The organism is Pseudomonas sp. 300, assembly GCF_055803035.1.
Genome location: NZ_JAVLRV010000002.1, coordinates 2,675,471 through 2,731,677, shown reverse-complemented (window position 1 = coordinate 2,731,677; position 56,207 = coordinate 2,675,471). Strand labels below are relative to the sequence as shown.

Genomic DNA, 56,207 nt, shown 5'->3' with positions numbered 1-56,207 from the left:
CCCTCACCGAAAAACCGGCGATGCCGGCCGAAATGTGGCTGCCGTTGCTGCTGACGGTGCTGGGTTTCTACTGTTTCTTCGGCGCGGTTTTGCTGCTGCGCATGCGCCTTGAAGTGCTCAAGCGCGAAGCGCGCGCCAGTTGGGTGAAAGCCGAAGTGCAGAACAGCCTGGAGGCCGCTCGATGAGTTTTGCGTCATTCGGCGACTTCCTCGCCATGGGCCATCATGCCCTGTATGTCTGGTCAGCCTACGGCATCTGCCTGGCGGTGCTGGCCCTCAACGTGGCGGCGCCGATCCTGGCCCGCAAGCGGTATCTGCAACAAGAGGCGCGTCGTCTGCGCCGGGAGAACGGCAAGTGAATCCGCTGCGCAAAAAGCGTCTTATCATCATTCTCGCGATCCTGGTCGGTGTCGGCGCTGCCGTCGGTCTGGCCCTGAGCGCCCTGCAGCAGAACATCAATCTGTTCTACACCCCGACCCAGATCGCTAATGGCGAAGCGCCGCAAGATACGCGTATCCGTGCGGGCGGGATGGTCGAGAAGGGTTCGCTGCAACGTTCCGGCGATTCGCTGGATGTGAAATTCATCGTCACCGACTTCAAAAAATCCGTGACCATCAGTTACCGCGGCATCCTCCCGGACCTGTTCCGCGAAGGGCAGGGCATCGTCGCGCTGGGCAAACTGAACGCCGACGGCGTGGTGGTGGCCGATGAAGTGCTGGCCAAGCACGACGAGAAGTACATGCCGCCGGAAGTGACCAAGGCCCTGAAAGACAGCGGCCAGTCGGCACCCACTCCAGCAAAAGAGGGCTAATTGATGACATCCGGAATCTTTATCCCTGAATTGGGCCACCTGGCCATGATTTTGGCGCTGTGTTTCGCGCTGGTTCAGGCCGTTGTGCCGTTGCTCGGCGCCTGGCGCGGTGATCGTTTGTGGATGAGCCTGGCCCAACCGGCCGCCTGGGGGCAGTTCGCGTTTCTGCTGTTCGCTTTCGGTTGCCTGACCTACGCGTTCATGGCCGACGACTTCTCCGTCGCCTACGTCGCCAGCAACTCCAACAGCGCGTTGCCGTGGTACTACAAGTTCAGTGCGGTGTGGGGCGCGCATGAAGGTTCGTTGCTGTTGTGGGCGTTGATCCTCGGTGGCTGGACCTTCGCCGTGTCAGTGTTCTCCCGGCAGCTGCCGCAAGTGATGCTGGCTCGGGTGCTGGCGGTGATGGGCATGATCAGTACCGGTTTCCTGCTGTTCCTGATCCTCACCTCCAACCCGTTCGCACGGATCCTGCCGCAGATTCCGGCGGACGGTCGTGACCTCAATCCTTTGTTGCAAGACATCGGCCTGATCGTTCACCCGCCGATGCTGTACATGGGCTACGTCGGTTTCTCCGTGGCGTTCGCGTTCGCCATCGCTGCATTGCTCGGCGGTCGCCTCGACGCGGCCTGGGCGCGCTGGTCGCGGCCATGGACCATCGTCGCCTGGGCCTTCCTCGGTATTGGCATCACCCTCGGTTCGTGGTGGGCTTACTACGAACTCGGCTGGGGCGGTTGGTGGTTCTGGGATCCGGTGGAAAACGCTTCCTTCATGCCTTGGCTGGTCGGTACGGCGCTGATTCACTCGCTGGCGGTCACCGAAAAACGTGGCGTGTTCAAGAGCTGGACCGTGTTGCTGGCCATCGCTGCGTTTTCGTTGAGCCTGCTCGGGACTTTCCTCGTGCGCTCCGGCGTGCTGACCTCGGTTCATGCGTTTGCCTCCGACCCAGAGCGTGGCGTGTTCATCCTGATCTTCCTGCTGTTCGTGGTCGGCGGTTCGCTGACGCTCTTCGCCCTGCGCGCACCGGTGGTGAAGAGCCATGTCGGCTTCAACCTCTGGTCCCGGGAAACCCTGCTGCTGGGCAACAACCTGGTGCTGGTGGTGGCGGCGTCGATGATCCTGCTTGGCACGTTGTACCCGCTGATTCTCGACGCGATGACCGGCGCCAAGTTGTCGGTCGGCCCGCCGTACTTCAATGCGTTGTTCATTCCTTTGATGGCGTTGCTGATGGTGGTGATGGCGGTCGGCATGCTGGTGCGCTGGAAAGACACCCCGGTCAAATGGCTGATGAGCATGCTCACCCCGGTGTTGCTCGGCAGCGCCGCGCTGGCCGTGGTGGCTGGTGTCGCTTACGGCGATTTCAACTGGGCAGTCATCGCGACGTTCATGCTGGCCGCTTGGGTGTTGTTGGCCGGTGTGCGCGACATTCTCGACAAGACCCGCCACAAAGGTCTGATCAAAGGCTTGCCGACCCTGACTCGCAGCTATTGGGGCATGCAGATTGCGCATTTGGGTATCGCCGTGTGCGCGCTCGGCGTCGTGCTGTCGAGCCAGAACAGTGCCGAGCGCGACCTGCGCCTGGCGCCGGGCGAGTCCATGGACCTCGGCGGTTATCAGTTTGTGTTCGAAGGCGCCAAGCACTTCGAAGGCCCGAACTTCACTTCCGACAAAGGCACCGTGCGGGTCATCCGCGACGGCAAGGGAGTCAGCGTGTTGCACCCGGAAAAACGCCTGTACACCGTGCAGAACTCGGTGATGACCGAAGCCGGGATCGACGCCGGTTTCACCCGTGACCTCTACGTCGCACTCGGCGAACCGCTGGGCGATGGCGCCTGGGCTGTGCGCGTGCACGTCAAACCGTTCGTGCGCTGGATCTGGTTCGGCGGTTTGCTCACCGGGCTCGGCGGGTTGTTGGCGGCGCTGGATCGTCGTTATCGGGTCAAGGTAAAAAGCCGAGTGCGTGAAGCATTGGGCATGACGGGAGCGACGGCATGAGACGTTGGTTGATGCTGTTGCCGCTGGCGATTTTTCTGGTGGTGGCTGTTTTCCTTTATCGCGGTCTCTATCTGGACCCGGCCGAGCTGCCTTCGGCCATGATCGGCAAGCCGTTCCCGGAGTTTTCCCTGCCTGCGGTGCAGGGCGACAAAACCCTGACCAAGGCCGACATTCTCGGTAAACCGGCGCTGGTCAACGTGTGGGGCACCTGGTGCATTTCCTGCCGGGTCGAGCACCCGGTGTTGAACAAACTGGCCGAGAAGGGGGTGGTGATCTACGGCATCAACTACAAGGACATCAATGCGGATGCCTTGAAGTGGCTGGTGGAGTTCCACAACCCGTACCAACTGGATATCCGTGACGACGAAGGCACATTGGGTCTGAACCTCGGCGTTTATGGCGCTCCGGAAACCTTCTTCATCGATGCCAAAGGCATCATCCGCGACAAGTTCGTCGGCGTGATCGACGAGCAGGTCTGGCGCGAAAAACTGGCGGCCAAGTATCAGGCGCTGGTCGATGAGGCGAAACCATGAAACGCTGGATAGCCGCTGTTGTATTGGGCCTGAGCATGGCCGGCGTTGCACACGCCGCCATCGACACCTATGAGTTCGCCAAAGAAGGTGATCGCGAGCGTTTTCGCGAACTGACCAAAGAACTGCGTTGCCCCAAGTGCCAGAATCAGGACATCGCCGATTCCAATGCACCGATCGCCGCCGACCTGCGCAAAGAGATTTTTCGCATGTTGGGCGAGGGGAAGGACAATCAGCAGATCATCGACTTCATGGTCGATCGCTACGGTGACTTTGTTCGCTACAAACCTGCACTCAACGCCAAGACCGCCTTGCTCTGGTTCGGCCCTGCCGGCCTGCTATTGGGCGGTTTTGTGATCATCGCCGTGATCGTCCGCCGTCGTCGCGTGCAACGCGCTGATACCAAGGATGAGCTTTCTGCCGAGGAGCGCGAGCGCCTCGATCAACTGTTGGATAAAAACCAAGAATGATTGATTTCTGGCTCGCTGCAGGTCTGCTGCTTCTGGTTGCCCTGAGTTTTCTGCTGATCCCCGTTCTGCGTGGCCGTCGCGCCCAGCTTGAGGAGGATCGTACTGCCCTGAACGTCGCGCTGTATCAAGAGCGCGTGGCTGAGTTGCAGACTCAGCAGGAAGAGGGCGTTCTCGACACCGTGCAAATGGACACCGGTCGCGCCGAAGCGGCCCGTGAGTTGCTTGCCGACACCGAAGGCGTCGAGGCTCCACGCGTTTCCCGTCTGGGCAAACCCTTACCGCTGCTGGCAGCGGTTCTGGTACCGGTCTTGGGGCTTGGGCTCTACCTGCATTTCGGCGCGAGCGACAAGGTTGAACTGACCCGCGAATTCGCTCAGGCGCCGCAGTCGATGGAAGAGATGACCCTGCGCCTGGAACGTGCCGTCGCCGCTCAGCCGGATTCGGCCGAAGGCCTGTACTTCCTGGGTCGCACTTACATGGCGCAGGATCGTCCCGCCGACGCGGCGAAGATCTTCGAGCGCACGGTGAACGTGGCCGGTCGTCAGCCGGAACTGCTCGGCCAATGGGCGCAAGCCCAGTACTTCGCCGATGGCAAGAAGTGGTCGGACAAGGTACAGGCCCTGACCGACGAAGCGCTGAAAGCCGATCCGAAGGAAGTCACCAGCCTCGGCCTGCTCGGGATCGCCGCGTTTGAAAGCGCGCGTTATCAGGACGCCATCGATTACTGGAATCGCCTGTTGGTGCAACTGCCACCGGAAGACAATTCCCGCACCGCGCTGCAAGGCGGGATTGCCCGGGCTACCGAGAAACTCGAAGCCAGTGGCGGCAAGGTTGCCCAGGCGCCTGCGGCCAAGGTTGCGGCGCTGCTCAAGGTCCGCGTCGATCTGGCGCCAGAGCTCAAGGCGAAGGTTCAACCGGGCGACAGCGTGTTCATCTTTGCCCGCGCCACCTCGGGCCCTCCTGCACCGCTGGCCGCCAAACGCCTGACCGTGGCCGACTTGCCGGCGACCGTCGAACTGGGCGATGCCGACGCAATGATGCCGCAGTTGAAACTGTCGAACTTCCCTGAAGTCCAACTGGTTGCGCGCATCTCACGGGCCGGCCAACCGACTGCCGGCGAATGGATCGGTCGCAGCCAGCCTCTGGCCAGCACCACCACCGTGCCGCAAAAACTGACCATCGACAGTCCGGACAAATAACAGGAACCACCGCCATGACCGCCATCGCTCGTATCACCCTGCTCAGTCTGGTTATGGGGTTAAGCGCGTGTGCGGTCCAGCGGCCCGAGCCGACGCCGTTACCACCGATACCGCCGTCGCAGCCCCGTCCGACGCCGTCAACGACACCGACACCCGGCAAGCCGGGCATTCCAGCCAAGCCCGCCAAACCGCTGCCTCGCACCTCCGCCAGCTTCGCGCCACCGCCGGGTGGCAACAGCCATTGGGATGCGAAACTTGGGGTGTACGTGCTCGACGACCAGACCAACACCTTCTACCGCCAGCGCACGTACTACCGCTGGAGCAACGGCTGGAGCCGCTCGATCAGCCCGAACGGGCCTTGGGAGGAAACGGATATTCACGGCGTGCCGGGTGGGTTGGGGCGGCAATTCGGGCAATAAACGGAAACGGCGATCTACGGATCGCCGTTTTGCTGTCTGGCGTCTGTGAGAGACGTTCAGGAATTGGTGCAGCAGCCTTGGGCTGCGATCACACGCTGTAAAACAACCGAACGTCGTGCTCGGGTTTTTTGTGCTTGAGTAAAGATAACTCTAGGGTTATTTTTGTTTGGCCGGAGCAAGGAGGCTGGTGGTGCAGAGCAGGTTATTGATCAAGGAGCTGGAGGAGTCGGGCTGGGCGCTGGATCGGATTACCGGGAGCCATCATCTCTTCACTCACCGTTACAACCCCTACACAATTCCCGTCCCCCATCCGAAAAAGGATTTACCTGTAGGGACGGTTAAAAGCATCAGGAGGCGTGCCGGGCTGCACTGCCCGCCAGCCAGTGACGCAGGAGATCCATAATGCAATATCCAATCTGTATCGAGTGGGGCGACGAGAACACCGCCATCGGTATTCAGATCCCCGATATTCCGGGCGCCGTCACGGCCGGGGATACGTTTGAGGACGCCTACAACGCGGCGATCGAGATTGCCCACATCCTGCTTCAGGAAATGGCCGCTGACGGGGAGTCGATCCCGATGCCGACTTCGGCCGCCGCCCATCGTGGCAACCCGGACTTCGCGGACATGGGATGGGGAATGCTGGAGCTGGACATCGCGCCGTATATGGGCAAGACCGAGAAGGTCAATGTCACATTGCCTGGCTATGTGATTCAGCGTATCGACCGTTATGTGCGCGAGCACAATGTCAAAAGCCGCTCCTCCTTTTTGGCGGATGCGGCGATGGAGAAGCTGGTTCGACACTGATTGAAGTCAGGTACATCGCCGTCGCGGGCAAGTCGGGTTGCCCGCGAAGCTTTTTGCAGCCTATGCCGCCGCCAGCGAGCGCTCCTGCGAAACGCTCAAAAACCGCAACAAAGCCAACAGTGGAAACGCGCTGCCCACCATCACGATCCACAACCAGCCGCCATGCTCATACACCGCGCTGGCCACCGAGGAACCAAACGCACCGCCGATAAAGATGCTGGTCATGTACAGCGCGTTCAAGCGGCTGCGGCTTTTGGCGTCAAGGGCGTAGACGGCCCGCTGGCCGAGGACCATGTTCATCTGCACGCAGAAGTCGAGCACCACGCCGGTGACGGCGAGGCCGATGACGCTGTAGACCGGATGGATGAACGCGGGCAGGAAGCTCAGGCTGGCGAACAGCAGCGCCAGCAGCGAAGCGATGCGGGTGTGACCAGCATCGGCCAGACGACCGGCGATAGGCGCGGCGATGGCACCGATGGCGCCAACCAGGGCGAAGATCGCGATCTGGGTTTGCGACAATCCATGATTACGCGCCAACTCCAGGGGCACGGCGGTCCAGAACAGGCTGAACGTGGCGAACATGCAACCCTGATAAAACGCGCGCTGACGCAACACCGGTTGTTGGCGCAGCAGCGTCCACAGAGAGCCGAGCAACTGCCCATAAGAAGCGCTGTGATCAGGCTGGCGCTTGGGAATCGTCACGGCCAGCACGATACTGATCGCAGCCATCAACACCGCCGCAATCACAAACATCGCCCGCCAGCCGAAATGGTCTGCCACGACGCTGGACACCGGTCGCGCCAGCAGGATTCCCAACAGCAAACCGCCCATGATCCCGCCCACCACTCGCCCGCGAGACTCCTCTGGCGCCAGATGCGCGGCCAGTGGAATCAGGATCTGTACCGACACAGAACTGAAACCCACCAGCAACGAGATCAGCAGAAACACATTCGGCTGATCGGTGAACGCGGCGCCCAACAGACTGGCAATCGCCACCACGGTGGTGATGATCATCAACCGACGATTTTCCACCAGGTCACCCAGCGGCACCAGGAAGAACAGGCCCAGCGCGTAGCCAATCTGGGTCAGCGAAACGATCAGGCTGGCCATGGTGCTGGTCAGGCCGATGTCGGGCGCGATCAGGCCGATGATCGGTTGCGCGTAGTAAATATTGGCAACGATGGCGCCGCAGCAGAAGGCAAATAGCAGCACCATGCCTTTGGTCATTGTCGCGGCACCGTGGGGCACCTGGGTCGCTGAGTTCATAACGTGTCTCGCTGAACAGAAAGGAATGCGTGAAGGCTAAGTGGCAGGCCGGATCGGCGGAAGAGGGATTGGAGTGATAGCAATCATCCCTTTGCGGAATGAGTGGCGCAGGAACCTGCGCCTGAATTTCAGAATCCGATGATACATTCACTTACATCTTGTTCGATAGCGTGCTTATGTTCTCTCTTACGACTCATCACCGGAGGGCACGTTCATGAACGCGATGTTCCGTCACCTGATTCGCCGTTAACTACAAGGGCGGGCAGCAGAAAATCCTGGTGCCGGAGGATGTGCCGATTGTGAACCTGGTGCCGGGGGATCGCAGTTTGCTGACGGTGGGTGTGTCTTCAGCGAACATCGTTTTCTGTCCGCCACAAAAAAGGCGACCGTCCAAGGTCGCCTTTTTCATTGGGGCATCAGCGTTTACTGAGTGTAAATCTGATCAAAAATCCCGCCGTCATTGAAGTGCGTCTTCTGCACGGTGCGCCAGTCACCAAAGGTTTTCTCCACCGACAGGAAATCCACTTTCGGGAAGCGGTCGGTGTACTTCGCCAGTATCGCCGGGTCACGCGGACGCAGGTAGTTTGCCGCGGCAATTTCCTGACCTTCCGGCGACCACAGGTACTTCAGGTATTCCTCGGCTGCCGCGCGGGTGCCTTTCTTCTCGACCACTTTGTCGACCACAGACACCGGCGGCTCGGCTTCGGCGGAGACGCTTGGGTAGATGACTTCGAACTGGTCACGACCAAACTCGCGGGCAATCATTTCCGCTTCGTTTTCGAAGGTCACCAGCACGTCGCCGATCTGGTTGGTCATGAATGTAGTGGTGGCGGCACGGCCACCGGTATCGAGCACTGGCGCTTGTTTGAACAGTTTGCCGACGAAGGCTTTGGCCTTGTTCTCGTCACCGCCGTTTTTGAGTACGTAGCCCCAGGCCGAAAGATAGGTGTAGCGGCCGTTGCCCGAGGTTTTCGGGTTCGGCACGATCACTTGCACGCCGTCCTTGAGCAGGTCAGGCCAGTCTTTCAGGGCTTTCGGGTTGCCTTTGCGAACAATGAACACGGTGGCCGAGGTGAACGGTGCGCTGTTGTCCGGCAGCAGGGTAACCCAGTTGTCCGGGACCAGTTTGCCGTTGTCCGCCAGGGCGTTGATGTCGGTGGCCATGTTCATGGTGATGACATCAGCCGGCAGGCCGTCGATCACGGAGCGCGCCTGTTTGCTCGAACCGCCGAAAGACATCTGCAGGGTGATGTTTTCGTTGTGCTCGGCTTGCCAGTGTTTCTGGAAGGCAGCGTTGTAGTCCTTGTAGAAATCGCGCATCACATCGTAGGAAACGTTGAGCAGGGTCGGTGCAGCCTGAGCCACGCTGGCCAATGCCAGGCCAGCGGCCAGAAGTGAGGCGCCAAAGAGTTTTTTCACTGCGCATTCCTTGTTCTAATTTAAAAGTGAGGCAATTTGCCAGCGACTATAACCGGGCTCGTATAGTCCTTTAAAGATTAAAAAGCACTTTGCTTATTCCAGTTTTTTAAACAACGCATTACCGCACCGCGAGCAAAATGCAGCGCCATGCTCATGACTGTTTTTCTTGCACACCGGGCAGTCGTGTTGCAACTGTTCGCCGCGCATGGCGTTGGCCAGTTCGGCGGTGAAAATCCCGGTGGGCACGGCGATGATCGAGTAACCGGTGATCATGACCAGCGAGGAAATCACCTGGCCCAGCGGCGTCTTCGGCACGATGTCGCCGAAGCCGACGGTGGTCAGCGTCACGATTGCCCAATAGATGCCTTTGGGAATGCTGGTGAAGCCGTGTTCCGGACCTTCGATCACGTACATCAATGTGCCGAACACCGTCACCAGCGTGCAGACACTGACCAGGAACACCACGATCTTCTGCTTGCTGCCGCGCAGCGCCGACATCAGGTAGTTGGCTTGTTTCAGGTAAGGGCTGAGCTTGAGCACGCGGAAAATCCGCAGCATGCGGATGATCCGGATAATCAGCAGGTACTGGGCATCGGCGTAATACAGCGCGAGGATGCCGGGTACGATCGCCAGCAAATCCACCAGCCCGTAAAAGCTGAACGCGTAGCGCAACGGCTTGGGCGAACAGTACAGGCGCAGGCCATATTCGATGGCGAAAATGACGGTGAAACCCCACTCGATGTACGCCAGCACGTTGGCGTAGTTCTGATGAATCGAGTCAATGCTGTCGAGCATCACGATGACAATGCTGGCGAGGATGATCAACAGCAGAATGCCGTCGAAGCGCCGCCCGGCCTTGGTGTCGCTCTGGAAAACCATGACGTAAAGGTCTTCACGCCAGTTTTTGCTGCTGTCCATGGAAAATGCCTGAATCGAGAATCAGCGCAGCCTAGGGTGATTCTCCTCCAGAGTGCAAGGCGTACCGGCGACAGTGGGCTTGCGGAGCCTTTGAACAACCGTGCGGATCAGCCAGCAGGCGAGGATGAACGGCGCGGTCAGCGTTGGCAGACCGATGGTGGCAAACACCGGCGTCAGCAACAGCGCTGATGCAATGCCGACCAGCGGCAACCACGGTTGCTGGCGCTGGGAGCTGAAGGCGAGGGCGGCGAGTACCGCGTTATAGCCACCGAGACCGATCAACGCGGTATAGAAGTCGTGATGCAACAGGCTCCAGCCCATGCCCGCGACAGACGCCAACAACGCCCAGCAGAAAGCGCGGCGATCAGCGATCAGCAAACCCACGGCAATCATCGCACCGGCCAGCGGATGGCCGAGGAACATCACCTGGCCTAAGCCTTTCAGCGGGGCGGTGAGCATGTTCAGCGTATTGATTTCGATCAAATGCGCGGTTGTCGAGGGTGTGGCGAAACACAGCAGCAACCAGCCCAGCCCCACGAAAGGCGCGGTGTAGGCAGGCAAGTATTGGCTGAGCCGGATGCGTCTGAGCCACTGTTGGGTGAGCATCGCACTCAGTCCACCCGCAGCGATGATCAGCGGCGGCAACAGCGCTGACCCGGGGAAATACAGGCTCAGCAGCAAACCGAGCAGGACACCGTTGTAACTGAACAGTCCGGCCTGACGATCGGCCTTGGCGTAGTTGCGACGTTGCGCGGTGAGCAGACCGGCGACGCCGCCCAGCAGCGCACCGCCGAGCAGGGTCGGCGCGGTAAAAAGAATCGCCGACAGGCACAGCAGACCAAACAGCGGATGGCGCTGGAGAAATATCTGGCTGAAGCCGTTGAGCAGGGCAGTCGCCCAATCGGGGCAGTGGGTGTTGAAGTGGTTGGCAGGCATGGCAGTTCTGAAAGTCAAAGGGAGCGAGTCGGTCGAGCGCGACCCTGCCTGATCGCCAGCAGGCTGGCTCCCACACTGAATCTGGGTTCAGTCTTGATTCCGTGATCGACACAAAACCAATGTGGGAGCCATCCTGCTGGCGATGAGGCCGGTATGGGCGCTCTAGATCAACGTCTCGATACGCAACGAGTTAGTCGACCCCGGTTGCCCAAACGGCACACCTGCCGTGATCAATAACGTGTCCCCGCGCTGCGCCATCCCTTGCGCCTGGGCAATTTCCAGCGCGGTCGAACACACCTCATCCACTTGCCGCAGTCGATCATTGACCACCGAGTGCACGCCCCACGCCACCGTTAAACGGCGCGCCGTCTGCAGGTTCGGCGTCAGGTTCAGAATGGGCACCGTCGGCCGTTCCCGGGCCGCACGCAGGCTCGACGTGCCGGATTCGCTGTAGTTCACCAGCACCGCCACTGGCAATACGTTACTGATGCGACGAATCGCACAGCTGATCGCATCGGAAACCGTCGCCTCAGCCTTCGGCCGGCTGACGTCCAGTTGTGTCTGATAATCCGGGCCGTTTTCCACCTGGCGGATGATTTTGCTCATCATCTGCACGGCTTCCATCGGGTACTCGCCGGACGCGGTTTCCGCCGACAGCATCACGGCGTCGGCGCCTTCGGCCACTGCGTTGGCGACGTCGGTGACTTCGGCGCGAGTCGGGGCCGGGGAGAAACGCATCGACTCCAGCATCTGCGTCGCCACGACCACCGGTTTACCCAGTTCGCGGCAGATGCTGATGATGTTCTTCTGAATCTGCGGCACGCTTTCGGCCGGTACTTCGACACCGAGGTCGCCACGGGCAACCATGATCGCGTCGCTCAGTTCGGCGATTTCCCGCAGTTGCGTGACGGCCGACGGCTTCTCGATCTTGGCCATCAAAAACGCTTTGTTGCCGATCAGTTCACGCGCTTCGCGAATGTCCTCCGGGCGTTGCACGAACGACAACGCGACCCAGTCCACACCCAGCTCCAGGCCGAAACTCAAATCGCGGCGATCCTTGGCCGTCAGCGGGCTCAACTCCAGCACCGCTTGTGGGACGTTCACGCCTTTGCGGTCCGAGAGTTCGCCGCCATTGAGCACGGTGGTGTCGATCGCGTCGGCGTATTTGGTCACCACGCGCAGCCGCAGCTTGCCGTCGTCCAGCAGCAGGTCCATGCCCGGCTCCAGCGCGGCGATGATTTCCGGATGCGGCAGGTTGACTCGACGTTGGTCACCCGGCGTCGGATCGAGGTCCAGGCGCAGGGCCTGACCACGATGCAACTGCACCTTGCCTTCGGCGAACTTGCCGACTCGCAGTTTCGGGCCTTGCAGGTCCATCAGGATCCCGAGCGGGTAATTCAGCTGGCGCTCGACTTCACGAATCCATTGATAGCGTTGAGCGTGGTCGGCGTGATCGCCGTGGCTGAAGTTCAGGCGGAAGATGTTGACCCCGGCCTGCACCAGCTCACGGATGTCTTCGATCCCGTCGGTGGCCGGGCCGAGGGTGGCGAGGATTTTGACCTTTTTATCAGGCGTCATTTTTTGTGCTCTCGAGAATCAGGATGGCGCGGAAGTCGTTGACGTTGGTGCGGGTCGGCTCGGTGACGATCAGCGCGTCGAGCGCCGCGAAATAGCCATAGCCATTGTTGTTGTCGAGTTCATCGCTGGCGCTCAAACCGAGGGCGGCGGCGCGGGCATAGCTGTCCGGGGTCATGATCGCCCCGGCGTTGTCTTCGGAGCCGTCGATGCCATCCGTGTCACCGGCAAGCGCGTAGACGCCGGGCAAGCCTTTGAGGCTGTCGGTCAGGCTGAGCAGGAATTCGGCGTTGCGTCCGCCACGGCCATTGCCGCGCACGGTGACCGTGGTTTCACCGCCCGAGAGAATCACACACGGCGCCGCCAATGGCTGGCCATGCAAGACCACTTGCCGCGCGATACCGGCGTGAACCTTGGCCACTTCGCGGGACTCGCCTTCGAGGTCGCCGAGGATCAACGGGCTGAAACCGGCCTGACGGGCTTTCACCGCAGCGGCTTCAAGCGACTGTTGTGGACGGGCGATCAATTGGAAATGACTGCGCGCCAGGCACGGGTCGCCGGGTTTGACCGTTTCCGATTCGGCGCTTTGCAGCCAGTTGCGCACCGAGGCCGGAACCTCGATGCCGTAGCGCTTGAGGATCGCCAGCGCTTCGGCGGAGGTGCTCGGGTCGGCCACGGTGGGGCCGGAGGCGATGACCGTGGCGAGGTCGCCCGGCACATCGGAAATCGCGTAGGTATAAACAGTAGCGGGCCAGCAGGCCTTGCCGAGACGGCCACCCTTGATCGCCGAGAGGTGCTTGCGTACGCAGTTCATCTCGCCGATGGTCGCGCCGGATTTGAGCAGAGCTTTATTGATCGATTGCTTGTCGGCGAGGGTGATGCCTTGGGCCGGAAGGGCCAGTAACGCAGAACCGCCACCGGAGAGCAGAAAGATCACGCGGTCGTCTTCGCCGAGGTTGCTGACCAGTTCCAGCACGCGTTTGGCGACGGCCAGGCCAGCAGCGTCCGGCACCGGGTGAGCGGCTTCGACGACTTCGATTTTTTCGCACGGGGCGCCGTGACCGTAACGCGTCACCACCAGACCGGACACTTCACCCTGCCAGCAGCGCTCGACCACCTGGGCCATGGCGGCGGCAGCTTTACCGGCGCCGATGACGATCACGCGACCGCTGCGGTCGGTGGGTAAATGGGCTTCGAGGACTTGCTGCGGATGGGCCGCGTCAATGGCTGTGGCAAACAGCTCGCGCAGGAATTGTTGCGGATCGACCGACATGGCGGGCTCCCGGAATTCTTGTTATTGGGATGTGGAGCAACCCGGATCCTTGTGGGAGCTAGCCTGCTAGCGATTCAGGCGCTGAGGTCTATCAGAGACACCGCGTCGATTTCATCGCTAGCAGGCTAGCTCCCACAGGTTTAGGCAGAGACTTGGTTCTTATCGCGAATCGAGAAATTCGCCATGTGTTCCAGGCCCTTGATCAGTGCCGAGTGGTCCCAGTTGCTGCCACCGATGGCCGCGCAGGTGCTGAATACTTGCTGGGTGTTGGCGGTGTTCGGCAGGTTGATGTTCAGTTCCTTGGCGCCTTGCAGGGCCAGGTTCAGGTCCTTCTGGTGCAGACTGATGCGGAAACCCGGGTCGAAGGTGCCTTTGATCATTCGCTCGCCGTGCACTTCGAGGATTTTCGACGAAGCGAAACCACCCATCAGCGCTTCACGCACCTTCGCTGGGTCAGCGCCGTTTTTCGAAGCGAACAGCAGGGCTTCGGCGACGGCCTGAATGTTCAGCGCGACGATGATCTGGTTCGCCACTTTCGCGGTTTGCCCGTCGCCGTTACCGCCGACCAGGGTGATGTTCTTGCCCATCGCCTGAAACAGCGGCAAGGCGCGTTCGAAGGCATCGGCATCACCGCCAACCATGATGCTCAGGGTCGCAGCCTTGGCGCCGACTTCGCCGCCAGACACCGGTGCATCGAGGTATTGCGCGCCTTTTTCGTTGATCTTGGCCGCGAAGGCTTTGGTGGCGGTGGGCGAGATCGAGCTCATGTCGATGACGATTTTGCCTTTGCCGACACCGGCAGCGACACCGTCAGCGCGGAACAGCACATCATCGACCTGCGGAGTATCCGGCACCATGACGATGATGAATTCGGCTTCTTGCGCGACTTCCTTCGGGTTCGCCAGGGCGACGGCGCCCGCAGCGATCAGGTCGGCAGGCGCGGCGTCGTGGTGCGCCGACAGGAACAGGCTGTGACCGGCTTTCTGCAGGTTCAACGCCATTGGGTGGCCCATGATGCCGGTGCCGATAAATCCGATTTTAGCCATGAGAAATTCCTCTTGTTTTTGTGTTGCTCAAGCAAATAGGGGAGCGTTGCTTTTTGTGGGAGCGAGCCTGCTCGCGATAGCGGTGTAGCAGGCAACATCCATGTTGAATGTCACACCGCTATCGCGAGCAGGCTCGCTCCCGCAGGGATCTACGTCAGATCGCGTTGTGGGTTTTGAGCCAGCCCAGACCCGCTTCGGTGGTGGTCAGCGGCTTGTATTCACAACCCACCCAACCTTGATAACCAATCCGGTCCAGGTGTTCGAACAGGAAGCGGTAGTTGATTTCACCGGTGCCCGGTTCGTTGCGCCCAGGGTTGTCGGCCAACTGGATGTGGTTGATCTCGCCCAGGTGCGCGGCCATGGTGCGGGCCAGGTCGCCTTCCATGATTTGCATGTGATAGATGTCGTATTGCAGGAACAGGTTGGCACTGCCGACCTGTTCGCGTATCGACAGGGCTTGCGCCGTGTTGTTCAGGTAGAAACCCGGGATGTCGCGGGTGTTGATCGCTTCCATTACCAGTTTGATGCCCGCCGCTTGCAGCTTGTCGGCCGCGTACTTGAGGTTGGCGACAAAGGTTTTTTCCACGGTGGCATCATCGACGCCTTGTGGACGAATACCGGCCAGGCAGTTGACCTGGGTGTTGCCCAGCACGTGGGCGTAGGCGATCGCCAGATCGACCCCGGCGCGGAACTCTTCGACCCGGTCCGGCAGGCACGCGATACCGCGTTCGCCCTTGGCCCAGTCACCGGCCGGCAGGTTGAACAGCACCTGGGTCAAACCGTTGGCGTCGAGCTTGGCCTTGATCTCGGCGGAGCTGAAGTCGTAAGGAAACAGGTACTCGACACCACTGAAGCCGGCCTTGGCGGCCGCTTCGAAACGGGCGAGGAAATCCTGTTCGGTGAACAGCATGGACAGGTTGGCTGCGAAACGCGGCATGGTGGTCTCCCGTAAATGTGTGAGGTCCCTTGCAGGAGCCAACTTGCTGGCTCCTGCAAGGAGAGCGATCAACTGTTAATCAAGCAACGAAATCGCCGTCGGCGCATCGTTGCCCACCAGCGCCAGGTCTTCGAATTCGTTGACGGCGTTGATCTCGGTGCCCATGGAAATATTGGTCACGCGCTCCAGAATAATCTCGACGATCACCGGCACCTTGAACTCTTCGATCAGCTCCTGAGCCTTGCGCAGGGCAGGCTGGATCTGAGCCGGTTCGAACACACGCAGCGCCTTGCAGCCGAGGCCTTCGGCGACTGCGACGTGATCGACGCCGTAACCGTTGAGTTCCGGAGCGTTCAGGTTATCGAAGGACAGCTGCACGCAGTAGTCCATGTCGAAACCGCGCTGAGCCTGACGGATCAGCCCCAGATACGAGTTGTTTACCACAACGTGGATGTACGGCAGCTTGAACTGCGCGCCCACCGCCAACTCTTCGATCATGAACTGGAAATCATAGTCGCCCGACAGCGCCACAACCTTGCGGGTCGGATCAGCCTTGACCACGCCCAGTGCTGCTGGAATGGTCCAGCCCAGCGGACCGGCCTGACCGCAGTTGATCCAGTGACGCGGCTTGTAGACGTGCAGGAACTGCGCGCCGGCAATCTGCGACAGACCAATGGTGCTGACGTAGCAGGTGTCTTTGCCGAACACCTGATTCATTTCTTCATAGACGCGCTGCGGCTTGACCGGCACGTTGTCGAAGTGGGTCTTGCGCTGCAGGCTGGCTTTGCGCTGCTGGCAGTCTTGCAGCCAGGCGCTGCGGTTTTTCAGCTTGCCGGCAGCTTGCCATTCGCGAGCGACTTCGATGAACACGGTCAGCGCGGCAGCGGCGTCGGAAACGATGCCCAGGTCCGGGTTGAACACGCGGCCGATTTGCGTCGGCTCGATGTCAACGTGAATGAACTTGCGGCCCTCGGTGTACACGTCGATCGAGCCGGTGTGACGGTTGGCCCAACGGTTACCGACGCCCAGCACCACGTCGGACTTCAACAGGGTGGCGTTGCCGTAACGGTGCGACGTCTGCAGACCAACCATGCCAACCATTAGCGGGTGATCGTCCGGGATCGTGCCCCAACCCATGAGGGTCGGGATCACCGGAATGCCGGTCAGTTCGGCGAATTCCACCAGCAACTCGCTGGCGTCGGCATTGATGATGCCGCCACCGGCGACCAGCAATGGACGCTCGGCTTGATCGAGCATGGCCAGGGCTTTCTCGATTTGCACGCGGTTAGCGGTGGGCTTGGCCAGGGGCAGCGGTTCGTAGGCATCGATGTCGAATTCGATCTCGGCCATCTGCACGTCGAACGGCAGGTCGATCAGCACCGGTCCCGGACGGCCGGAGCGCATTTCATAGAAGGCCTTCTGGAACGCATAGGGCACCTGGCCTGGTTCCATGACCGTGGTCGCCCACTTGGTCACCGGTTTGACGATGGTGGTGATGTCGACCGCCTGGAAGTCTTCTTTATGCATGCGGGCGCGGGGTGCTTGCCCGGTGATGCACAGAATCGGGATCGAGTCGGCCGAGGCGCTGTAGAGCCCGGTGACCATGTCGGTACCGGCTGGGCCGGAAGTGCCGATGCACACGCCGATGTTGCCGGCCTTGGTGCGGGTGTAGCCCTCGGCCATGTGCGAGGCGCCTTCAACGTGGCGAGCGAGGACATGATCGATGCCACCGACTTTCTGCAAGGCGGAGTACAGCGGGTTGATTGCGGCGCCCGGGATGCCAAAAGCGGTATCAACCCCTTCACGGCGCATCACCAGAACGGCGGCTTCGATTGCTCTCATTTTGCTCATGGTTTTGTGCCTCTTACGTTTTGTAATTGTATACAAGTGGCTTTGCGCAGAGTGTATTCACGGCGGACGGCGCAGGTCAATCCATTTTCTCAAGCGACTGTTTCATTCGTCGGTAGCCTGTTCTGCTGTGGCTTTTCGTCGCATGTGGCGCTTTTCGAGAATTATTGTATACAAAAAAATAACTCATTGTGTTCTATTTGTTGCATCGGACTGCGGCACAAACGCGCAGTCCATCCGCTTTCCCTATAACAAAATGAGGACGGCACCATGAGCGCTTTAACCTTGAAAGTGGCAGTCAGCCTGACCAGTCAGGCCATTTCCGCCGCACGTGCAATTTCCGCGGCCCCCTTGACCATCGCCGTACTGGATGCCGGCGGGCATCTGGTCACCCTGCAACGCGAAGACGGCGCCAGCCTGCTGCGCCCGCAGATCGCCATCGGCAAAGCCTGGGGCGCCATCGCGCTGGGCAAAGGCTCTCGCCTGCTGGCGCTGGACGCCCAGCAGCGTCCGGCATTTATCGCGGCGTTGAACAGCCTGGGGCAGGGCAGCGTGGTGCCGGCACCAGGCGGCGTGCTGATTCGGGATCAGGACGGGAACGTGCTGGGTGCGGTGGGGATCAGCGGGGATCTTTCGGATGTGGATGAGCAGTGTGCGATCAATGCGATCGAGGCGTTGGGGTTGCGGGCGGATGCGGGGGTGAGTGCTTGATCTTGTATTGATTGATCTATCGCCATCGCCAGCAGGCTGGCTCCCACAGGGGATTATCTGAGCATCAGAGATCACTGTGGGAGCTAGCCTGCTAGCGATAGCTATCGTCCAGACACATCGGGCTAAAAGTCTGTCCCGCCATTTAATAAACACAGGTCTAGCCTTCTTCATGACTTTAATCATGCAGGGGCAAAGGAATGCCTGATTTACCCGCTTCAAACCGCTTACGCATCGGCCGCTATGCTGAGCCAAACCGCATCTATCTCTTGACCACCAACACACTCGCTAGAAAACCTGTTTTCAAGGATTTTATCTTGGGTCGATTGGTCGTCGCACAGTTTCGCGCCGCACAAGACCAAGGCTGCGTTAATTCGTTGGCCTGGGTCATCATGCCCGATCATTTCCATTGGCTGGTCGAGTTACAGGAGGGGTCGTTGGGTGACCTGATGCAAAAGACCAAATCACTGAGCACCAAAGCAGTGAAACAGTTTACTGGTCGCAAGATCACCCTCTGGCAGAAAGGCTTTCACGACCGGGCTCTGCGGCGGGAGGAGGATTTGGTGAAGGTGGCGCGGTATGTCGTGGCCAACCCATTGCGGGCTGGACTGGTGGAAAAGCTTGGCGACTATCCACTCTGGGATGCCATTTGGGTTTGAGCTGAAACCGGGTCGTCTTCATCGCTAGCAGGCTAGCTCCCACAGGGGATTTGTGGGCGCCACAGATCCAGTGTGGGAGCTAGCCTGCTAGCGATAAAGTCAGCGCAAATTTAATGATCCGGCTCACACCCCTTCAGCACCAACCGAATAATCGTCTGCGCCGCCGCTTCATAATCCTCTTCATCCAGCTTGGCCTTGCCGGTGATGGCGGTGATCTGCCAGTCAAAGTCGGCATAGGTCTGGGTCGCGGCCCAGATACTGAACATCAGGTGGTTGGGGTCGATGGCGGCGATCTGGCCGCGGTCGATCCAGGTCTGGATGCAGTCGATGTTGTGCTTGGCCTGGCCGTTGAGCTGCTCCACCAGATCGGCGCTCAGATGCGGCGCACCGTGCATGATTTCGCTGGCGAACACTTTCGAGGCGAAAGGCAAATCGCGGGAGATGCGGATTTTCGAGCGGATGTAGCCGCTCAGCACTTCACTGGGCACGCCGTCGGCGTTGAACGGCGTCGAGGCCTGCAAGATCGGCTCGATGATGCTTTCCAGCACCTCGCGGTAGAGGTTTTCCTTGGATTTGAAGTAGTAATAGACGTTGGGCTTGGGCAATCCCGCCTTGGCTGCGATGTCACTGGTTTTGGTCGCAGCGAAGCCCTTGTCGGCAAACTCTTCACTGGCGGCACGCAGGATCAGTTCTTTGTTGCGCTCGCGGATGGTGCTCATAAACCAGGGGGTTCCTTGCCTGTTCTGGCGGTTGCGCATGGTAGCACCGGCCTCGCGCGACGCTCAAGAATGCCCCATGCGGCGCTCGGCCGCGCTATGCTGCGCAGCATTCAATCCAAAAGGACATCTGATTCATGGCAGGAAGCAGTTTACTGTTGCTGATCGACGACATTGCCGCGGTACTCGACGATGTGGCGTTGATGACCAAAATGGCCGCCAAGAAAACCGCCGGCGTGCTCGGTGACGATCTGGCGCTCAACGCCCAACAGGTTTCCGGCGTGCGTGCCGAACGGGAAATTCCGGTCGTTTGGGCAGTGGCGAAGGGCTCGTTTCTCAACAAACTGATTCTGGTGCCGTCTGCGCTGGCGATCAGTGCATTCATTCCGTGGCTGGTCACACCGTTGTTGATGGTCGGTGGTGCTTACCTGTGCTTCGAGGGCTTTGAAAAGCTCGCGCACAAATTCCTGCACAGCAAGGCTGAAGACCAGGCTGAACATGCAGAGCTGGTCGAAGCCGTGGCCGATCCGGCAGTCGATCTGGTGGCGTTCGAGAAGGACAAGATCAAGGGCGCCATCCGTACCGACTTCATTCTTTCGGCGGAAATCATCGCCATCACCCTCGGCACCGTGGCAGGCGCGTCGCTGACTCAGCAAGTCATCGTGCTGTCGGGCATTGCCATCGTCATGACCATCGGTGTCTATGGCTTGGTAGCCGGCATCGTCAAGCTTGATGATCTGGGTCTTTGGCTGACCCAGAAGCCTGGGCAGATGGCCAAAAATATCGGTGGCGGGATTCTGCGTGCGGCGCCGTACATGATGAAAAGCCTGTCGGTGATTGGCACGGCGGCAATGTTTTTGGTCGGCGGTGGCATCCTGACTCACGGTGTACCGGTGGTTCATCATTGGATCGAAAGTGTCAGCGCAGGGGCGGGCGGTGCCGGGTTTATCGTGCCGACGTTGCTGAATGCGGTGGCGGGGGTTGTGGCGGGTGCGGTGGTGTTGGCGGGTGTGATGGCCATCAGCAAAATCTGGAAGGCAGTCAAAGACTAAAGCCTGACTCTATGCAACTGTGGGAGCGAGCCTGCTCGCGATAGCGGTGGATCAGTCAACATTTACGGGGACTGATGCTGCCTCATCGCGAGCAGGCTAGCTCCCACATGGGATGTGTGGTGTTGGACAAAACGCATGAAAAAGGCCATTCGACTCACATCGAATGGCCTTTTTTTGTGGCGATGAATTACTCGGCGATCTGCAATTTGCGCGACTCGGTGTACACGTAACGCACCTTCTCGTACTCGAACGGCGAGTTCAGTTGGCCATAGCGGAAGCTGTTCTGGTGACGCTTGTCGATGCTGCGCAGGACCCAGACTTCAGGGTGGTTGGAGCTGACTTCGGCAACGTTCAGGAAGTTGATCGCGCTCTCGGCGGTGAAGTCCACGGCCAGGCCGCCGGTATCGCGAATGTTGGAAGGGCCAAGGATCGGCAGCACAAAGTAGGCGCCGCCCGGTACGCCGTAGAAACCGAGCGTCTGGCCGAAGTCTTCGCTCTGGCGCGGCAGGCCCATGGCGGTGGCCGGGTCCCACAGGCCTGCGATGCCGATGGTGGTGTTGAGCAGCAGGCGTGCGGTGGTTTCCATCGAGCGCTTGCCTTTGAACTGCAGCAGGCTGTTCATCAGGTTCGGCACGTCGCCGAGGTTGTTGAAGAAGTTGCTGACGCCGGTGCGCAGGAAGCTCGGCGTGATGTAGCGATAACCATCGACCACTGGCAGGAACACCCATTGGTCGAAGCGGTAGTTAAAGTGATAAACCCGGCGGTTCCACTCTTCCAGCGGGTCGTAGACGGCCAGCGCGTTGAGCGTCGAGCGTTCGAACTCGCGCTGATCCAGCCCCGGGTTGAATTTGAGTTTGCTCAATGGCTCTTTGAAGCCGTCGCCGTCGATGACGACCGGTGCATTGGCTTTGCTGTTGTCGGCATTGGCGACGCCTGCACAGAGTAACGCTGCGACAAGCAGGAGGTATTTAGCCACGGAAGAACTCCAGCATGGCGTCGCTGTTGACGCGGTAGTTAAGGTTGCCGCAGTGGCCGCCCAGAGGATAAACAGTCAAGCGGTCGCCGAAGGTCTTGCGCAGGAACCCAAGGTCGCCCGGGCCGAGGATCACGTCGTCGGCGTTGTGCATGACCGCGATTTTCGGGCTGTCGTGCAGGTAATCCTTCAGGGCATACAGGCTCACCTGGTCGATCAGTTGCAGCAGACTTCCGCCGTCGGTGCGGGCGCGCCACATCGGGATCACTTGTTCGGTGATGTAGCAGTCGAAGTCGCACTGCAGCGCACGCTTGAGGAACGGTGTGAGGCTGGTGCCTTCGGTGATCGGGTATTTCGGCGGCGTGATCAGGCCGCGACGGTTGATCAGGTCCGAGGTGAAAGCGATGTCGGCCGCCGAAAAGCGGAACGACGTGCCGATCAACATGGCCATCTGTTCGTTGCTCAGATGCTGCTTGGACTGCTGGAAGTCATAAAGCAGAGCATCGTTGAGGTCGATGTAGCCTTTCTGCTGGAAGTAGCGGGTCAGCTTGTTCAGCACCAGTTCATAGAACGTCGTGCTGTTGTTGATGCCTTTGACTTCGGTCTGGACCAGCTTGTCGAGGTTGGTGATCGAGGTGTAGAGGTTGACCGGCGGGTTGAGCAGCAAGACTTTCTTGAAGTTGAAGCTGCGGCGGGTTTCGTCCAGGTGTGCGACGAATGCCGCGTCCAGTGCGCCCAGGCTGTAACCGGTCAGGTAGTAGTCGGTGACAGGCACATCGGGGTTTTGCGCCCGCACGGCTTGCATCACGCGGTACATGTCTTCCGCGTCTTCCTTGGTGATACCGGGTGTGGCAAAGCGTGAGGCGGCGCTCATGAAGTCGAAGCTGGTGGGCGACGACAGTTGCACTACGTGGTAACCGGCCTTGTAGTAGAGCTTCTTCAGGTATTCGTTAAGGCTGCTGTCATAGCGTGCGCCGGTGCCGGCGATCAGAAAGATCAGCGGGGCGGCTTTATCCTGGGTGGCGATGCGGTAGGTGAGCTTCTTCACCGGCCAGAAGTTGTCCGGCAGTTCGAACTCACGCTCCGGGCGCAACGTGACGCTGCGGGTTTGCTGGTCGATGTCTTCGTCAAGCGGCAGCTCCGGACGCATGTCCGGCGGCGTCGTGGCAATGGTCGCCTCGAACGGGTTGGTCAAGGGGAAGCCATAACTGGCTGCGTCGATATCGACCGCCAGTGCAGACGCACTCAAAATAAGGCCGCCAAACAGGGCGGCAAAGCGCAAGGAACGGAGCATGACTGGATCCCTTAGAGAACGGTGCCGAATGAAGTTCGCAGGCTATGACCACGGGGGTTGCGCCAAAGTGCCATGCATCGGCACCAATCAGGGCTAATTTCGGAGTAATAGTAGCTGGACGATACACTTTGCAGTGATTGACTGCCCAGTTAACTGTTGTTAACGCTTGCGTCAGGCTGTCGGCGGATTAAGCTGGCCGCCGTTTTCGTTTATTGGAGTGCCTCATGTCCCGCCGTCTGCCCGTGATTCTTCTGCTTGTCTTGCTGCCTTTATGGCTGGCCGCCAGTTATGGCGCGCGTTATGGCTTCATGGAGGATGCGCAATGGGTCGGTCTCTGCGTCGACGACGCGAGCCGCTGGGAATGCGTGGTCCGTTCGAACCTGGGCTTGATGATTCATTTCCAGGTGTTGGGCTGGGCAGCCCTGGCGGCTGCGGTGATCGGCTTTGTGTTGCCGGGCCGGGCAGGGTGGTGGTTGGCGATACTGGCGCTGGCGTTCGGTTTTCCGGCGCTGGCGTTGTACAACACGACGATGGCAGTTTTTGCGGTGGTGATTGCTGCTTTGCGTCTGGTCCGGGCGTCTCGTAGCGCCTGATAGTCAGTCTTCGCGAGCAGGCTCGCTCCCACAATAGATCTTCGGTGGCCACAGAGTTTGTGTACGACAAAGATTAAATGCGGGAGCGAGCCTGCTCGCGATGAGGCCGGTAGCTGCGCTGAAGCTCAGCCCTTGCGAACCCGCAAACTACGCCACAACGCCGCCACCATCAACACACTCACCAGCGCCCAGCCCCAGGCCTGCTGGTTCTGCAAACCTTCGCGATACAACTGCGGCGCAATGCCAGCGCCGATGATGAAGGTCAGCAAGGCAATCTCTCGACGCGGCACGCTCACCGGGCGACACAGGTAAACCAGTGCTGGCAGGATGAACGCGACACTCGGGAAGCTGCGATAACGCGGATCGAACACCAGCTCCAGCATCATCACCGCTGCCGCAAACCCTGCCACCGCCAGCAACCAGCCCGCCCAACGTTCCAGCGCAGCGAAGGCTTGCCCACGCCAGCCCGTGCGAGCACTCAATGTCAGCGCTGCATGCGCCAGCACCAACAGATTCAAACCCGTCAGCAAGGCGACCCACAACCATTCGCTGGCAAAGCGCGTGGTGACCCGTGCCAGATCGCCCCAGGCGCCAATCGAACAGGCCGCCAAAGCGCCGAGCAGCGGTAGCACCAATGCAGAGCGGGTGCTTCGTACACGACCACCAAGGATCAACGTGCCCAGGAAGATCAAACCACCCACTGCCAGCCACTGGGACCAGTACGGCACGTTCGACACCGGACCGGCCAGCACGCCCTTGTCCTGGCGATCAGCGTCGAACAGGCCCCAGTAGCCACCAACCGCCCCTTCACTGGCGCGTTTCCAGGGTTGGTCGAACGCTTCGATCAGGTTGTAGTGCCAGCCTTCTTGCTCGGCCATGATCACAAAGTTGCGAATGAACTTGGCCTCGTTGACCCTGCTCGGCAGCGCGGTTTCGCGCTGGCGGCCTTCGCTCGGCCAGCCGGTTTCACCAATCATCACGTCTTTTGGCGCGAATTTGTTGCCGAACACCTGACGCACTTCGCGAACATGTTGCAGCGCGGCGTCGATGTTCGACGGGTCGTCTTCCCAATACGGCAACAAGTGGATGGTCAGGAAGTCCACCGCCGGGGCGATTTCCGGGTGTTTGAGCCAGAACTCCCAGACGTCGGCATAAGTGACAGGCTGTTTGACCTGGCTTTTGACCTTGTTGATCAGCTTGGCCAGTTGCGCACCGGTGACTTCCTTGCGTAGCAAGGCTTCGTTGCCGACGATCACCGACGTGACCACATCCGGGTTGGCGTTGGCCGAGGCGATCAACAGATCGACTTCTTTTTCGGTGTCCACCGGATTGCTGTTCACCCACGCGCCGATCATCAACTTCAGGCCATGCTTGCGGGCCAGATCGGGCAGGGCCTCAAGGCCGGTCATCGAATAGGTGCGAATGCATTCGAAGCGGGTGGCCAGCAGCGCGAGGTCGGCGTCCATGCGCTCGGGACGCAACTTGAACGGCTGATCGAACGGCGACTGGTCCTTGTCGAACGGGGTGTAGGAGGCGCATTGCAGCTTGTGTGTCGAACTGGCTACGTCCGGCAGAATCACCGGTTTGCCGAGGCCGTACCAAAAGCCGCCGAGGGCAAACAGCCCCAGCAGGCAGGCAAACAAGTAAGCGAAAAAAGGAAAACGTGATGTCGCGGGCATGGGCAGGCCGTCTGGGAGCAAAGCCGCGCATGTTACCCGCATTTGTCCCCCGCTTGGTGGCCTGCATGATTTTGACATGCAAAGTTCGGGCGGATTGCCCGAGGCATTTCAGAGGGTCGAGATTAATGGCTTTCTGATGTCGTTTCTCGATGCCTTGAGGTCGCTGACAGCACAGGTCGCCGATGGCGTCAGGTTGATTATCGAGGCGTCAGTACCCTCGTTGATAAATCGCGCTGATGATCGAACGAATTTGCGGTGAGGCGTGATGGGGGCGCTGTGCACCATAACAATACGTTGACGCGACTCGGCATCCGTCGAGCGCAGCACTTTCGGGGAAGTAACGATGAAGATGCGACGACTTTTAGGCGCGGGTGCCGCACTGGTGCTTGCGATTGGCTCCACCTTGGCCAATGCCGAGAGCAAAACCCTGAGCATCGGTTACGTTGACGGCTGGTCCGACAGCGTCGCGACCACCCACGTGGCGGCCGAAGTGATCAAGCAGAAACTGGGTTATGACGTGAAGCTGCAAGCCGTCGCGACCGGGATCATGTGGCAGGGCGTGGCCACCGGCAAACTCGACGCCATGCTGTCCGCCTGGTTGCCGGTGACTCACGGCGATTACTGGACCAAAAACAAGGATCAGGTCGTCGACTACGGTCCGAACTTCAAGGATGCGAAAATCGGCTTGATCGTGCCTGAGTACGTCAAGGCCAAAACCCTTGATGACCTGAAAACCGACGACAGCTTCAAGAAACGTATCGTCGGCATCGACGCCGGTTCGGGTGTGATGCTCAAGACCGAGCAGGCCATCAAGGATTACGACCTGACCGGTTACCAACTCAAGGCCAGTTCCGGCGCCGGCATGATTGCCGAGCTGACTCGTGCAGAGAAGAAAAACGAATCCATTGCCGTCACCGGTTGGGTGCCGCACTGGATGTTCGCCAAGTGGAAACTGCGCTTCCTGGAAGACCCGAAAGGCGTTTATGGCGCGGCTGAAACCGTAAACAGCATCGGCAGCAAAGAGCTGGCCACCAAGGCGCCGGAAGTGGCGAAGTTCCTGAAGAACTTCCAGTGGGCGTCGAAAGACGAAATCGGCGAAGTCATGCTGGCGATTCAGGACGGTGCGAAACCTGAAGCGGCAGCGAAGGATTGGGTCGCCAAGCATCCGGAGCGCGTTGCAGACTGGACCAAATGATTTGAGCTGACGTTTCTGGTCAGCGCTTCTCAAGGCCCCTTGGCATAAAAGCCAAGGGGCTTTTTGCTTTTCTGCGGGAGCGCCAAACCGAACATTGGCGATTCTGTCATGTCGTTCTAATACTAAGGTCGTCTGGAACCTGTCCCGCAGCCGCATAGAGTGGATACCGTTCCAACAATAATCTGTGCTGCGAGGATAAAAACAATGAACGACAGCATTTACCTCTCGATTCAAAACAGCCCGCGCTTCAAGGAGCTGGTTAGTAAGCGAGAAAGGTTCGCCTGGATTCTTTCGGCGATCATGCTTGGGCTTTACTCCGGATTCATCCTTTTGATCGCTTACGGGCCGCATATTCTGGGTGCGAAACTCAGCCCTGGGTCTTCGATAACCTGGGGCATACCGATCGGTGTCGGGCTGATTCTTTCGGCCTTCATCCTGACCGGGATCTACGTGCGACGCGCCAACGGCGAATTCGACGACCTGAACAATGCGATTCTCAAGGAGGCTCAGCAATGATCCGGCGTCTAATGGCTCTATTGAGCATCGCAGCTTTCGCACCGGGCGCCTGGGCGGCTGAAGCCCTGACCGGCGCCGTGCAAAAACAACCGCTGAACGTTGCCGCGATCATGATGTTCGTGGCGTTCGTCGGCGCAACTTTGTACATCACTTACTGGGCCTCCAAGAAAAACAACTCGGCGGCCGACTACTACGCGGCCGGTGGCAAGATCACCGGTTTCCAGAACGGTCTGGCGATTGCCGGTGACTACATGTCCGCGGCGTCCTTTCTGGGTATTTCCGCGCTGGTGTTCACCTCCGGCTACGACGGCCTGATCTACTCGATCGGCTTCCTGGTGGGCTGGCCGATCATTCTGTTCCTGATCGCCGAGCGCCTGCGTAACCTGGGTAAATACACCTTTGCCGACGTGGCGTCCTATCGCCTCGGGCAAACCCAGATTCGCTCGCTGTCCGCTTGCGGTTCGCTGGTGGTGGTGGCGTTCTACCTGATCGCGCAAATGGTCGGTGCCGGCAAGCTGATCCAGCTGCTGTTCGGTCTCGACTACCACGTTGCGGTGATCCTGGTCGGTATCCTGATGTGCATGTACGTGTTGTTCGGCGGCATGCTGGCGACCACTTGGGTGCAGATCATCAAGGCTGTGCTGTTGCTGTCCGGTGCCTCGTTCATGGCGCTGATGGTGATGAAGCACGTCAACTTCGACTTCAACGCACTGTTCTCCGAGGCGATCAAGGTTCACCCTAAAGGTGAGGCGATCATGAGCCCGGGCGGTCTGGTAAAAGATCCGGTCTCCGCGTTCTCCCTGGGCCTGGCGCTGATGTTCGGTACCGCTGGTCTGCCGCACATCCTGATGCGCTTCTTCACCGTGAGTGACGCGAAAGAAGCTCGCAAGAGCGTGCTGTATGCAACCGGCTTCATTGGTTATTTCTACATCCTGACCTTCATCATCGGCTTCGGCGCGATCCTGCTGGTCAGCACCAACCCGGTCTTCAAAGATGCGGCTGGCGCGCTGTTGGGTGGTAACAACATGGCGGCGGTGCACCTGGCCAACGCGGTCGGTGGCAGTATCTTCCTGGGCTTCATCTCGGCGGTAGCGTTCGCGACCATCCTGGCAGTGGTTGCCGGTCTGACCCTGGCCGGTGCTTCGGCGGTGTCTCACGACCTGTATGCCAGCGTGATCAAGAAAGGCAAGGCCAACGAGAAGGATGAGATTCGCGTCTCGAAAATCACCACCATCGCCCTGGCGGTGCTGGCGATCGGTCTGGGCATTCTGTTCGAAAGCCAGAACATCGCGTTCATGGTGGGCCTGGCGTTCTCCATCGCGGCGAGCTGTAACTTCCCGGTGCTGCTGCTTTCCATGTACTGGAAGAAGCTGACCACCCGCGGTGCGATGATTGGTGGCTGGCTGGGTCTGGTCAGTGCGGTTGGCCTGATGGTTCTTGGGCCAACCATCTGGGTGCAGATCCTGCATCACGAGAAGGCGATCTTCCCGTATGAATACCCGGCGCTGTTCTCGATGATCATTGCGTTTGTGGGGATCTGGTTCTTCTCGATCACTGACAAGTCGACCGCGGCTGACAATGAGCGGGCGCTGTTCTTCCCTCAGTTTGTTCGTTCGCAGACTGGTTTGGGGGCGAGTGGGGCGGTTTCGCACTAAGGCTTCGAGATTGTTTGTGTAAGTTGGGTTAAACAGAAATGCCCCGGTCGAGAGATCGGGGCATTTTTTGTTGTGCGGTTATCGCTCTTTGTTGCCGTGGGACTTGCCCCCGAGTCAGCCTGATAGTCGAGGATTGTGCGGGTTTACTCCATCCTCTGTGGGAGCTAGCCCTGCTAGCGAAAAACGTCCAGGTGACGCGTTCATGCAGACAGCACGCGTTATCGCTAACGACCATCGCTAGCAGGCTAGCTCCCACAGGGGGAATGCGTACGCTTGAAGAGCCAGGCCGGCCGGTGCGCCGCCGGCTATGGATGGCTGATGGCGGCGGGCCCACGGAGCAGGACCGGAGCGAGGGCATCTGAGCCTAACCGAAGGGCCGAACGAGAGGGGCAAGAGCGCTTGGCTACTTGGGGTCGGGCGGCGTTCAGTTTTCCCTGGCGACCTGCTGTTTGGGCGGAACCCATAGCCGTCGTCACCGAAGAAACGGATATACCCCCCGATCAATGAGGCAGCCAAACCCGGCACAAACAAAAACGGCCTCTATATAAATAGAGGCCGTTCCCGATGCAACTTTAAGACGTTATCGCAAGACACGTCTTATTTGCGGTCTTCCAGCTTGGTGATGTCGCGCGACTCGTAGCCGGTGTACAGCTGGCGCGGACGGCCAATCTTGTACGGGCTGGAGAGCATTTCTTTCCAGTGGGAGATCCAGCCGACAGTCCGCGCCAGAGCGAAGATCACGGTGAACATGCTGGTAGGAATGCCGATCGCCTTGAGGATGATCCCCGAGTAGAAGTCGACGTTCGGGTACAGCGAGCGCTCGATGAAGTACGGGTCGGTCAGGGCGATCTCTTCCAGGCGCATGGCCAGTTCGAGTTGCGGATCGTTGTTGATCCCCAGTTCCTTCAGCACTTCGTCGCAGGTCTGCTTCATCACTGTGGCGCGTGGGTCGCGGTTTTTGTAAACCCGGTGACCGAAGCCCATCAACTTGAACGGATCGTTCTTGTCCTTGGCCTTGGCGATGTACTTGTCGATGTTCGACACATCGCCAATTTCATCGAGCATGGTCAGAACAGCTTCGTTCGCGCCGCCGTGGGCAGGGCCCCACAGTGCAGCGATGCCAGCGGCGATACAGGCGAACGGGTTGGCACCCGAAGAGCCGGCCAGGCGTACGGTGGAAGTCGACGCATTTTGCTCGTGGTCGGCATGGAGGATGAAGATCCGGTCCATGGCCTTGGCGAGTACCGGGCTGATCGGTTTGATCTCGCACGGGGTGTTGAACATCATGTGCAGGAAGTTTTCCGCGTACGTCAGGTCGTTGCGCGGGTACATCATGGGTTGGCCCATGGAGTACTTGTAAACCATCGCTGCCAGGGTCGGCATCTTCGCAACCAGACGGATCGCGGAGATTTCGCGATGCTGCGGGTTATTGATGTCCAGGGAGTCGTGGTAGAAGGCCGAGAGAGCGCCGACTACGCCGCACATGACGGCCATCGGGTGGGCGTCGCGACGGAAGCCGTTGAAGAACGTCTTCAGCTGCTCGTGAACCATGGTGTGGTTCTTGACGGTGCTGACGAACTGGGCCTTTTGTTCTGCGGTCGGCAACTCGCCGTTGAGCAGCAGATAGCAGGTTTCCAGGTAGTCCGACTTTTCAGCCAGCTGTTCGATCGGGTAGCCGCGGTGCAGCAGAATGCCGTTGTCGCCGTCGATATAGGTGATCTTCGATTCGCACGAGGCGGTCGACATGAAACCAGGGTCAAAGGTGAAACGGCCCGTGGCCGTCAGGCCCCGAACATCGATAACATCGGGACCAACGGTGCCGGTTAAAATGGGCAGCTCGACGGGGGCTGCGCCCTCGATGATCAACTGCGCTTTTTTGTCAGCCATGTGGCCTCCTATTTATGCTTGAAATCATCAGACAGACCCCCCACGCAGGGCCCGCACCACTATAGTGAGATAAATTCGAATGTCAATTTGCCTAAAGTCTTGCTCCAGAAGGCTTTAACCGGACTTTTTCCTCGAAATTGACTGCCATTTACGCCTTTTATCCAACTTGTGCAATGCGCTATTAGGGGAAGGTGAACGCGTTGTCATTAGTAGCCTAACTGTCTATACTCGGCCTCCGACCGCCAGGGGCTTTTGGGCCTGCTTTATTGGGGGTCGCACTCCCTGGGTGGTGGGTACCTGACCAGTGCACTCCCCAACAACTTTGCCCTGATTGTTAGGGGCTCTTCAGTGTGAAAAAAAGCCGTGAATAGCCAACGACCTGTAAACCTAGACCTAAGGACCATCAAACTCCCAGTCACTGCTTACACGTCCATTCTTCACCGAATCTCCGGTGTCATCCTCTTTGTCAGCCTGGCCATCATGCTTTATGCATTGGACAAATCGCTCGACTCGGAAGAAGGCTTCGGTCAGGTGAAAGCGTGTCTGACCAGTCCGCTAGCCAAGCTAGTGATTTGGGGCATCCTGTCCGCCTTGCTGTATCACCTGGTTGCCGGCGTGCGCCATTTGATCATGGACATGGGCATCGGTGAGACGCTTGAAGGCGGCAAACTGGGCTCGAAAATCGTTATCGCCGTTTCTGTGGTGGTAATCGTTCTGGCAGGAGTTTGGATATGGTAACTAACGTTACGAACCTATCGCGTTCGGGCCTCTATGACTGGATGGCACAACGTGTGTCTGCGGTCGTTCTCGCGGCTTACTTCATTTTCCTGATCGGATACGTCGTTGCCCATCCTGGCATCGGCTACGCCCAATGGCATGAACTGTTCGCAAACAACTGGATGCGTATTTTCAGTCTACTGGCCCTCGTTGCCCTCGGCGCTCACGCCTGGGTCGGCATGTGGACCATTGCGACCGACTACCTGACGCCAATGGCGTTCGGCAAGTCCGCGACTGCAATACGTTTCCTCTTCCAGGCAGTATGCGGCGTTGCGATGTTCGCCTACTTCGTCTGGGGTGTGCAGATTCTTTGGGGTATCTGATTCATGTCTACTACTGTTAATACGCTTTCGTTCGACGCCATCATCATTGGCGGCGGCGGTGCTGGCATGCGCGCTGCTCTGCAGCTGGCACAGGGTGGTCACAAGACTGCCGTTGTCACCAAGGTTTTCCCGACTCGTTCGCACACTGTATCCGCCCAGGGTGGCATCACCTGCGCCATCGCGTCCGCCGATCCAAACGATGACTGGCGCTGGCACATGTACGATACCGTCAAGGGCTCCGACTATATCGGTGACCAGGACGCTATCGAATACATGTGTTCCGTAGGCCCGGAAGCGGTCTTCGAACTCGAGCACATGGGCTTGCCGTTCTCCCGTACCGAGCAGGGCCGCATCTACCAGCGTCCGTTCGGCGGTCAGTCGAAAGACTTCGGTAAAGGTGGCCAGGCTGCCCGTACCTGCGCCGCTGCCGACCGTACCGGTCATGCATTGCTGCACACCCTGTACCAGGCCAACCTGAAGGCCGGCACCGTATTCCTCAACGAATACTACGGCGTCGACCTGGTGAAGAACGAAGACGGTGCCTTTGTCGGCATGATCGTCATCTGTATCGAAACCGGTGAAACCTCCTACGTTCGCGCCAATGCCACCGTTCTGGCGACTGGCGGTGCAGGCCGTATCTACTCGTCCACCACCAATGCCCTGATCAACACCGGTGACGGCGTCGGCATGGCGCTGCGTGCTGGCGTGCCGGTACAAGACATTGAAATGTGGCAGTTCCACCCGACCGGCATCGCCGGCGCCGGTGTACTGGTAACAGAAGGCTGCCGCGGTGAAGGCGGTTACCTGATCAACAAGCACGGCGAGCGTTTCATGGAGCGTTATGCTCCGAACGCCAAAGACCTTGCCGGTCGTGACGTTGTTGCTCGCTCGATGGTTAAAGAAATCATCGCCGGCAACGGTTGCGGTCCCGATGGCGACCACGTAATGCTGAAACTCGATCACCTCGGTGAAGAAGTTCTGCACAGCCGTCTGCCAGGCATCATGGAACTGTCCAAGACCTTCGCTCACGTCGATCCTGCCGTTGCGCCGATTCCGGTCGTTCCAACCTGCCACTATATGATGGGCGGCGTTGCCACCAACATTCATGGCCAGGCAATCACTCAGGACGCTGACGGCGTTGATCAGATCATTCCTGGTCTGTTCGCGGTAGGTGAAGTGGCGTGCGTATCGGTTCACGGTGCCAACCGTCTGGGCGGTAACTCGCTGCTCGACCTGGTGGTATTCGGCCGTGCCGCTGGCCTGTTCCTGGAGCAGACCCTGAAAGAAGGCGTTGATTACGCCCGTCCACGCCAGTCCGACATCGACGCTGCCCTGGCGCGTCTCGATGGCCTGAACTCGCGTACCGAAGGCGAAGACGTCGCCACCCTGCGTAAAGAGCTGCAAAGCTGCATGCAGAACTACTTCGGTGTATTCCGTACCGGCGAATACATGCAGAAGGGTATCGCTCAGTTGGCTGATCTGCGTGGCCGTATCGCCAACGTCAAGATCAACGACAAGAGCCAGGCGTTCAACACGGCTCGTATCGAAGCGCTGGAACTGCAGAACCTGCTGGAAGTGGCCGAAGCCACCGCCATCGCTGCAGAAATCCGCAAAGAGTCCCGCGGTGCTCACGCCCGTGAAGACTACGAAGATCGCGACGACGAAAACTGGCTGTGCCACACCCTGTACTTCCCGGGTGACAAACGCGTGACCAAGCGTGCTGTGAACTTCTCGCCGAAGACTGTTCCGACTTTTGAACCTAAGATTCGGACTTATTAAGGGTGGCCGCCATGTTGCAAGTCAGTGTTTATCGCTACAACCCTGATCAGGACGCTGCGCCGTTCATGCAGGAATTCCAGGTCGATACCGGTGGTAAAGACCTGATGGTGCTGGACGTGCTGGCTCTGATCAAAGAGCAGGACGAAGGTTTCTCCTATCGTCGCTCTTGCCGTGAAGGTGTTTGCGGTTCCGACGGCATGAACATCAACGGCAAAAACGGTCTGGCATGCGTCACGCCGCTGTCTTCTGTCGTAAAAGGTAACAAGCTGATCGTTCGTCCGTTGCCAGGTTTGCCGGTTATCCGTGACCTGGTCGTCGATATGAGCATCTTCTACAAGCAATACGAGAAGGTTAAGCCATACCTGCAGAACGACACGCCGGCTCCGGCCATCGAACGTCTGCAGACCCCTGAAGAGCGTGAAAAGCTCGACGGTCTGTACGAGTGCATCCTGTGCGCTTGCTGCTCGACCTCTTGCCCGTCCTTCTGGTGGAACCCGGACAAGTTCCTGGGTCCAGCTGCTCTGCTGCAAGCGTACCGCTTCCTGGCAGACAGCCGCGACACCAAGACTGCCGAGCGTCTGGCTTCGCTGGATGACCCGTTCAGCGTATTCCGCTGCCGCGGGATCATGAACTGCGTCAACGTCTGTCCGAAAGGCCTGAACCCGACTAAGGCCATCGGTCACGTACGTAACATGCTGCTGCAAAGCGGCGTGTGATTCAGCTGCTGTAACAGTAGGACCGCTGTACCCGTAGATGCTACGGCGCAGGCTTCAACCGGCGCCGTAGTTTTAACCTGAGCAGTAGCTCACAAAGCTGCCGCTCTTATTTTGAAGAAATGAGACAAGCAGGGGCATCCGGGCTGGTACCCGGACTATCAGCGTGATCCTAAGTGGCTTGTTTTGGTCGCTGCATTCGGACTTCTGCAAGTTTGCTCGGTGTCGACGCCGGTGGTGTTCCCCTAACCGAGGGTGACCAAGCATGCAAGAAAGCGTGATGCAGCGCATGTGGAACAGTGCCCACCTTTCAGGTGGAAACGCTGCCTATGTGGAAGAGCTTTATGAGCTCTACCTGCACGACCCTAACGCTGTGCCAGAAGAGTGGCGCACCTACTTTCAGAAGTTGCCTACTGACGGCAACTCTGCCACCGATGTTTCGCACTCCACAATTCGCGATCATTTCGTCTTGCTGGCAAAGAACCAGCGCCGCGCACAACCGGTTTCCGCCGGCAGCGTGAGCAGTGAGCACGAGAAGAAGCAAGTTGAAGTGCTGCGATTGATCCAGGCCTACCGTATGCGTGGCCACCAGGCAGCCCAGCTTGACCCGCTGGGGCTGTGGCAGCGTCCTGCACCTGCAGACCTGTCGATCAATCATTACGGCTTGACCAATGCCGATCTTGATACGACCTTCCGTGCCGGCGACCTGTTCATCGGCAAAGAGGAGGCGAGCCTACGCGAAATTCACGAAGCGTTGCAGCAGACATATTGCCGCACCATCGGCGCTGAATTTACGCATATCACCGATTCCGAGCAGCGCCAGTGGTTCCAGCAGCGTCTGGAAAGCGTGCGTGGTCGTCCGACGTACTCCGCCGACATCAAGAGCCACCTGCTCGAGCGCGTCACTGCTGGTGAGGGCCTGGAAAAATACCTGGGCACCAAATACCCGGGCACCAAGCGTTTCGGTCTGGAAGGCGGCGAAAGCCTGATTCCGATGCTCGACGAGCTGATCCAGCGTTCCGGTTCCTACGGCACCAAGGAAATCGTTATCGGCATGGCCCACCGTGGCCGTCTGAACGTACTGGTCAACACCTTCGGCAAGAACCCGCGCGAGCTGTTCGACGAGTTCGAAGGCAAGAAGAAGGTCGAGCTGGGTTCCGGTGACGTTAAATACCACCAGGGCTTCTCGTCCAACGTGATGACCACCGGCGGTGAAGTTCACCTGGCCATGGCGTTCAACCCGTCCCACCTGGAAATCGTATCTCCAGTGGTCGAGGGTTCGGTTCGCGCCCGTCAGGATCGTCGTAACGACCCTACCGGCGAGAAGGTTCTGCCGATTTCCATCCACGGTGATGCGGCATTCGCCGGTCAGGGCGTGGTGATGGAAACCTTCCAGATGTCGCAGACCCGCGGTTTCAAGACCGGCGGCACCGTGCACATCGTGATCAACAACCAGGTCGGTTTCACCATCAGCAACCCGCTGGACTCGCGTTCCACCGAGTACGCGACCGACGTTGCGAAGATGATCCAGGCACCGATCCTCCATGTGAATGGTGATGATCCGGAAGCCGTGTTGTTCGTGACCCAGCTGGCCATCGACTACCGCATGCAGTTCAAGCGTGACGTGGTAATCGACCTGGTCTGCTACCGTCGTCGCGGCCACAACGAGGCCGACGAGCCAAGCGGCACCCAGCCGATCATGTATCAGCAGATCACCAAACAGCGCACTACCCGTGAACTGTATGCCGATCGTCTGACCCAGGCCGGGGTGCTGGACGTTGAGCGTGTTCAGGCGAAAGTCGATGAATACCGCAACGCGCTGGACAACGGTCTGCATGTTGTAAAAAGCCTGGTCAAAGAGCCGAACAAAGAGTTGTTCGTGGACTGGCGTCCGTATCTGGGCCACGCCTGGACTGCGCGTCACGACACGCGTTTTGATCTGAAAACCTTGCAGGAACTGTCCGCCAAGCTGCTGGAAATTCCGGAAGGCTTCGTGGTTCAGCGCCAGGTCTCGAAAATCTACGAAGACCGTCAGAAAATGCAAGTTGGCGGCCTGCCGATCAACTGGGGTTACGCCGAAACCATGGCGTACGCGACCCTGGCGTTCGAAGGTCACCCGATCCGCATGACGGGTCAGGACATCGGTCGCGGTACGTTCTCGCACCGTCACGCTGTCTTGCACAACCAGAAAGACGCGGGCACCTACGTCCCGCTGCAAAACCTGTACAACGGCCAGCCACGTTTCGACCTGTACGATTCGTTCCTGTCCGAAGAGGCCGTGTTGGCGTTCGAATACGGTTACTCGACCACCACGCCTGAGGCGCTGGTGATCTGGGAAGCCCAGTTCGGCGACTTCGCCAACGGTGCCCAGGTGGTTATTGACCAGTTCATCACCAGTGGCGAGCACAAGTGGGGCCGTCTCTGCGGTCTGACCATGCTGCTGCCGCACGGTTATGAAGGTCAGGGTCCGGAGCACTCGTCGGCTCGTCTGGAGCGTTACCTGCAACTGTGCGCCGAGCACAACATTCAGGTTGCTGTCCCGACTACACCTGCTCAGATCTACCACTTGCTGCGTCGTCAGGTGATTCGCCCGCTGCGCAAGCCATTGATCGTTCTGACTCCGAAGTCGCTGCTGCGTCACAAACTGGCCATCTCGACGCTGGAAGATCTGGCCGAAGGTTCGTTCCAGACCGTTATCCCGGAAATCGATACCCTGGACCCGAAAAAGGTCGAGCGCGTTGTTCTGTGTAGCGGCAAGGTCTACTACGACCTGCTGGAAAAACGCCGTGCCGAAGGTCGTGATGACATCGCCATCGTGCGTATCGAGCAGCTGTACCCATTCCCTGAGGACGACTTGAACGAAGTCCTGGCTCCTTACACCAACCTCAAACATATCGTTTGGTGTCAGGAAGAGCCGATGAACCAGGGTGCCTGGTACTGCAGCCAGCACCACATGCGCCGCATCGTTGGCAATCACAACAAGTCGCTCGTACTCGAGTACGCCGGCCGTGATGCTTCTGCTGCACCTGCTTGTGGTTATGCATCGATGCACGCTGAGCAGCAGGAAAAACTGCTGCAAGACGCCTTTACTGTTTAACGCCTTCGCGCACCTGAAACCGAATTTAAGGACTCACAGATAATGGCTATCGAAATCAAAGCCCCCACTTTCCCGGAATCGGTTGCCGACGGCACCGTTGCCACCTGGCACAAACAACCGGGCGACGCTGTAAAGCGTGACGACCTGATCGTCGACATCGAAACCGACAAAGTTGTGCTGGAAGTGTTGGCCACTGCTGACGGCGTGCTGGGCGCTATCGTCAAGAACGAAGGCGACACCGTTCTGTCTGACGAAGTCCTGGGCTCCATCGAAGCGGGCGGCGCTGCTGCCGCTCCAGCCGCCGCCGCTGCTCCGGCCGCTGCACAGGCTGCTGCTCCAGCCGCCGAAGGCGAAGACGATCCTGTTGCTGCACCGGCTGCTCGCAAGCTGGCTGAAGAAAACGGCATCAACATCGCGTCCGTTGCCGGCACCGGCAAAGGCGGTCGTGTGACCAAGGAAGACGTCGTAGCCGCTGTTGCTGCCAAGAAAGCCGCTCCGGCTGCCGCGCCTGCCAAGGCTGCTGCTCCTGCTGCCGCTGCTCCTGTGTTCGCCGCTGGCGACCGCATCGAGAAGCGCGTACCGATGACCCGCGTTCGCGCTACCGTGGCCAAGCGTCTGGTAGAAGCTCAGTCGAACATGGCGATGCTGACTACCTTCAACGAAGTCGACATGACCGAAGTCATGGCCCTGCGTTCGAAGTACAAGGACCTGTTCGAGAAGTCCCACAATGGCGTACGCCTGGGCTTCATGTCGTTCTTCGTGAAAGCGGCCACCGAAGCGCTGAAACGCTTCCCGGCTGTCAACGCGTCGATCGACGGTGCCGACATCGTTTACCACGGCTACGCTGACGTCGGTGTGGCTGTTTCCAGCGACCGCGGCCTGGTCGTACCGGTTCTGCGTAACGCCGAACTGATGAGCCTGGCTGAAATCGAAGGCGGCATCGCCACCTTCGGCAAGAAGGCTCGCGACGGCAAACTGTCGATGGACGAAATGACCGGCGGTACGTTCACCATCACCAACGGTGGTACCTTCGGTTCGATGATGTCCACCCCGATCGTCAACCCGCCGCAAGCGGCCATCCTGGGCATGCACAACATTCTGCAGCGTCCTATGGCGATCAACGGTCAGGTCGTTATCCGTCCGATGATGTACCTGGCTCTGTCCTACGATCACCGTCTGATCGATGGCAAAGAAGCTGTGACCTTCCTGGTTACCATCAAGAACCTGCTGGAAGACCCGGCTCGTTTGCTGCTGGATATCTGATTTCGTTGCACGGGTCGCCGCTTGACGGGCGGCCCATCTGTAATGACCAGCTTCGTCCCACGACGGTCCCCAAAAGGGACCGTCCGGTTTGATTCGAGAAGGAATGACACATGACTCAGAAATTCGACGTGGTAGTGATTGGCGCGGGCCCTGGCGGCTACGTGGCTGCCATTAAAGCAGCGCAACTGGGCCTCACCACTGCCTGCATCGAGAAATACACCGACAAGGAAGGCAAACTGGCCCTCGGCGGTACTTGCCTGAACGTCGGCTGCATTCCATCCAAGGCACTGCTGGACAGCTCCTGGAAATACAAGGAAGCCAAAGAAGGCTTCGCGATCCACGGTATCAATCACGCTGGCGTGACCATGGACGTGGCGGCAATGGTTGGCCGCAAAGCCAACATCGTCAAAGGCCTGACCTCTGGCGTTGCCACCCTGTTCAAGGCGAACGGCGTCACTTCCCTGCAAGGTCACGGCAAATTGCTGGCCGGCAAGAAAGTTGAACTGACCAAGCCAGACGGCAGCGTTGAAATCATCGAAGCCGAGAACGTGATTCTGGCTTCGGGCTCGCGTCCGATCGACATTCCACCGGCTCCGGTTGATCAGAACGTGATCGTCGATTCGACCGGCGCACTGGAATTCCAAACCGTACCTAAGCGTCTGGGCGTTATCGGCGCTGGCGTAATCGGTCTGGAACTGGGTTCGGTATGGTCGCGTCTGGGCGCTGAAGTCGTTGTTCTGGAAGCGCTGGAGAAGTTCCTGCCAGCCGCTGACGACGCAGTTTCCAAAGAAGCCTACAAAACCCTGACCAAACAAGGTCTGGACATCAAGCTGGGTGCTCGCGTCACCGGTTCCAAAGTGAACGGCGACGAAGTCGTTGTGAACTACACCGATGCCAACGGCGAACAGAGCATCACTTTCGACAAGCTGATCGTTGCCGTTGGTCGCCGTCCAGTAACTACCGAACTGTTGGCTGCCGACAGCGGTGTGACCATCGACGAGCGCGGTTTCGTATTCGTTGACGACCAGTGCGCCACCAGCGTACCGGGCGTTTACGCGATCGGTGACGTGGTTCGCGGCATGATGCTGGCGCACAAGGCGTCCGAAGAAGGCATCATGGTGGTTGAGCGCATCAAGGGCCACAAAGCACAAATCAACTATGACCTGATCCCTTCGGTTATTTATACTCACCCGGAAATCGCGTGGGTTGGCAAAACCGAGCAGGTATTGAAGGCTGAAGGCGTTGAAGTTAACGTTGGCACCTTCCCGTTCGCAGCCAGCGGCCGTGCCATGGCAGCCAACGACACCGGCGGTTTCGTGAAAGTCATTGCCGATGCCAAGACTGACCGCGTATTGGGCGTCCACGTGATTGGCCCGAGCGCTGCAGAACTGGTTCAGCAGGGCGCGATCGGCATGGAATTCGGCACCAGCGCTGAAGACCTGGGCATGATGGTTTTCTCCCATCCGACCCTGTCTGAAGCCTTGCACGAAGCAGCTCTGGCAGTGAATGGCGGCGCCATTCACATCGCCAACCGCAAGAAGCGTTAAGACAATAAGAAACCACGGCGGTATGGCCCGTCGTGAGCCTTGCATGCAAGACTCACCGCGGAATATCCGCTGGACGCAGTCTTGCGTAGCTGCACCGGTTGTCCGGAAAGGCTACGCAAGCAGCAGTCACAGGTGGTGCGGCACTTGAACGAGTGCAGCACCGAATGCGCAGTACCTAACGAAGACGGTAATAAGCATGAATCTTCACGAGTATCAGGGTAAGCAGCTGTTCGCTGAGTACGGCCTGCCAGTTTCCACCGGTTATGCGGTAGACACCCCGGAAGCAGCAGCAGAAGCTTGCGACAAAATCGGCGGCACCGAGTGGGTTGTCAAAGCCCAGGTCCACGCTGGTGGTCGCGGTAAAGCGGGCGGCGTAAAGCTGGTTCGCAGCAAAGAAGACGCTAAGGCATTCGCACAGCAGTGGCTGGGCAAGCGTCTGGTGACTTACCAGACTGACGCCAATGGTCAGCCAGTCACCAAGATCCTGGTTGAATCGTGCACTGATATCGCTAAAGAGCTGTACCTGGGCGCTGTCGTTGACCGTTCGAGCCGTCGCATCGTGTTCATGGCTTCCACCGAAGGTGGCGTGGACATCGAGAAAATCGCTCACGACACTCCAGAAAAAATTCTGAAAGCCACTATCGATCCACTGGTTGGCGCTCAGCCATTCCAGGGTCGCGAGCTGGCATTCCAGCTGGGTCTGGAAGGCAAGCAGGTTGCTCAGTTCGCCAAGATCTTCGTAGGTCTGGCCAAGCTGTTCAAGGATCACGACCTGGCTCTGCTGGAAGTGAACCCGCTGGTGATCAAGGCTGACGGCGATCTGCATTGCCTCGACGCCAAGATCAACATCGACGCCAACGCCATGTATCGTCAGCCTAAGCTGAAGACTTTCCACGATCCGTCGCAAGACGATCCGCGCGAAGCGCACGCTGCCAAGTTCGAACTGAACTACGTAGCACTGGAAGGCAACATCGGTTGCATGGTCAACGGTGCTGGCCTGGCCATGGGTACCATGGACATCGTCAACCTGCATGGCGGCAAACCAGCCAACTTCCTCGACGTGGGCGGCGGTGCTACCAAAGAACGCGTTACCGAAGCGTTCAAGATCATCCTGTCCGACACTAACGTCGCTGCAGTACTGGTCAACATCTTCGGCGGCATCGTTCGTTGCGACATGATTGCCGAAGGCATCATCGGCGCTGTGAAAGAAGTCGGCGTGAAAATCCCGGTTGTTGTTCGCCTTGAAGGCAACAACGCTGAGCTGGGCGCTAAAGTACTGGCAGAAAGCGGTTTGAACATCATCGCTGCTACCAGCCTGACCGACGCTGCTCAACAAGTTGTCAAAGCTGCGGAGGGCAAATAATGAGCGTCCTGATCAATAAAGACACCAAAGTTATCTGCCAGGGTATTACCGGTTCGCAAGGTAGTTTCCACACCCAGCAAGCCATCGAATACGGCACCAAGATGGTTGGCGGCGTTACTCCTGGTAAAGGCGGCACCGAGCACCTGGGTCTGCCAGTGTTCAACACCGTGAAAGATGCTGTAGCTGCCACTGGCGCCACCGCCAGCGTGATCTACGTTCCAGCTCCTTTCTGCAAGGACTCCATCCTGGAAGCGGCGTTCGGCGGCATCAAGCTGATCGTTTGCATCACTGAAGGCATTCCTACCCTGGACATGCTGGATGCCAAGGTCAAGTGCGACGAGCTGGGCGTAGTCCTGATCGGCCCTAACTGCCCAGGCGTGATCACTCCAGGCGAATGCAAGATCGGCATCATGCCAGGTCACATTCACTTGCCAGGCAAGGTCGGTATCGTTTCCCGTTCCGGCACCCTGACCTACGAAGCTGTGAAGCAGACCACTGACGCCGGTTTCGGTCAGTCGACTTGCGTCGGCATCGGCGGTGACCCGATCCCGGGTTCGAACTTCATCGACATCCTGAAGCTGTTCCAGGAAGACCCGAAGACCGAAGCGATCGTGATGATCGGCGAGATCGGCGGTTCGGCTGAAGAAGAAGCGGCTGCCTACATCAAGGCACACGTGACCAAGCCGGTTGTTTCCTACATCGCTGGTGTGACTGCTCCTCCGGGCAAGCGCATGGGCCATGCTGGCGCAATCATCTCTGGCGGCAAAGGCACTGCAGACGAGAAGTTTGCTGCCCTGGAAGACGCAGGTGTTAAAACCGTGCGTTCGCTGGCAGACATCGGCAAGGCTTTGTCCGAGCTGACCGGTTGGGCTGTCAAATAAGCCTCGCGCTTAGCTGACGCTTCACCAAACAAAGGCCACCTTCGGGTGGCCTTTGTCGTTTCGGGAGTTTGCGTCGACAGTGCGGACGCCATCGCGGGCAAGTCCGCTCCCACAGGGAATTGTGCCGTATGCATTTTTTGTGAGCGACCCGCTCCACTGTGGGAACGCGCCTGCCCGCGATGGCGGACTTACAGGCGCCAACCCATTACATGCAAAAACGCGACACAAAAATGTCGTGTATCGGAATGTTCGCCCTCTAACAGTGCGTTTTTCGCTCAAATTCGTTAGGCTAGCCGCCATTTTTGCGTCCGCATCCCACAAGGAAGCTTCGCGCTAAAGGGTCAGTCCTATGCGGGCCGACAGCATTTCCCTCACCCATAAGGGAAATCCCTCTCTAAATTCCGATTCAGTAGTGTGGTATTTCCTTAATGAAAGTGTTGAAAGGCCAGGACATTCTGGCACTTGGTTTTATGACGTTTGCCCTGTTCGTCGGGGCTGGCAACATCATCTTCCCGCCTATCGTCGGTTTGCAGTCCGGGCCTCATGTCTGGATGGCGGCGCTGGGCTTTCTGATCACGGCGGTGGGTCTGCCGGTGATCACCGTGGTTGCCCTGGCCAAGGTCGGCGGCGCCATGGATGCCTTGAGCAGCCCGATCGGCAAGGTCGCTGGTGGCCTGTTGGCCGCTGCGTGCTACCTCGCCGTTGGCCCGCTATTCGCGACGCCGCGTACGGCGACTGTATCGTTCGAAGTGGGCCTGGCGCCGCTGACCGGCGAGAGCCCGCTGGCGCTGTTCCTCTATAGCTCGGTGTACTTCCTGTTGGTGTTCTTCATCTCGCTCTACCCGGGCCGTTTGCTGGACACCGTAGGACGTTTCCTCGCACCGTTGAAGATTATCGCCCTGGCTGCACTCGGCATCGCCGCGTTCGCGCTGCCGGCCGGTGACATCGGCGTGGCGACACCTGAGTATGTTGCTGCACCGTTTTCCCAAGGCTTCATCAATGGTTACCTGACCATGGATACCCTGGGTGCGCTGGTGTTCGGCATCGTTATCGTCAACGCCATCCGCTCTCGCGGCGTGGATTCTCCGGTACTGATCACCCGTTACGCGATCATTGCCGGGCTGATTGCCGGTGTCGGTCTGGCGCTGGTGTATGTCAGTCTGTTCCGCCTCGGTTCGGGCAGCCATGAAGTGGCTGCCGGCGCCACCAACGGTGCGGCGGTGTTGCACGCTTACGTTCAACACACCTTCGGCTCCTTGGGCAGCGGTTTCCTCGCGGTGCTGATCTCGCTGGCTTGCCTGGTGACGGCGGTCGGTCTGACGTGTGCCTGCGCCGAGTACTTCAGCCGTGTGCTGCCACTGTCCTACAAGAGCTTGGTCATCATCCTCGCCGCGTTCTCCCTGCTGGTGTCCAACCTGGGCCTCACCAAGCTGATTGCGTTCTCAATCCCTGTTCTGACTGCGATCTACCCGCCGTGCATCGCGCTGGTCGCCCTGAGCTTCTGCAAGGACTTCTGGCATGAGCAGGGACGCATTGTGGGTCCGGTGATGTTGGTGTCGTTCATCTTCGGCCTGATCGATGCGCTCAAGGGCGCGGGTCTGGCGGATTGGATGCCGACGCAATTGGCTCATTTGCCGTTGAGCGAGCAAGGTCTGGCGTGGCTGGTGCCGTCGGTCATGACCCTGGTGGTGGCGGTGGTTTGCGACCGGATGCTGGGCAAGCGCGAAGAAGTGCTGGCTTAAGCTGCTTCACGGCCCGCCATAAGCGGGTCTTGAGCTTCAACAGAAATGCCCCGTATCAATCGATACGGGGCATTTTTTATGCGCGTGAGGCAGTGTCTTTTTTTGTGAGCTAACGTCGAAGCATTGCAAATCCCACAGGGTTTCGGATCCTCCGCAAATACATCACAAGGACCTGCATGTCGTTCATCCACGCCAACCTGATCCACATTCTTGCCGCCGTCTGGTTTGTCATCTGCTGGGGCGGCTATACCCGTTATGCGACATGGAAGGGCCGCGACACCGCGTGCCTGGCCAGCGTATTGCACCTGTACCGTGAAGACTGGATGCGCCGCATGCTGCTGCGCGACAACCGTATTGCCGACGCCAGCGTGGTCGGCAATCTGGAGCGCAATGCGTCTTTCTTTGCTTCCAGCACGTTGATCATTCTTGCCGGCATTCTCACCGTTCTCGGTGCTTCTGAGCGGGCCGTGTCATTGCTGGCGGATATTCCAATGGTGCAACAGGCCTCGCAGGGCATGTCGGAAATCAAGTTGCTGTGCCTGGCGCTGGTGTTCGTCTATGCGTTTTTTACTTTCAGCTGGTGCATGCGGCAGTACAACTTTGCAGCGATTCTGATCGGCTCGGCGCCAATGGTCGGAGAGCGGCACGTTTCAGAGCAGGAGCGCAAAGCCTTCGCGGCCCGTGCGGCGCGTGTCATCTCCATGGCCGCCAACCAGTTCAACTTCGGCCTGCGCTCCTATTACTTCGGCATGACCATGCTGGCGTGGTTCGTCAGTCCCTGGTTGTTCATGTTGATGAGTGCCGGCGTGGTGCTGGTGCTGTATCGCCGGGAGTTTCATTCCGACGTTCTCGATGTGATGGTCTATACCCCTACTGAGGCGCCATTGCCTGAGGCAAACAAAGAGGCAGCTTGATGAGTATTCCGTTCTGGTGTGTGTTTATCAGCGCTTTGCTGATTTACGTGGCCCGCATGCCGGTGGCCAAGGCCATGAAAGAGCAGGGCGGTTACAACAATCACCTGCCACGCCAACAGCAGGCCCAGCTCACTGGCTTCGGTGCTCGAGCGGTGGCGGCCCATCAGAACTGCTTCGAAGCTTTCATATTGTTCGCGGTGGGGGTGTTGATCGCGCACACCACGCAAACGGCGGGTTGGCTGATTGATACGCTGGCAATCATCTTTGTGATCACCCGCATCATTTACTTATTGTGCTACTGGGGCGATCTTGCCTGGCAACGAAGTCTGGTGTGGGTTGTCGGGTTAGTGTGTTCGTTGCTTTTGATGATTAGTCCGACTTTTAGAACGATTTTGCTCTAACAGGGTAAATGTCAGGCAAAAGAAAACCCGCACTTGGCGGGTTTTCCTTATCACGCTAAAAACTGTTTTAGTTTTTAGGTGCTTCTTTTGCAGCGGCTTCGTTCGATTCAGCCTGCGCTTTGGCAGCTTCAGCGTTTTCTTTCGCTGCGTCGTTCACTTTATCCTGAGCTTTGTTCATGTCTTGCTGAGCCTGCTCAGCATGTTGGTTGGCATCTTGAGCTTTGTCCTCGGATTTTTTATCGCAGGCAGCGAGACCGAGGGAAGCGGTCAACATCAAGGCAATAGCTAAAGTCTTACGCATGGGGTGTTTCTCCTTATGGAAAATATCTACTGGCCTTTCGAGCGCGGCCATCAGGGTTAAGTTCCTCAATTCGTTCAGATATATAAGATTATTCCCACGGGAACTTTTACGAATACGCCTAGTGCGGTGTCGGAATACTAAGAAGAGTTTTTATCAAATGGCCGAAAACCCCGTTTTTGAGCGCGCGACGCGATTTCTATCGGCATTGCGACACTGTCAGGTACTCGGGCTGCGAGTTCATAGCGCCAGCAGTGCCGGGCTCACCGTGATTCTGCCGTACAGCCCGCAAATCGTCGGTAACCCGCAAACCGGCGTGATCCACGGCGGTGCACTGACTACCTTGATGGACACCGCGTGTGGAATGTCTACCCTCTGCGTACTGCCCGAGTTCGAAGTCTGCCCGACCCTCGATCTGCGCATCGATTACATGCACGCGGCCGAGCCGCACAAGGATGTGTACGGTTTTGCCCAATGCTATCGGGTCACCACGGACGTGATCTTCGCCCGCGGCTTTGCCTATCAGGACGATCCCGAACAGCCCATCGCCCATGTCGTGGGCACGTTCATGCGCATGGGCAAGGCCATCAAAGGCACCAAAGGCTTTGGTGGCGTCATCGCCGGAGGGGCGAAATGACTGACAACTTCAAGGAACAACTGCAACAGGCCCATGAGCAGGGCGATTACGCCTCGCTGCTGCATTTGATTCCCTACGCCAAATTGATTGGAGTCGAGTGCTCGCGGGTCGGCGATGAGCTGCTGTTTCGCCTGCCTGCGAGCAAGGACAACATTGGTAACCCATTATTGCCGGCGATTCACGGCGGTGTAATTGCCGGGTTCATGGAGCTGTCCGCTGCCTTGCACCTGCTGATTTTTACCGGCTCGCCGGGTGTACCGAAGATTATCGACTTTTCCCTCGACTACCTGCGTGCCGGGCAGTTCCGCGATACGTGGGCTCGCTGCCAAGTGTGCCGTCAGGGGCGGCGTGTCGCCAACGTGGCAATAACCGCCTGGCAAAGCACCGAAGCCGAGCCCATTGCCACCGCCCGTGCCCACTTCAAAATCGATGAGCCCTTGAAATCCTGATCCGAGCCCCCAACTTTGATGACAACCCGCCGCCGACCCTCTACGTCGCGGCCACTGCCATCTGATTGGAGTTTGATGACCATGAGTGTGGAAACTCAAAAGGAAACCCTGGGCTTCCAGACCGAGGTGAAGCAACTGCTGCACCTCATGATCCATTCGCTGTATTCCAACAAGGAAATCTTCCTTCGCGAATTGATCTCGAACGCCTCTGACGCTGTCGACAAATTACGTTTCGAAGCCCTGTCCAAGCCTGAGTTGCTGGAAGGTGGCGCCGAACTGAAAATCCGTGTGAGCTTCGACAAAGACGCTAAAACCGTCACCCTCGAAGACAACGGCATCGGCATGAGCCGTGAAGACGCGATCACCCATCTGGGCACCATCGCCAAATCCGGCACCGCTGATTTCATGAAACACTTGTCTGGCGATCAGAAGAAAGATTCGCACCTGATCGGTCAGTTCGGCGTGGGTTTCTACTCCGCCTTCATCGTCGCCGACAAAGTCGACGTGTTCAGCCGTCGTGCCGGTGCTGCCGCCAGCGAAGGCGTGCACTGGTCGTCCAAGGGCGAAGGCGATTTTGAAGTTGCCACCGTCGAGAAAGCCGAGCGCGGCACCCGCATCGTCCTGCACCTGAAGTCCGGTGAAGACGAGTTCGCCGATGGCTGGCGTCTGCGCAACATCATCAAGAAGTACTCTGACCACATCGCTTTGCCCATCGAGTTGCCGAAAGAAGTGGCAGCCGTCGAAGGTGAAGAGAAGCCGGCCGTTGAATGGGAAACCGTCAACCGCGCCAGCGCCCTGTGGACCCGTCCTCGCACCGAGATCAAGGACGAGGAATATCAGGAGTTCTACAAACACATCGCGCACGATTTCGAAAATCCGCTGAGCTGGAGTCACAACAAGGTCGAAGGCAAGCTCGAATACAGCTCGCTGCTTTACGTACCGACCCGTGCTCCGTTCGACCTGTACCAGCGCGAAGCGCCGAAAGGCCTGAAGCTGTATGTGCAGCGCGTGTTCGTCATGGACCAGGCCGAATCGTTCCTGCCGCTGTACCTGCGCTTCATCAAAGGCGTGGTCGATTCCAACGACCTGTCGCTGAACGTGTCGCGGGAAATCCTGCAGAAAGATCCGATCATCGACTCCATGAAGTCGGCGCTGACCAAGCGTGTTCTGGACATGCTGGAGAAGCTGGCGAAGAACGAGCCTGAGCAATACAAGGGCTTCTGGAAAAACTTCGGTCAGGTCATGAAAGAAGGCCCGGCAGAAGACTTCGCCAACAAAGAGAAAATTGCTGGCTTGCTGCGTTTCGCCTCCACTCAGGGCGAAGAAGGCGAGCAGGTGGTCGGTCTGGCCGAATACCTGGCTCGCGCCAAGGAAGGTCAGGACAAGATTTACTACCTGACCGGCGAAACCTACGCGCAAGTCAAAAACAGCCCGCACCTGGAAGTCTTCCGCAAGAAAGGCATCGAAGTGCTGCTGCTGACCGACCGCATCGACGAGTGGCTGATGAGCTACCTCAGCGACTTCGACGGCAAGAGCTTTGTCGACGTGGCGCGCGGTGACCTGGACCTGGGCAACCTGGACTCGGAAGAGGACAAGAAAGCCGCAGAAGAAGTCGCCAAGTCCAAAGAAGGTCTGGTTGAACGTCTGAAAACTGCACTGGGCGATTCGGTTGCTGAAGTACGGGTTTCCCATCGTCTGACCGACTCCCCGGCGATTCTCGCTATCGGCGAGCAGGACCTGGGCCTGCAAATGCGTCAGATCCTCGAAGCCAGCGGTCAGAAGGTTCCGGATTCGAAGCCGATCTTCGAATTCAACCCGGCTCACCCGTTGATCGAGAAGCTCGACAGCGAGCAGAGCGACGAGCGCTTCGGCGACCTGTCGCACATCCTCTTCGATCAGGCGGCCCTGGCGGCCGGCGACAGCTTGAAAGACCCGGCCGCGTATGTGCGCCGTCTCAACAAGCTGCTGGTTGAACTGTCGGTTTAACGGCGTTGTAAAAAAACCCGCTTCGGCGGGTTTTTTTATTCCTGGGCTTTAGCGGGCGGGGGGCAGCTCGATCCGCTCAACTTCTCCCGGCACCGTTGGCCAATCCCCGGCCGCCCAGCGTCGGCGTGCTTCATCGATAGCCGCCGGATCGCTCGCCACAAAATTCCAGTTGATCCTTCGCGGCCCATCCAGTGGCGCGCCACCAAACAGCACTGCATGACAGTCGGTCTCGGCGAACAACGTCATCTCTTCCCCCGCTGGCAGTACGACCAGCGCATGCGGTTCTATCCGTTCGCCATCGAGCTGTACATCGCCGCTCAACACGTACAGCGCCCGTTCTTCATGCTCGGTGGGAATCAGCAGCGTGGTTGCTGTCTGAAGGTTCAGTTCCGCGTAGAGCGTAGGAGAAAGCACCGGCACCGGCGATTCAAGGCAAAAGCCTGACCCGGCGATCATCCGGATCTTCACCCCAAGGTTATCGCTGACCGGCAACGTACACGCTGGATGATGACTGTAGTGTCCCGGTCCCTGTTCATGATCTTTCGGTGATGCAAGCCAGATCTGTAAACCGTGCAGGGTGAATCCGCGGTCCTTCAAGTCCTCGGGCGTGCGCTCGACGTGGGCAATGGCACTGCCGGCGGTCATCCAGCTGACGTCACCGGCCTCCACCACCTGATCGGAACCGAGGCTGTCCTTGTGCTGGATCTGCCCCTGAAACAGGTAGGTGAGCGTCGACAGACCGATGTGCGGGTGCTGACGGATGTTCATGCCTTTGCCCGCGGGATAACGGGTTTCCAGCATGTGGTCGAAAAACACAAAAGGCCCGACGCTGCGGCATTTGGCTGACGGCAGCGGGCGAAGAATCGGTTGGCCTTCGACATCTTCGGCGCGGGGACGGATCACGAGGGGAGTGTTCATGGTGCATTCCAGGCTGAGCGGGTGACGCGTGGAGCATAACCCGCTTGCCCGGCCCTTGCCGCTATTGGCTGAAGGCGCCTTCTGACAGATGGGTTTCGATGCTGACTTCAGTGGTGGTCATCAGCTTGTGCACCGGGCAGCGGTCGGCCACGCGGTGCAGTTCATCGCGCTGGGCATCGGTGAGCACACCCTTGAGCGTCAGTTTGACGTGCAGGACATATTTGCCTTTCTGCTCTTCACTGTTGTCGCGTTTGACCTCCACACCAACACCCGTCAGCGGAATGTCTTTTTTCTTCGCATACAGCTTCAAGGTCAAAGCCTTGCACGCGCCGAGCGCAGCATCGAAGTAATCATGTGGCTCGGGTGCCGAGCCTTCACCGCCGGCGGAGGTTGGCACATCGGCAAAGAGTTCGTGGTCATCGATTTGTACGCTGTGACGAAAACCTTCGGCGGAAACGGTATTGATGGTAACGGTCATGGCAAGCCTCCCAGGCAGGAATTAAGTCATTCGATCAAAAAGACTTCGTTGTTATAGAGCATTCCTGTCCGGTCGCGTTCCACTTTCTTACCGGCTGAACCGTCTGCAGTGCGCCGAGGTCTACGCTTTTCCTGCCGCTGGAGATTGCCTGTGCGTTTATCCTGCTTGAGCTTTACCGCGTTGATGCTGCTGACGAGTGTTGAAGCCTTCGCTCGCGAATATGGCTACAGCGACGCGCACCTGCATTACGTGGATTTCTTCCAGGAAAGTGCGGGCATGCCGAAATTGCTCAAGGCCATGGCCGACAATCGCATTGATCATGTGATGATTTCCGGCATTCCGGTGGCCAAAAAATGGCACGAAGATGAACCGAAGCGCCCGCGCTATTACGCCGGTGATGACGCCGATGCCTATTGGTACAGCGCAACAGACACTATCGTCGCCGCCGCGGTGAACAAACTGACACCCGAACAGCGACAACACTTTCATCCGTTCCTGTCCGGCTTCAACCCCAACGATAAAAACTCCGCGGCCCATATCCAGCGCGTGCTGGATCTCAATCCGGGGCTGTGGCAGGGCATCGGCGAAGTCTTCACCCGTCACGATGACCTGACCGCGCTGACCTCCGGGGATACGCCGCGGGCCAATAACGAAGCGATGACACGGATCTATCACCTCGCCGCCGAAAACGACTTGCCGGTAATGCTGCACTCCAACATCACTTCCAAGCGTGAGAAAAATCCGCTGTACCTCGCGGAAATCGAAGAACCGCTGCGCAATCACCCGCACACCCGCTTTCTCTGGGCGCATGCGGGCACCAGTGCCGAGATACATCGGCACCAGACTCAGCTGGATTTTCTGCTGCCGACCCTGACGCGCATGCTTGAGGCTTATCCCAATCTGTACATCGACCTGTCCTGGAGCCTGCTGACGCCTTACTTGCTGGACGAGCAGGGCAAGCCTCGCGAAGCGTGGTTAAAGCTGGTGGAGCGCTTTCCGGAGCGCTTCATGATCGGCTCGGACGTGGTGGGACGTTTCAACAAGCTCGGTCAGGAAATTCATGGATTTGATCCATTTCTTGACGCATTGCCCGAGGAGATTGCGAGAAAAGTCGCGCGGGACAACTTTCTGTCGATCCTGCCGCACGCCGTTCGCTAGTCGTTGCTGCCCTTCGATCAAAGTATTTGGATGGTTTGATATTACGTTTTCGTCTTACTAAAAAGTTTTGCGAGCCGATACCTTCTAAAGAAACCAGCTGCAGGTACGATGCAGCATTTTTTTTTTGGAAGGAACCAAGGCAATGAGTATCAGAAGTATCAATATTGCGCCGCGTGCAGGCCTGGGTTTTGGTCTGTTGGCGTTGATGGTGTTTGGGTTGGGGGCGTTCGCCCTGCTGCAAATGTCGAACATGCGCGCACAGTCGGATCAGGTGGATGACAACTGGCTGCCCAGCGTGATGGTGGTCGGTGAAATGAGTCAGGACATGTTGCGGCTGCGGGCCTTGACCATGCGCCTGCTGATCGAACGCGATCCGCAGGCGCTGGGGCAGAATGTCGGCAAGCTCAACGAACTCAAAGGTACCCTCGAAGAAACGCATCAACGCTATGACCGGCTGATCGTGTTGCCGGAAGAGCGTGTGCTGTTCGACCGTTTCAAGGCCGCCGAGCAGAAGTACCTGCAGTTTCAGAGTCAGGTGATGAACCTGTCCGCTCAAGGACGAGTGGAGGAGTCGGCAGCAATTCTCAACGGCGATATGAGCCCGATTGCCGATGGCATCGCCGTGACGCTCAAGGAGTTGGTGGAACTGAACAAACGCAACGCCAATCTCGCTACCGAGTCGGGGCGTGTGGTGTTCAGCTACTCCAGGTTCTGGGTCGGCGTGATGATTGGCGTGACGGTGTTGATGACTATCGGCCTGGCGCTGTTGTTGACGCGCAGCATCGTGTTGCCGCTCGCGCAATCGTTGAAGGTGGCTGAAGGGGTGGCGGGCGGCGATCTGACCGGTGACATCCGCATCTCCGGCAAGGATGAACCGGCGCGTCTGCTGCAGGCGCTGAAAAGCATGCAGCAGAGTTTGCGCGACACCCTTCGGCGCATCTCCGACTCGTCCAGCCAATTGGCTTCGGCTTCGGAAGAACTCAGTAGTGTCACCGAAGCCGCGACCCGTGGCCTGCATCAGCAAAGCCTGGAAATCGATCAGGCGGCGACGGCAGTCAATCAAATGACGGCCGCCGTGGAGGAGGTGGCAAGCAATGCGGTGGCCACGTCCGAAGCGTCGCGTGAATCTGACCGGATCGCCCAGCATGGCCGCGAGCAGGTTCACCAGACGGTGTTATCCATCGAGTCTCTGGCTGACGATGTCACCGCCAACGCCTCACAGGTCGAAGACCTCGCGCTGAAGGTGTATGGCATCAGCAAGGTGCTTGACGTGATTCGCTCGATCGCCGAACAGACCAACCTGCTGGCCTTGAACGCAGCGATCGAAGCGGCGCGGGCCGGGGACGCCGGGCGCGGGTTTGCGGTGGTGGCTGACGAGGTGCGCGCCCTGGCGCACCGGACGCAGCAATCGACGGGGGAAATTGAGCAGATGATTATGGGTATCCAGCAAGGCACCGATTCTGCCGTCAGCTCAATGCAGCAGAGCAACACCCGCGCGCGTTCGACACTCGAAGTAGCGAAAGCCGCCGGTGTCGCTCTGGAAGAAATCGCGTCGGCGTTCACCTTGATCAATGAGCGCAACATGGTGATCGCCAGCGCCTCAGAGGAACAAGCGGCAGTAGCGCGAGAGGTGGATCGCAATTTGATGAACATCCGTGATCTGGCGTTGCAGACGTCGGCGGGGGCGAATCAGACCAGTGCGGCGAGTCAGGAATTGTCGCGGCTGGCGGTGGACCTGAACACGATGGTCGCGCGGTTTTCAGTCTGACCAGACGCTGCAAACCCCGTAGGAGCGAGCGTGCTCGCGATGGACGTTAACGATAACGCTGTAAACCTGACAACCTGCGGCGTTCATCAACCCATTGCGAGAAAGCTCGTTCCTACATAAAGGCGAAAAAAAACCCCGCATTAGCGGGGCTTTCCATATCGATCCGGATCAGCTGCCCTTGACAGCCTTGCCGTTGACCTTGCCGTCGAGGAGCATGATGTTGTACTCCTTGCCGTCGGTTTCGACCTGTTGCAGGCGGACCAGCAGGTAATCCCAGTCCTTGGCGAACCACAGCACGGTGATGCGCTTGCTTTGTGTCGGATCGCGTACGCGCTCGACCTTGATCGCGTCGATCTGGCCAGCCTTGGTGTCGACCTTTTCCGAACCCAGCACGCGGAAGTCATAGGTATCGACTTCACCATCATCGACCACCTGGTAGCTCATGCTTTTCTTGCCGGCAGCCACGTCATGCTGGAGAGCAAGCTGATAGGTGGATTTGTCGACCATGCCGCGGTTGAGCGGAATGTTGACGGCGTCACCACGATCGGTGCCGGTGACCTTTTTGGCGGTCCAGTCGAAATCCAGGTCAGCCTTTTTGGCTTTGCCCAGGCCACCGCGTTCAAAGTGGTAGGACTGTGGCAGCAGGGTGTCCTTGTCCAGGGTCAGGGTACTTTCTTCGGTCAGGCTGGCGATCATCATCGAGGCCTTGAAGCTGAGCTTCCAGACGCCGTTGGCTTCCTTGGTGAGGCTGCGCTCGGCGGTGCCGCTCATGGGCAGCTGCTTCCAGTCGGCGGTGTAGCTGGCGGAGAAAGGTTGAAGTTCCGCAGCCTGCGCGAAAGGCAGGGCAAGCAGAGCGCAAGCGAAGAGCAGGGCGCGACGCATAAAATCTCCTAGGTTCGAATCAAGTGGCCGCTGGCCGCGAGTAACTTGCCATCCAGTAAAGCACCTTGTTCACCGAGTGATAAGCGACCTTCTGCAAACCAGCGTACGGCCATCGGGTAGATCAGGTGTTCCTGGGTGTGAACTCGCTGCGCCAGACTCTGCGGCGAATCGTGCAACTCTACCGGTATTACTGCCTGTACGACCAGTGGTCCGCCATCGAGTTCCTCGGTGACAAAGTGCACGGAACAGCCGTGTTCAGTGTCGCCGGCCTCCAGCGCGCGCTGATGAGTGTGTAACCCTTTGTATTTGGGTAGCAGCGAGGGGTGGATGTTCAGCAGGCGACCCGCGTAGTGGCGCACGAAGTCAGCGCTGAGAATACGCATGAAACCGGCCAGTACCACGAGTTTGGGATTGAAGGCGTCGATCAGTTCGATCAGCGCGGCATCGAAGGCTTCGCGGCCTTCGAACGCCTTGTGATCCAGGGAGCGGGTGTCGATACCCGCCTCCCTGGCGCGTTGCAGGCCGTAGGCGTCGGCGCGGTTGGAAATCACCGCGGCGATGCGGACCGGGCTGTCGCCGGTCCGCGTGCTGTCGATCAAGGCCTGCAAGTTACTGCCGGTGCCGGACAACAGCACCACCACATCACAGGTCTGGGACATCAATGAGCCTTGAGGTTCTTCAGTTCAACCTGAGCCGCGCCTTCGGCAGCGGTGGCGATCTGGCCGATGACCCAAGGCTGCTCGCCGGCTTCACGCAGCACGTTCAGCGCGGTTTCAACGTGCTCTTGAGCCACGCAGATCACCATGCCCACGCCGCAGTTCAGCACGCGGTGCATTTCGTTTTCGTCGACGTTGCCTTTCTCTTGCAGCCAGTCGAACACGGCAGGGCGAGTCCAGCTCGCAACGTCAACCACCGCTTGAGCGCCTTTTGGCAGCACGCGCGGGATGTTGTCCAACAGGCCGCCACCGGTGATGTGGGCCATGGCTTTGACCGCGCCGGTGTCCTTGATCAGCTTGAGCAGCGGCTTCACGTAGATGCGGGTCGGGGCCATCAGCAGGTCGGTCAGCGGCTTGCCGTCGAGCTGGATGTTTTCGATGTCGGCACCGGACACTTCGATGATCTTGCGGATCAGCGAGTAGCCGTTGGAGTGCGGGCCGGAAGACGGCAGGGCGAGCAGGGCATCGCCGGCAGCGACTTTCGAACCGTCGATGATTTCGGATTTTTCCACGACGCCGACGCAGAAACCGGCCAGGTCGTAGTCTTCGCCTTCGTACATGCCAGGCATTTCAGCGGTTTCGCCGCCCACCAGGGAGCAGCCGGACAGTTCGCAGCCTGCGCCGATACCGGTCACGACCTGGGTCGCGGTTTCGACGTTGAGTTTGCCGGTGGCGTAGTAGTCGAGGAAGAACAGTGGCTCGGCGCCGCAGACCACCAGGTCGTTCACGCACATGGCCACCAGGTCGATGCCGATGCTGTCGTGCTTGTTCAGGTTCAGCGCCAGACGCAGCTTGGTGCCGACGCCGTCAGTGCCGGAAACCAGTACAGGCTGCTTGTAGCCGGCCGGGATTTCGCAGAGGGCGCCGAAACCGCCCAGGCCGCCCATGACTTCCGGGCGCGCAGTGCGCTTGGCGACGCTCTTGATGCGTTCGACCAATGCTTCACCGGCGTCGATGTCTACACCGGCGTCCTTGTAGCTCAGGGAGGGTTGCTTGCTCATGATCCAGGCCTTTAGGGGGGATTCAGGGGTAACGACCGAGTCCAGTGGGACCGCCGAAACAAACGAAGGGCATGTGCCTTGCGCGAATTTCAGGGTGCCCGGCTGTTGCCGGTCTGCGAAGGCGCGCGATTTTATCAGGCTTGAGGGGCAGCGGCCATCCTCAGGCCGACAGCAGGGGCATATCGATACAAAAAAACCGCTATTGCCCGTGTTGGTCGCCTCCCGCTTGGCTGTATAAGGTATCGCGATTAACCGTCTATCGTTATGGCAGTGCGAAAAACTTAACCGGGACGCGTGAATGTTTTACGTCGGGCGATGGTCACAGCCTTGCTCGATTGTCTTCATGCGGTCAGTTCCAGCCGCTCTTGTCGTCAGGAATCTTCCATGCGTTTTTTCAGATCATTGTTTGTGGGTTGTTTGTCTCTGGTCAGTCTGGCAAGTCATGCCGACACTGTAAAAGGTCTTTATCAGGTGCGTGAGCCTGTCACTAGTCAGGCGCCGGAAGAGCGTGATCAAGCCACCCAGCGTGCGCTCGATACGCTGGTGTTGCGCCTGACCGGCGATCCCAAGGCTGTGCAAAGTCCGGGGTTGGCGGCCATTCGCAAGGACCCGCAGCAGATCATCAGTCAGTACGGCTTCGATGCTGGCCCGCCGGAAGTGCTGAAGGTGGATTTCGACCCGGCCAGCACCGAACAGGCGTTGCGCCGTGCCGGGCTGTCGTTGTGGGGCGCGAACCGGCCATCG

Annotated in this window: 55 protein-coding genes (1 of these 55 cut by a window edge); 35 read left to right on the top strand and 20 right to left on the bottom strand. The window is 58.8% G+C overall.

Going from position 1 to position 56,207, the window contains the following annotated elements; genetic code table 11:
• From Q7W83_RS18850 to Q7W83_RS18805, 10 genes are all read left to right on the top strand, one after another.
• A protein-coding gene (locus Q7W83_RS18850) for a heme ABC transporter permease (RefSeq protein ID WP_150630208.1) crosses the window boundary here: on the top strand, positions 1 to 185 show its 3' end. It extends 571 nt beyond the left edge of the window; 185 of the gene's 756 nt are visible here — the last part of the coding sequence; its start codon lies off the left edge, out of view; its stop codon occupies positions 183 to 185.
• The gene (gene ccmD / locus Q7W83_RS18845) at positions 182 to 358 is read left to right on the top strand and encodes a heme exporter protein CcmD (protein WP_008145547.1); all 177 of its coding nucleotides are present in this window, start codon (positions 182 to 184) and stop codon (positions 356 to 358) included. Before Q7W83_RS18850 ends, ccmD begins: the two co-directional genes overlap by 4 nt.
• Complete coding sequence (gene ccmE, locus Q7W83_RS18840) at positions 355 to 810, top strand: cytochrome c maturation protein CcmE (RefSeq protein ID WP_095127755.1); 456 nt, start codon at positions 355 to 357, stop codon at positions 808 to 810. Before ccmD ends, ccmE begins: the two co-directional genes overlap by 4 nt.
• A gap of 3 nt (positions 811 to 813) precedes the next feature.
• Positions 814 to 2,802 carry a heme lyase CcmF/NrfE family subunit gene (locus Q7W83_RS18835; protein WP_473656478.1) on the top strand — a complete coding sequence of 663 codons (1,989 nt, stop codon included), beginning with the start codon at positions 814 to 816 and terminating at the stop codon, positions 2,800 to 2,802.
• The gene (locus Q7W83_RS18830) at positions 2,799 to 3,335 is read left to right on the top strand and encodes a DsbE family thiol:disulfide interchange protein (protein ID WP_150630206.1); all 537 of its coding nucleotides are present in this window, start codon (positions 2,799 to 2,801) and stop codon (positions 3,333 to 3,335) included. Before Q7W83_RS18835 ends, Q7W83_RS18830 begins: the two co-directional genes overlap by 4 nt.
• On the top strand, positions 3,332 to 3,802 hold the full coding sequence (locus tag Q7W83_RS18825) for a cytochrome c-type biogenesis protein (protein ID WP_150637732.1): 471 nt from the start codon (positions 3,332 to 3,334) through the stop codon (positions 3,800 to 3,802). Before Q7W83_RS18830 ends, Q7W83_RS18825 begins: the two co-directional genes overlap by 4 nt.
• Positions 3,799 to 5,001, top strand: coding sequence for a c-type cytochrome biogenesis protein CcmI (ccmI, locus tag Q7W83_RS18820; protein WP_150653827.1), 1,203 nt, complete (start codon positions 3,799 to 3,801; stop codon positions 4,999 to 5,001). The genes Q7W83_RS18825 and ccmI overlap by 4 nt, the downstream gene beginning before the upstream one ends.
• A 14-nt stretch (positions 5,002 to 5,015) precedes the next feature.
• The gene (locus tag Q7W83_RS18815; protein ID WP_150630203.1) at positions 5,016 to 5,420 is read left to right on the top strand and encodes a hypothetical protein; all 405 of its coding nucleotides are present in this window, start codon (positions 5,016 to 5,018) and stop codon (positions 5,418 to 5,420) included.
• Between the two features lie 190 nt (positions 5,421 to 5,610).
• Positions 5,611 to 5,823, top strand: a complete 213-nt coding sequence (locus Q7W83_RS18810; protein WP_473656477.1) for a type II toxin-antitoxin system HicA family toxin — start codon at positions 5,611 to 5,613, stop codon at positions 5,821 to 5,823.
• On the top strand, positions 5,823 to 6,227 hold the full coding sequence (locus Q7W83_RS18805) for a type II toxin-antitoxin system HicB family antitoxin (RefSeq protein ID WP_150630201.1): 405 nt from the start codon (positions 5,823 to 5,825) through the stop codon (positions 6,225 to 6,227). The genes Q7W83_RS18810 and Q7W83_RS18805 overlap by 1 nt, the downstream gene beginning before the upstream one ends.
• A gap of 60 nt (positions 6,228 to 6,287) precedes the next feature.
• On the opposite strand, the gene Q7W83_RS18800 is transcribed toward Q7W83_RS18805, so the two are convergent.
• From Q7W83_RS18800 to gcl, 9 genes are all read right to left on the bottom strand, one after another.
• Positions 6,288 to 7,493, bottom strand: coding sequence for an MFS transporter (locus Q7W83_RS18800; protein WP_150653830.1), 1,206 nt, complete (start codon positions 7,491 to 7,493; stop codon positions 6,288 to 6,290).
• A 423-nt stretch (positions 7,494 to 7,916) separates the two neighbouring features.
• Positions 7,917 to 8,912, bottom strand: coding sequence for a sulfate ABC transporter substrate-binding protein (locus Q7W83_RS18795; RefSeq protein WP_473656476.1), 996 nt, complete (start codon positions 8,910 to 8,912; stop codon positions 7,917 to 7,919).
• 93 nt (positions 8,913 to 9,005) lie between these two features.
• The gene (locus Q7W83_RS18790) at positions 9,006 to 9,830 is read right to left on the bottom strand and encodes an ion transporter (protein WP_473656475.1); all 825 of its coding nucleotides are present in this window, start codon (positions 9,828 to 9,830) and stop codon (positions 9,006 to 9,008) included.
• Between the two features lie 21 nt (positions 9,831 to 9,851).
• The gene (locus Q7W83_RS18785; RefSeq protein ID WP_473656474.1) at positions 9,852 to 10,766 is read right to left on the bottom strand and encodes an urea transporter; all 915 of its coding nucleotides are present in this window, start codon (positions 10,764 to 10,766) and stop codon (positions 9,852 to 9,854) included.
• A gap of 162 nt (positions 10,767 to 10,928) precedes the next feature.
• The gene (pyk, locus tag Q7W83_RS18780; RefSeq protein ID WP_150653832.1) at positions 10,929 to 12,344 is read right to left on the bottom strand and encodes a pyruvate kinase; all 1,416 of its coding nucleotides are present in this window, start codon (positions 12,342 to 12,344) and stop codon (positions 10,929 to 10,931) included.
• Entirely contained in the window at positions 12,334 to 13,614 is a 1,281-nt protein-coding gene (locus Q7W83_RS18775) for a glycerate kinase type-2 family protein (RefSeq protein WP_150653833.1), read from the bottom strand. Before Q7W83_RS18775 ends, pyk begins: the two co-directional genes overlap by 11 nt.
• Positions 13,615 to 13,754: 140 nt before the next feature.
• A complete protein-coding gene (locus Q7W83_RS18770; RefSeq protein ID WP_150637749.1) occupies positions 13,755 to 14,660 on the bottom strand; it encodes a 2-hydroxy-3-oxopropionate reductase in 906 nt (301 codons plus the stop codon).
• Positions 14,661 to 14,814: 154 nt separating this feature from the next.
• Entirely contained in the window at positions 14,815 to 15,597 is a 783-nt protein-coding gene (hyi, locus tag Q7W83_RS18765; protein WP_150630193.1) for a hydroxypyruvate isomerase, read from the bottom strand.
• A 75-nt stretch (positions 15,598 to 15,672) separates the two neighbouring features.
• Entirely contained in the window at positions 15,673 to 17,448 is a 1,776-nt protein-coding gene (gcl, locus tag Q7W83_RS18760) for a glyoxylate carboligase (protein WP_150630192.1), read from the bottom strand.
• A gap of 267 nt (positions 17,449 to 17,715) precedes the next feature.
• On the opposite strand from gcl, the gene Q7W83_RS18755 reads away from it, so the two are divergent.
• A complete protein-coding gene (locus Q7W83_RS18755) occupies positions 17,716 to 18,156 on the top strand; it encodes a GlcG/HbpS family heme-binding protein (protein ID WP_150630191.1) in 441 nt (146 codons plus the stop codon).
• A gap of 197 nt (positions 18,157 to 18,353) precedes the next feature.
• A complete protein-coding gene (locus Q7W83_RS18750) occupies positions 18,354 to 18,812 on the top strand; it encodes an REP-associated tyrosine transposase (RefSeq protein WP_150630190.1) in 459 nt (152 codons plus the stop codon).
• Positions 18,813 to 18,922: 110 nt separating this feature from the next.
• Here the strand turns inward: Q7W83_RS18750 and Q7W83_RS18745 are convergent, their stop codons facing one another.
• Complete coding sequence (locus Q7W83_RS18745; protein ID WP_150630189.1) at positions 18,923 to 19,531, bottom strand: TetR/AcrR family transcriptional regulator; 609 nt, start codon at positions 19,529 to 19,531, stop codon at positions 18,923 to 18,925.
• Between the two features lie 134 nt (positions 19,532 to 19,665).
• On the opposite strand from Q7W83_RS18745, the gene Q7W83_RS18740 reads away from it, so the two are divergent.
• Positions 19,666 to 20,580: a DUF808 domain-containing protein gene (locus tag Q7W83_RS18740; RefSeq protein ID WP_473656473.1), complete on the top strand. Its 915-nt coding sequence runs from the start codon at positions 19,666 to 19,668 to the stop codon at positions 20,578 to 20,580.
• A gap of 187 nt (positions 20,581 to 20,767) precedes the next feature.
• Here Q7W83_RS18740 and Q7W83_RS18735 read toward each other — a convergent pair whose 3' ends face one another.
• Complete coding sequence (locus tag Q7W83_RS18735; RefSeq protein WP_150630187.1) at positions 20,768 to 21,556, bottom strand: MlaA family lipoprotein; 789 nt, start codon at positions 21,554 to 21,556, stop codon at positions 20,768 to 20,770.
• Positions 21,549 to 22,847 (bottom strand): serine/threonine protein kinase, encoded by a 1,299-nt coding sequence (locus Q7W83_RS18730; protein WP_150630186.1) that lies wholly within the window; start codon positions 22,845 to 22,847, stop codon positions 21,549 to 21,551. Before Q7W83_RS18730 ends, Q7W83_RS18735 begins: the two co-directional genes overlap by 8 nt.
• A 224-nt stretch (positions 22,848 to 23,071) precedes the next feature.
• Between Q7W83_RS18730 and Q7W83_RS18725 the strand changes: the two genes are divergently transcribed.
• Positions 23,072 to 23,440, top strand: coding sequence for a hypothetical protein (locus tag Q7W83_RS18725; protein ID WP_150630185.1), 369 nt, complete (start codon positions 23,072 to 23,074; stop codon positions 23,438 to 23,440).
• Positions 23,441 to 23,565: 125 nt separating this feature from the next.
• On the opposite strand, the gene Q7W83_RS18720 is transcribed toward Q7W83_RS18725, so the two are convergent.
• On the bottom strand, positions 23,566 to 25,161 hold the full coding sequence (locus Q7W83_RS18720; protein WP_473656472.1) for a glycoside hydrolase family 17 protein: 1,596 nt from the start codon (positions 25,159 to 25,161) through the stop codon (positions 23,566 to 23,568).
• Between the two features lie 301 nt (positions 25,162 to 25,462).
• Between Q7W83_RS18720 and Q7W83_RS18715 the strand changes: the two genes are divergently transcribed.
• The 3 genes from Q7W83_RS18715 (at position 25,463) to Q7W83_RS18705 (ending at position 28,485) form a co-directional block, all read left to right on the top strand.
• The gene (locus Q7W83_RS18715; RefSeq protein WP_150630182.1) at positions 25,463 to 26,314 is read left to right on the top strand and encodes a glycine betaine ABC transporter substrate-binding protein; all 852 of its coding nucleotides are present in this window, start codon (positions 25,463 to 25,465) and stop codon (positions 26,312 to 26,314) included.
• Positions 26,315 to 26,518: 204 nt separating this feature from the next.
• Complete coding sequence (locus Q7W83_RS18710) at positions 26,519 to 26,830, top strand: DUF485 domain-containing protein (RefSeq protein ID WP_150630181.1); 312 nt, start codon at positions 26,519 to 26,521, stop codon at positions 26,828 to 26,830.
• A complete protein-coding gene (locus Q7W83_RS18705) occupies positions 26,827 to 28,485 on the top strand; it encodes a cation acetate symporter (RefSeq protein ID WP_150630180.1) in 1,659 nt (552 codons plus the stop codon). The genes Q7W83_RS18710 and Q7W83_RS18705 overlap by 4 nt, the downstream gene beginning before the upstream one ends.
• A gap of 597 nt (positions 28,486 to 29,082) precedes the next feature.
• Here Q7W83_RS18705 and gltA read toward each other — a convergent pair.
• The gene (gene gltA / locus Q7W83_RS18700; RefSeq protein ID WP_017337241.1) at positions 29,083 to 30,372 is read right to left on the bottom strand and encodes a citrate synthase; all 1,290 of its coding nucleotides are present in this window, start codon (positions 30,370 to 30,372) and stop codon (positions 29,083 to 29,085) included.
• 363 nt (positions 30,373 to 30,735) lie between these two features.
• Between gltA and sdhC the strand changes: the two genes are divergently transcribed.
• From sdhC to Q7W83_RS18640, 12 genes are all read left to right on the top strand, one after another.
• On the top strand, positions 30,736 to 31,110 hold the full coding sequence (gene sdhC, locus Q7W83_RS18695; RefSeq protein ID WP_017337242.1) for a succinate dehydrogenase, cytochrome b556 subunit: 375 nt from the start codon (positions 30,736 to 30,738) through the stop codon (positions 31,108 to 31,110).
• Complete coding sequence (sdhD, locus tag Q7W83_RS18690; protein WP_017337243.1) at positions 31,104 to 31,472, top strand: succinate dehydrogenase, hydrophobic membrane anchor protein; 369 nt, start codon at positions 31,104 to 31,106, stop codon at positions 31,470 to 31,472. The genes sdhC and sdhD overlap by 7 nt, the downstream gene beginning before the upstream one ends.
• A gap of 3 nt (positions 31,473 to 31,475) precedes the next feature.
• Positions 31,476 to 33,251: a succinate dehydrogenase flavoprotein subunit gene (sdhA, locus tag Q7W83_RS18685; RefSeq protein ID WP_008032662.1), complete on the top strand. Its 1,776-nt coding sequence runs from the start codon at positions 31,476 to 31,478 to the stop codon at positions 33,249 to 33,251.
• A gap of 11 nt (positions 33,252 to 33,262) precedes the next feature.
• Positions 33,263 to 33,967, top strand: coding sequence for a succinate dehydrogenase iron-sulfur subunit (locus Q7W83_RS18680; RefSeq protein WP_010456852.1), 705 nt, complete (start codon positions 33,263 to 33,265; stop codon positions 33,965 to 33,967).
• 262 nt (positions 33,968 to 34,229) lie between these two features.
• Positions 34,230 to 37,061 (top strand): 2-oxoglutarate dehydrogenase E1 component, encoded by a 2,832-nt coding sequence (locus Q7W83_RS18675; protein WP_150630176.1) that lies wholly within the window; start codon positions 34,230 to 34,232, stop codon positions 37,059 to 37,061.
• Between the two features lie 42 nt (positions 37,062 to 37,103).
• Complete coding sequence (odhB, locus tag Q7W83_RS18670) at positions 37,104 to 38,324, top strand: 2-oxoglutarate dehydrogenase complex dihydrolipoyllysine-residue succinyltransferase (RefSeq protein ID WP_033056077.1); 1,221 nt, start codon at positions 37,104 to 37,106, stop codon at positions 38,322 to 38,324.
• A 110-nt stretch (positions 38,325 to 38,434) separates the two neighbouring features.
• Positions 38,435 to 39,871 (top strand): dihydrolipoyl dehydrogenase, encoded by a 1,437-nt coding sequence (gene lpdA / locus Q7W83_RS18665; protein ID WP_150630175.1) that lies wholly within the window; start codon positions 38,435 to 38,437, stop codon positions 39,869 to 39,871.
• 196 nt (positions 39,872 to 40,067) lie between these two features.
• Positions 40,068 to 41,234 (top strand): ADP-forming succinate--CoA ligase subunit beta, encoded by a 1,167-nt coding sequence (sucC, locus tag Q7W83_RS18660; protein ID WP_007898980.1) that lies wholly within the window; start codon positions 40,068 to 40,070, stop codon positions 41,232 to 41,234.
• Positions 41,234 to 42,115 (top strand): succinate--CoA ligase subunit alpha, encoded by an 882-nt coding sequence (gene sucD / locus Q7W83_RS18655; RefSeq protein WP_053156820.1) that lies wholly within the window; start codon positions 41,234 to 41,236, stop codon positions 42,113 to 42,115. Before sucC ends, sucD begins: the two co-directional genes overlap by 1 nt.
• A 428-nt stretch (positions 42,116 to 42,543) precedes the next feature.
• Positions 42,544 to 43,857: a branched-chain amino acid transport system II carrier protein gene (gene brnQ, locus Q7W83_RS18650; RefSeq protein WP_150637757.1), complete on the top strand. Its 1,314-nt coding sequence runs from the start codon at positions 42,544 to 42,546 to the stop codon at positions 43,855 to 43,857.
• A gap of 176 nt (positions 43,858 to 44,033) precedes the next feature.
• Positions 44,034 to 44,771 carry a DUF599 domain-containing protein gene (locus Q7W83_RS18645; protein WP_150630173.1) on the top strand — a complete coding sequence of 246 codons (738 nt, stop codon included), beginning with the start codon at positions 44,034 to 44,036 and terminating at the stop codon, positions 44,769 to 44,771.
• Positions 44,771 to 45,172 carry an MAPEG family protein gene (locus Q7W83_RS18640; RefSeq protein WP_150630172.1) on the top strand — a complete coding sequence of 134 codons (402 nt, stop codon included), beginning with the start codon at positions 44,771 to 44,773 and terminating at the stop codon, positions 45,170 to 45,172. The genes Q7W83_RS18645 and Q7W83_RS18640 overlap by 1 nt, the downstream gene beginning before the upstream one ends.
• Positions 45,173 to 45,239: 67 nt before the next feature.
• Here the strand turns inward: Q7W83_RS18640 and Q7W83_RS18635 are convergent, their stop codons facing one another.
• Positions 45,240 to 45,473: a hypothetical protein gene (locus tag Q7W83_RS18635; RefSeq protein WP_064679026.1), complete on the bottom strand. Its 234-nt coding sequence runs from the start codon at positions 45,471 to 45,473 to the stop codon at positions 45,240 to 45,242.
• 157 nt (positions 45,474 to 45,630) lie between these two features.
• Here Q7W83_RS18635 and Q7W83_RS18630 point away from each other — a divergent pair, with 157 nt between their 5' ends.
• From Q7W83_RS18630 to htpG, 3 genes are all read left to right on the top strand, one after another.
• Positions 45,631 to 46,107 carry a PaaI family thioesterase gene (locus Q7W83_RS18630; protein ID WP_150630171.1) on the top strand — a complete coding sequence of 159 codons (477 nt, stop codon included), beginning with the start codon at positions 45,631 to 45,633 and terminating at the stop codon, positions 46,105 to 46,107.
• Positions 46,104 to 46,556, top strand: a complete 453-nt coding sequence (locus tag Q7W83_RS18625) for a PaaI family thioesterase (RefSeq protein WP_150630170.1) — start codon at positions 46,104 to 46,106, stop codon at positions 46,554 to 46,556. Before Q7W83_RS18630 ends, Q7W83_RS18625 begins: the two co-directional genes overlap by 4 nt.
• A gap of 81 nt (positions 46,557 to 46,637) precedes the next feature.
• Positions 46,638 to 48,542, top strand: a complete 1,905-nt coding sequence (gene htpG / locus Q7W83_RS18620) for a molecular chaperone HtpG (protein WP_150630169.1) — start codon at positions 46,638 to 46,640, stop codon at positions 48,540 to 48,542.
• Between the two features lie 48 nt (positions 48,543 to 48,590).
• On the opposite strand, the gene Q7W83_RS18615 is transcribed toward htpG, so the two are convergent.
• Positions 48,591 to 49,460 (bottom strand): pirin family protein, encoded by an 870-nt coding sequence (locus Q7W83_RS18615; protein WP_473656471.1) that lies wholly within the window; start codon positions 49,458 to 49,460, stop codon positions 48,591 to 48,593.
• A gap of 61 nt (positions 49,461 to 49,521) precedes the next feature.
• Positions 49,522 to 49,938 carry an OsmC family protein gene (locus Q7W83_RS18610; protein WP_150630167.1) on the bottom strand — a complete coding sequence of 139 codons (417 nt, stop codon included), beginning with the start codon at positions 49,936 to 49,938 and terminating at the stop codon, positions 49,522 to 49,524.
• 183 nt (positions 49,939 to 50,121) lie between these two features.
• On the opposite strand from Q7W83_RS18610, the gene Q7W83_RS18605 reads away from it, so the two are divergent.
• A complete protein-coding gene (locus tag Q7W83_RS18605) occupies positions 50,122 to 51,096 on the top strand; it encodes an amidohydrolase family protein (protein ID WP_412070960.1) in 975 nt (324 codons plus the stop codon).
• Between the two features lie 142 nt (positions 51,097 to 51,238).
• On the top strand, positions 51,239 to 52,864 hold the full coding sequence (locus Q7W83_RS18600; RefSeq protein WP_150630165.1) for a methyl-accepting chemotaxis protein: 1,626 nt from the start codon (positions 51,239 to 51,241) through the stop codon (positions 52,862 to 52,864).
• Between the two features lie 168 nt (positions 52,865 to 53,032).
• Here Q7W83_RS18600 and Q7W83_RS18595 read toward each other — a convergent pair whose 3' ends face one another.
• The 3 genes from Q7W83_RS18595 to purM are packed head-to-tail and all read right to left on the bottom strand — an operon-like array spanning position 53,033 to position 55,463.
• Positions 53,033 to 53,746 carry a DUF3108 domain-containing protein gene (locus Q7W83_RS18595; RefSeq protein WP_150630164.1) on the bottom strand — a complete coding sequence of 238 codons (714 nt, stop codon included), beginning with the start codon at positions 53,744 to 53,746 and terminating at the stop codon, positions 53,033 to 53,035.
• An 8-nt stretch (positions 53,747 to 53,754) separates the two neighbouring features.
• Positions 53,755 to 54,405: a phosphoribosylglycinamide formyltransferase gene (purN, locus tag Q7W83_RS18590; RefSeq protein WP_150630163.1), complete on the bottom strand. Its 651-nt coding sequence runs from the start codon at positions 54,403 to 54,405 to the stop codon at positions 53,755 to 53,757.
• Positions 54,405 to 55,463 (bottom strand): phosphoribosylformylglycinamidine cyclo-ligase, encoded by a 1,059-nt coding sequence (gene purM / locus Q7W83_RS18585; RefSeq protein WP_010456810.1) that lies wholly within the window; start codon positions 55,461 to 55,463, stop codon positions 54,405 to 54,407. The genes purN and purM overlap by 1 nt, the downstream gene beginning before the upstream one ends.
• Before the next feature lie 384 nt (positions 55,464 to 55,847).
• On the opposite strand from purM, the gene Q7W83_RS18580 reads away from it, so the two are divergent.
• A partial coding sequence (locus tag Q7W83_RS18580) for a DUF2066 domain-containing protein (protein ID WP_473656470.1) occupies positions 55,848 to 56,207 on the top strand: 360 nt, incomplete at its 3' end.

Bases quoted from the DNA above. Each gene is read 5' to 3' on its own strand.
- sdhA (WP_008032662.1), top strand. From the start codon at position 31,476: ATGTCTACTACTGTTAATACGCTTTCGTTCGACGCCATCATCATTGGC.
- Q7W83_RS18675 (WP_150630176.1), top strand. From the start codon at position 34,230: ATGCAAGAAAGCGTGATGCAGCGCATGTGGAACAGTGCCCACCTTTCA.
- Q7W83_RS18745 (WP_150630189.1), bottom strand. From the start codon at position 19,531: ATGAGCACCATCCGCGAGCGCAACAAAGAACTGATCCTGCGTGCCGCC.
- Q7W83_RS18610 (WP_150630167.1), bottom strand. From the start codon at position 49,938: ATGACCGTTACCATCAATACCGTTTCCGCCGAAGGTTTTCGTCACAGC.
- gcl (WP_150630192.1), bottom strand. From the start codon at position 17,448: ATGAGCAAAATGAGAGCAATCGAAGCCGCCGTTCTGGTGATGCGCCGT.
- htpG (WP_150630169.1), top strand. From the start codon at position 46,638: ATGAGTGTGGAAACTCAAAAGGAAACCCTGGGCTTCCAGACCGAGGTG.
- sdhD (WP_017337243.1), top strand. From the start codon at position 31,104: ATGGTAACTAACGTTACGAACCTATCGCGTTCGGGCCTCTATGACTGG.
- Q7W83_RS18740 (WP_473656473.1), top strand. From the start codon at position 19,666: ATGGCAGGAAGCAGTTTACTGTTGCTGATCGACGACATTGCCGCGGTA.
- Q7W83_RS18790 (WP_473656475.1), bottom strand. From the start codon at position 9,830: ATGGACAGCAGCAAAAACTGGCGTGAAGACCTTTACGTCATGGTTTTC.
- Q7W83_RS18720 (WP_473656472.1), bottom strand. From the start codon at position 25,161: ATGCGGGTAACATGCGCGGCTTTGCTCCCAGACGGCCTGCCCATGCCC.
- Q7W83_RS18640 (WP_150630172.1), top strand. From the start codon at position 44,771: ATGAGTATTCCGTTCTGGTGTGTGTTTATCAGCGCTTTGCTGATTTAC.
- Q7W83_RS18600 (WP_150630165.1), top strand. From the start codon at position 51,239: ATGAGTATCAGAAGTATCAATATTGCGCCGCGTGCAGGCCTGGGTTTT.
- purN (WP_150630163.1), bottom strand. From the start codon at position 54,405: ATGTCCCAGACCTGTGATGTGGTGGTGCTGTTGTCCGGCACCGGCAGT.
- Q7W83_RS18800 (WP_150653830.1), bottom strand. From the start codon at position 7,493: ATGAACTCAGCGACCCAGGTGCCCCACGGTGCCGCGACAATGACCAAA.
- lpdA (WP_150630175.1), top strand. From the start codon at position 38,435: ATGACTCAGAAATTCGACGTGGTAGTGATTGGCGCGGGCCCTGGCGGC.
- Q7W83_RS18785 (WP_473656474.1), bottom strand. From the start codon at position 10,766: ATGCCTGCCAACCACTTCAACACCCACTGCCCCGATTGGGCGACTGCC.
- purM (WP_010456810.1), bottom strand. From the start codon at position 55,463: ATGAGCAAGCAACCCTCCCTGAGCTACAAGGACGCCGGTGTAGACATC.
- Q7W83_RS18605 (WP_412070960.1), top strand. From the start codon at position 50,122: ATGCTGCTGACGAGTGTTGAAGCCTTCGCTCGCGAATATGGCTACAGC.
- sucC (WP_007898980.1), top strand. From the start codon at position 40,068: ATGAATCTTCACGAGTATCAGGGTAAGCAGCTGTTCGCTGAGTACGGC.
- Q7W83_RS18645 (WP_150630173.1), top strand. From the start codon at position 44,034: ATGTCGTTCATCCACGCCAACCTGATCCACATTCTTGCCGCCGTCTGG.
- Q7W83_RS18755 (WP_150630191.1), top strand. From the start codon at position 17,716: ATGAGCGCTTTAACCTTGAAAGTGGCAGTCAGCCTGACCAGTCAGGCC.
- ccmD (WP_008145547.1), top strand. From the start codon at position 182: ATGAGTTTTGCGTCATTCGGCGACTTCCTCGCCATGGGCCATCATGCC.
- odhB (WP_033056077.1), top strand. From the start codon at position 37,104: ATGGCTATCGAAATCAAAGCCCCCACTTTCCCGGAATCGGTTGCCGAC.
- Q7W83_RS18595 (WP_150630164.1), bottom strand. From the start codon at position 53,746: ATGCGTCGCGCCCTGCTCTTCGCTTGCGCTCTGCTTGCCCTGCCTTTC.
- Q7W83_RS18630 (WP_150630171.1), top strand. From the start codon at position 45,631: ATGGCCGAAAACCCCGTTTTTGAGCGCGCGACGCGATTTCTATCGGCA.
- brnQ (WP_150637757.1), top strand. From the start codon at position 42,544: ATGAAAGTGTTGAAAGGCCAGGACATTCTGGCACTTGGTTTTATGACG.
- Q7W83_RS18680 (WP_010456852.1), top strand. From the start codon at position 33,263: ATGTTGCAAGTCAGTGTTTATCGCTACAACCCTGATCAGGACGCTGCG.
- Q7W83_RS18750 (WP_150630190.1), top strand. From the start codon at position 18,354: ATGCCTGATTTACCCGCTTCAAACCGCTTACGCATCGGCCGCTATGCT.
- Q7W83_RS18775 (WP_150653833.1), bottom strand. From the start codon at position 13,614: ATGTCGGTCGATCCGCAACAATTCCTGCGCGAGCTGTTTGCCACAGCC.
- pyk (WP_150653832.1), bottom strand. From the start codon at position 12,344: ATGACGCCTGATAAAAAGGTCAAAATCCTCGCCACCCTCGGCCCGGCC.
- Q7W83_RS18635 (WP_064679026.1), bottom strand. From the start codon at position 45,473: ATGCGTAAGACTTTAGCTATTGCCTTGATGTTGACCGCTTCCCTCGGT.
- Q7W83_RS18615 (WP_473656471.1), bottom strand. From the start codon at position 49,460: ATGAACACTCCCCTCGTGATCCGTCCCCGCGCCGAAGATGTCGAAGGC.
- Q7W83_RS18835 (WP_473656478.1), top strand. From the start codon at position 814: ATGACATCCGGAATCTTTATCCCTGAATTGGGCCACCTGGCCATGATT.
- Q7W83_RS18825 (WP_150637732.1), top strand. From the start codon at position 3,332: ATGAAACGCTGGATAGCCGCTGTTGTATTGGGCCTGAGCATGGCCGGC.
- Q7W83_RS18725 (WP_150630185.1), top strand. From the start codon at position 23,072: ATGTCCCGCCGTCTGCCCGTGATTCTTCTGCTTGTCTTGCTGCCTTTA.
- Q7W83_RS18710 (WP_150630181.1), top strand. From the start codon at position 26,519: ATGAACGACAGCATTTACCTCTCGATTCAAAACAGCCCGCGCTTCAAG.
- Q7W83_RS18625 (WP_150630170.1), top strand. From the start codon at position 46,104: ATGACTGACAACTTCAAGGAACAACTGCAACAGGCCCATGAGCAGGGC.
- Q7W83_RS18705 (WP_150630180.1), top strand. From the start codon at position 26,827: ATGATCCGGCGTCTAATGGCTCTATTGAGCATCGCAGCTTTCGCACCG.
- gltA (WP_017337241.1), bottom strand. From the start codon at position 30,372: ATGGCTGACAAAAAAGCGCAGTTGATCATCGAGGGCGCAGCCCCCGTC.
- ccmI (WP_150653827.1), top strand. From the start codon at position 3,799: ATGATTGATTTCTGGCTCGCTGCAGGTCTGCTGCTTCTGGTTGCCCTG.
- sucD (WP_053156820.1), top strand. From the start codon at position 41,234: ATGAGCGTCCTGATCAATAAAGACACCAAAGTTATCTGCCAGGGTATT.
- Q7W83_RS18715 (WP_150630182.1), top strand. From the start codon at position 25,463: ATGAAGATGCGACGACTTTTAGGCGCGGGTGCCGCACTGGTGCTTGCG.
- Q7W83_RS18830 (WP_150630206.1), top strand. From the start codon at position 2,799: ATGAGACGTTGGTTGATGCTGTTGCCGCTGGCGATTTTTCTGGTGGTG.
- hyi (WP_150630193.1), bottom strand. From the start codon at position 15,597: ATGCCGCGTTTCGCAGCCAACCTGTCCATGCTGTTCACCGAACAGGAT.
- Q7W83_RS18770 (WP_150637749.1), bottom strand. From the start codon at position 14,660: ATGGCTAAAATCGGATTTATCGGCACCGGCATCATGGGCCACCCAATG.
- Q7W83_RS18730 (WP_150630186.1), bottom strand. From the start codon at position 22,847: ATGCTCCGTTCCTTGCGCTTTGCCGCCCTGTTTGGCGGCCTTATTTTG.
- Q7W83_RS18805 (WP_150630201.1), top strand. From the start codon at position 5,823: ATGCAATATCCAATCTGTATCGAGTGGGGCGACGAGAACACCGCCATC.
- Q7W83_RS18815 (WP_150630203.1), top strand. From the start codon at position 5,016: ATGACCGCCATCGCTCGTATCACCCTGCTCAGTCTGGTTATGGGGTTA.